The organism is Lacrimispora sp., from assembly GCF_047605665.1.
Classification (GTDB): domain Bacteria; phylum Bacillota; class Clostridia; order Lachnospirales; family Lachnospiraceae; genus Lacrimispora.
Genome location: NZ_JASGFH010000027.1, coordinates 1 through 54,685 on the forward strand (window position 1 = coordinate 1; position 54,685 = coordinate 54,685).

The 54,685-nt window shown below is 47.4% G+C and carries 47 protein-coding genes and 5 tRNA genes; 47 read left to right on the forward strand and 5 right to left on the reverse strand.

The features are described 5' to 3' along the window. The first annotated feature begins 88 nt into the window (after positions 1 to 88). From QM657_RS17885 to QM657_RS17995, 23 genes are all read left to right on the forward strand, one after another. Positions 89 to 161 (forward strand) — tRNA-Thr (locus QM657_RS17885). A 22-nt stretch (positions 162 to 183) separates the two neighbouring features. Beyond that, positions 184 to 264, forward strand: a tRNA-Tyr gene (locus QM657_RS17890). 46 nt (positions 265 to 310) lie between these two features. Continuing rightward, positions 311 to 384, forward strand: a tRNA-Met gene (locus QM657_RS17895). A 44-nt stretch (positions 385 to 428) separates the two neighbouring features. After that, positions 429 to 501 (forward strand) — tRNA-Phe (locus QM657_RS17900). A gap of 3 nt (positions 502 to 504) precedes the next feature. Further along, positions 505 to 577, forward strand: a tRNA-Lys gene (locus QM657_RS17905). A 124-nt stretch (positions 578 to 701) separates the two neighbouring features. Continuing rightward, positions 702 to 2,171 carry an aminotransferase class I/II-fold pyridoxal phosphate-dependent enzyme gene (locus QM657_RS17910; RefSeq protein WP_415068064.1) on the forward strand — a complete coding sequence of 490 codons (1,470 nt, stop codon included), beginning with the start codon at positions 702 to 704 and terminating at the stop codon, positions 2,169 to 2,171. A 78-nt stretch (positions 2,172 to 2,249) separates the two neighbouring features. Further along, entirely contained in the window at positions 2,250 to 2,840 is a 591-nt protein-coding gene (locus QM657_RS17915; protein WP_415068065.1) for a guanylate kinase, read from the forward strand. Between the two features lie 108 nt (positions 2,841 to 2,948). After that, on the forward strand, positions 2,949 to 3,938 hold the full coding sequence (gene holB / locus QM657_RS17920) for a DNA polymerase III subunit delta' (protein WP_415068066.1): 990 nt from the start codon (positions 2,949 to 2,951) through the stop codon (positions 3,936 to 3,938). Positions 3,939 to 3,941: 3 nt separating this feature from the next. Continuing rightward, entirely contained in the window at positions 3,942 to 4,850 is a 909-nt protein-coding gene (locus QM657_RS17925) for a PSP1 domain-containing protein (RefSeq protein ID WP_415068067.1), read from the forward strand. Further along, positions 4,840 to 5,577: a tRNA1(Val) (adenine(37)-N6)-methyltransferase gene (locus QM657_RS17930; protein ID WP_415068068.1), complete on the forward strand. Its 738-nt coding sequence runs from the start codon at positions 4,840 to 4,842 to the stop codon at positions 5,575 to 5,577. Before QM657_RS17925 ends, QM657_RS17930 begins: the two co-directional genes overlap by 11 nt. Before the next feature lie 100 nt (positions 5,578 to 5,677). Then, entirely contained in the window at positions 5,678 to 6,535 is an 858-nt protein-coding gene (rsmI, locus tag QM657_RS17935; protein WP_415068069.1) for a 16S rRNA (cytidine(1402)-2'-O)-methyltransferase, read from the forward strand. Between the two features lie 142 nt (positions 6,536 to 6,677). After that, the gene (locus QM657_RS17940; protein WP_415068070.1) at positions 6,678 to 7,643 is read left to right on the forward strand and encodes a beta-ketoacyl-ACP synthase III; all 966 of its coding nucleotides are present in this window, start codon (positions 6,678 to 6,680) and stop codon (positions 7,641 to 7,643) included. An 80-nt stretch (positions 7,644 to 7,723) separates the two neighbouring features. Then, the gene (gene acpP / locus QM657_RS17945; RefSeq protein WP_415068071.1) at positions 7,724 to 7,957 is read left to right on the forward strand and encodes an acyl carrier protein; all 234 of its coding nucleotides are present in this window, start codon (positions 7,724 to 7,726) and stop codon (positions 7,955 to 7,957) included. After that, entirely contained in the window at positions 7,957 to 8,880 is a 924-nt protein-coding gene (gene fabK, locus QM657_RS17950) for an enoyl-[acyl-carrier-protein] reductase FabK (RefSeq protein WP_415068072.1), read from the forward strand. The genes acpP and fabK overlap by 1 nt, the downstream gene beginning before the upstream one ends. Before the next feature lie 14 nt (positions 8,881 to 8,894). Further along, complete coding sequence (fabD, locus tag QM657_RS17955) at positions 8,895 to 9,812, forward strand: ACP S-malonyltransferase (protein WP_415068073.1); 918 nt, start codon at positions 8,895 to 8,897, stop codon at positions 9,810 to 9,812. A 14-nt stretch (positions 9,813 to 9,826) separates the two neighbouring features. After that, the gene (gene fabG / locus QM657_RS17960) at positions 9,827 to 10,567 is read left to right on the forward strand and encodes a 3-oxoacyl-[acyl-carrier-protein] reductase (RefSeq protein ID WP_415068074.1); all 741 of its coding nucleotides are present in this window, start codon (positions 9,827 to 9,829) and stop codon (positions 10,565 to 10,567) included. 16 nt (positions 10,568 to 10,583) lie between these two features. After that, positions 10,584 to 11,822, forward strand: a complete 1,239-nt coding sequence (gene fabF / locus QM657_RS17965) for a beta-ketoacyl-ACP synthase II (protein WP_415068075.1) — start codon at positions 10,584 to 10,586, stop codon at positions 11,820 to 11,822. Positions 11,823 to 11,832: 10 nt separating this feature from the next. Further along, on the forward strand, positions 11,833 to 12,303 hold the full coding sequence (gene accB, locus QM657_RS17970) for an acetyl-CoA carboxylase biotin carboxyl carrier protein (RefSeq protein ID WP_415068076.1): 471 nt from the start codon (positions 11,833 to 11,835) through the stop codon (positions 12,301 to 12,303). Positions 12,304 to 12,377: 74 nt separating this feature from the next. Beyond that, positions 12,378 to 12,800 carry a 3-hydroxyacyl-ACP dehydratase FabZ gene (fabZ, locus tag QM657_RS17975; protein WP_367568775.1) on the forward strand — a complete coding sequence of 141 codons (423 nt, stop codon included), beginning with the start codon at positions 12,378 to 12,380 and terminating at the stop codon, positions 12,798 to 12,800. 10 nt (positions 12,801 to 12,810) lie between these two features. Then, positions 12,811 to 14,163 (forward strand): acetyl-CoA carboxylase biotin carboxylase subunit, encoded by a 1,353-nt coding sequence (locus QM657_RS17980; RefSeq protein ID WP_415068077.1) that lies wholly within the window; start codon positions 12,811 to 12,813, stop codon positions 14,161 to 14,163. A gap of 21 nt (positions 14,164 to 14,184) precedes the next feature. Further along, the gene (locus tag QM657_RS17985) at positions 14,185 to 15,909 is read left to right on the forward strand and encodes an acetyl-CoA carboxylase carboxyltransferase subunit alpha (RefSeq protein WP_415068078.1); all 1,725 of its coding nucleotides are present in this window, start codon (positions 14,185 to 14,187) and stop codon (positions 15,907 to 15,909) included. Next, positions 15,909 to 17,030 carry an NAD(P)H-dependent flavin oxidoreductase gene (locus tag QM657_RS17990; RefSeq protein ID WP_415068079.1) on the forward strand — a complete coding sequence of 374 codons (1,122 nt, stop codon included), beginning with the start codon at positions 15,909 to 15,911 and terminating at the stop codon, positions 17,028 to 17,030. The genes QM657_RS17985 and QM657_RS17990 overlap by 1 nt, the downstream gene beginning before the upstream one ends. A 111-nt stretch (positions 17,031 to 17,141) precedes the next feature. Next, entirely contained in the window at positions 17,142 to 17,762 is a 621-nt protein-coding gene (locus tag QM657_RS17995; protein ID WP_415068080.1) for a nucleoside recognition domain-containing protein, read from the forward strand. A 330-nt stretch (positions 17,763 to 18,092) separates the two neighbouring features. Here the strand turns inward: QM657_RS17995 and QM657_RS18000 are convergent, their stop codons facing one another. Then, complete coding sequence (locus tag QM657_RS18000; protein WP_415068081.1) at positions 18,093 to 18,341, reverse strand: YrvL family regulatory protein; 249 nt, start codon at positions 18,339 to 18,341, stop codon at positions 18,093 to 18,095. Between the two features lie 421 nt (positions 18,342 to 18,762). On the opposite strand from QM657_RS18000, the gene fliD reads away from it, so the two are divergent. Beyond that, a complete protein-coding gene (gene fliD, locus QM657_RS18005) occupies positions 18,763 to 19,194 on the forward strand; it encodes a flagellar filament capping protein FliD (RefSeq protein ID WP_415068107.1) in 432 nt (143 codons plus the stop codon). Positions 19,195 to 19,248: 54 nt separating this feature from the next. Here fliD and QM657_RS18010 read toward each other — a convergent pair whose 3' ends face one another. Next, a complete protein-coding gene (locus tag QM657_RS18010) occupies positions 19,249 to 19,494 on the reverse strand; it encodes a TIGR03905 family TSCPD domain-containing protein (RefSeq protein ID WP_415068082.1) in 246 nt (81 codons plus the stop codon). A 250-nt stretch (positions 19,495 to 19,744) separates the two neighbouring features. Here QM657_RS18010 and QM657_RS18015 point away from each other — a divergent pair, with 250 nt between their 5' ends. The 5 genes from QM657_RS18015 to QM657_RS18035 all read left to right on the forward strand — a co-directional run bounded on the left by QM657_RS18015 (position 19,745) and on the right by QM657_RS18035 (position 24,118). Next, complete coding sequence (locus tag QM657_RS18015) at positions 19,745 to 19,846, forward strand: putative holin-like toxin (RefSeq protein WP_415068108.1); 102 nt, start codon at positions 19,745 to 19,747, stop codon at positions 19,844 to 19,846. 165 nt (positions 19,847 to 20,011) lie between these two features. Then, positions 20,012 to 20,704 (forward strand): 5'-methylthioadenosine/adenosylhomocysteine nucleosidase, encoded by a 693-nt coding sequence (locus QM657_RS18020; protein ID WP_415068083.1) that lies wholly within the window; start codon positions 20,012 to 20,014, stop codon positions 20,702 to 20,704. Between the two features lie 133 nt (positions 20,705 to 20,837). Continuing rightward, a complete protein-coding gene (locus QM657_RS18025) occupies positions 20,838 to 21,725 on the forward strand; it encodes a hypothetical protein (RefSeq protein WP_415068084.1) in 888 nt (295 codons plus the stop codon). A gap of 110 nt (positions 21,726 to 21,835) precedes the next feature. After that, positions 21,836 to 23,182 (forward strand): glucose-6-phosphate isomerase, encoded by a 1,347-nt coding sequence (locus QM657_RS18030; protein ID WP_415068085.1) that lies wholly within the window; start codon positions 21,836 to 21,838, stop codon positions 23,180 to 23,182. A 168-nt stretch (positions 23,183 to 23,350) separates the two neighbouring features. After that, on the forward strand, positions 23,351 to 24,118 hold the full coding sequence (locus QM657_RS18035; RefSeq protein ID WP_415068086.1) for a DUF6612 family protein: 768 nt from the start codon (positions 23,351 to 23,353) through the stop codon (positions 24,116 to 24,118). 61 nt (positions 24,119 to 24,179) lie between these two features. On the opposite strand, the gene QM657_RS18040 is transcribed toward QM657_RS18035, so the two are convergent. Further along, a complete protein-coding gene (locus QM657_RS18040; protein WP_415068087.1) occupies positions 24,180 to 24,446 on the reverse strand; it encodes a hypothetical protein in 267 nt (88 codons plus the stop codon). Positions 24,447 to 24,617: 171 nt separating this feature from the next. Between QM657_RS18040 and QM657_RS18045 the strand changes: the two genes are divergently transcribed. From QM657_RS18045 to QM657_RS18090, 10 genes are all read left to right on the forward strand, one after another. Then, the gene (locus QM657_RS18045) at positions 24,618 to 25,709 is read left to right on the forward strand and encodes a hypothetical protein (RefSeq protein ID WP_415068088.1); all 1,092 of its coding nucleotides are present in this window, start codon (positions 24,618 to 24,620) and stop codon (positions 25,707 to 25,709) included. Between the two features lie 163 nt (positions 25,710 to 25,872). Continuing rightward, positions 25,873 to 26,472, forward strand: a complete 600-nt coding sequence (yyaC, locus tag QM657_RS18050) for a spore protease YyaC (RefSeq protein ID WP_415068089.1) — start codon at positions 25,873 to 25,875, stop codon at positions 26,470 to 26,472. Positions 26,473 to 26,534: 62 nt separating this feature from the next. Then, positions 26,535 to 27,800: a LysM peptidoglycan-binding domain-containing protein gene (locus QM657_RS18055; RefSeq protein WP_415068090.1), complete on the forward strand. Its 1,266-nt coding sequence runs from the start codon at positions 26,535 to 26,537 to the stop codon at positions 27,798 to 27,800. Positions 27,801 to 27,904: 104 nt separating this feature from the next. Beyond that, entirely contained in the window at positions 27,905 to 29,179 is a 1,275-nt protein-coding gene (locus QM657_RS18060) for a DUF5711 family protein (protein WP_415068091.1), read from the forward strand. After that, the gene (gene tkt / locus QM657_RS18065; protein WP_415068092.1) at positions 29,176 to 31,155 is read left to right on the forward strand and encodes a transketolase; all 1,980 of its coding nucleotides are present in this window, start codon (positions 29,176 to 29,178) and stop codon (positions 31,153 to 31,155) included. The genes QM657_RS18060 and tkt overlap by 4 nt, the downstream gene beginning before the upstream one ends. 44 nt (positions 31,156 to 31,199) lie before the next feature. Further along, entirely contained in the window at positions 31,200 to 32,144 is a 945-nt protein-coding gene (locus QM657_RS18070; protein ID WP_415068093.1) for an ROK family glucokinase, read from the forward strand. A 260-nt stretch (positions 32,145 to 32,404) separates the two neighbouring features. Then, entirely contained in the window at positions 32,405 to 34,108 is a 1,704-nt protein-coding gene (locus QM657_RS18075; RefSeq protein WP_415068094.1) for a methyl-accepting chemotaxis protein, read from the forward strand. Between the two features lie 344 nt (positions 34,109 to 34,452). Beyond that, the gene (locus QM657_RS18080) at positions 34,453 to 36,120 is read left to right on the forward strand and encodes a putative manganese-dependent inorganic diphosphatase (protein ID WP_415068095.1); all 1,668 of its coding nucleotides are present in this window, start codon (positions 34,453 to 34,455) and stop codon (positions 36,118 to 36,120) included. Positions 36,121 to 36,206: 86 nt separating this feature from the next. Beyond that, positions 36,207 to 36,773, forward strand: a complete 567-nt coding sequence (locus tag QM657_RS18085; RefSeq protein ID WP_415068109.1) for a flavin reductase family protein — start codon at positions 36,207 to 36,209, stop codon at positions 36,771 to 36,773. Beyond that, positions 36,770 to 37,285, forward strand: coding sequence for a shikimate kinase (locus QM657_RS18090; protein WP_415068096.1), 516 nt, complete (start codon positions 36,770 to 36,772; stop codon positions 37,283 to 37,285). The genes QM657_RS18085 and QM657_RS18090 overlap by 4 nt, the downstream gene beginning before the upstream one ends. 63 nt (positions 37,286 to 37,348) lie before the next feature. Here QM657_RS18090 and QM657_RS18095 read toward each other — a convergent pair whose 3' ends face one another. Continuing rightward, positions 37,349 to 39,028 (reverse strand): methyl-accepting chemotaxis protein, encoded by a 1,680-nt coding sequence (locus tag QM657_RS18095; RefSeq protein WP_415068097.1) that lies wholly within the window; start codon positions 39,026 to 39,028, stop codon positions 37,349 to 37,351. Positions 39,029 to 39,228: 200 nt separating this feature from the next. Here QM657_RS18095 and QM657_RS18100 point away from each other — a divergent pair, with 200 nt between their 5' ends. The 8 genes from QM657_RS18100 to QM657_RS18135 all read left to right on the forward strand — a co-directional run bounded on the left by QM657_RS18100 (position 39,229) and on the right by QM657_RS18135 (position 54,060). Continuing rightward, positions 39,229 to 40,545, forward strand: coding sequence for a nucleotide sugar dehydrogenase (locus QM657_RS18100; protein WP_415068098.1), 1,317 nt, complete (start codon positions 39,229 to 39,231; stop codon positions 40,543 to 40,545). A gap of 15 nt (positions 40,546 to 40,560) precedes the next feature. Next, complete coding sequence (locus QM657_RS18105) at positions 40,561 to 43,782, forward strand: polysaccharide deacetylase family protein (protein ID WP_415068099.1); 3,222 nt, start codon at positions 40,561 to 40,563, stop codon at positions 43,780 to 43,782. Continuing rightward, the gene (locus QM657_RS18110) at positions 43,779 to 45,686 is read left to right on the forward strand and encodes a glycosyltransferase family 2 protein (RefSeq protein WP_415068100.1); all 1,908 of its coding nucleotides are present in this window, start codon (positions 43,779 to 43,781) and stop codon (positions 45,684 to 45,686) included. The genes QM657_RS18105 and QM657_RS18110 overlap by 4 nt, the downstream gene beginning before the upstream one ends. Positions 45,687 to 45,807: 121 nt before the next feature. Further along, the gene (locus QM657_RS18115; RefSeq protein ID WP_415068101.1) at positions 45,808 to 47,481 is read left to right on the forward strand and encodes a glycoside hydrolase; all 1,674 of its coding nucleotides are present in this window, start codon (positions 45,808 to 45,810) and stop codon (positions 47,479 to 47,481) included. Between the two features lie 61 nt (positions 47,482 to 47,542). Further along, the gene (locus QM657_RS18120; RefSeq protein WP_415068102.1) at positions 47,543 to 48,610 is read left to right on the forward strand and encodes a glycosyl hydrolase; all 1,068 of its coding nucleotides are present in this window, start codon (positions 47,543 to 47,545) and stop codon (positions 48,608 to 48,610) included. 228 nt (positions 48,611 to 48,838) lie between these two features. Continuing rightward, the gene (locus QM657_RS18125; protein ID WP_415068103.1) at positions 48,839 to 49,903 is read left to right on the forward strand and encodes a GtrA family protein; all 1,065 of its coding nucleotides are present in this window, start codon (positions 48,839 to 48,841) and stop codon (positions 49,901 to 49,903) included. Between the two features lie 10 nt (positions 49,904 to 49,913). Then, positions 49,914 to 52,280 (forward strand): glycosyltransferase family 2 protein, encoded by a 2,367-nt coding sequence (locus QM657_RS18130; RefSeq protein WP_415068104.1) that lies wholly within the window; start codon positions 49,914 to 49,916, stop codon positions 52,278 to 52,280. Continuing rightward, positions 52,195 to 54,060 (forward strand): hypothetical protein, encoded by a 1,866-nt coding sequence (locus tag QM657_RS18135; protein WP_415068105.1) that lies wholly within the window; start codon positions 52,195 to 52,197, stop codon positions 54,058 to 54,060. The genes QM657_RS18130 and QM657_RS18135 overlap by 86 nt, the downstream gene beginning before the upstream one ends. 223 nt (positions 54,061 to 54,283) lie before the next feature. On the opposite strand, the gene QM657_RS18140 is transcribed toward QM657_RS18135, so the two are convergent. Beyond that, positions 54,284 to 54,433 carry a putative holin-like toxin gene (locus QM657_RS18140; RefSeq protein WP_415068106.1) on the reverse strand — a complete coding sequence of 50 codons (150 nt, stop codon included), beginning with the start codon at positions 54,431 to 54,433 and terminating at the stop codon, positions 54,284 to 54,286. Positions 54,434 to 54,685: the final 252 nt, after the last annotated feature.

A 54,685-nucleotide genomic window follows, 5' to 3' on the forward strand; every position in this document is an offset into this window, starting at 1 on the left:
AGAGCATCTGCCTTACAAGCAGAGGGTCATAGGTTCGAGCCCTATAGGTCCCATTCCGTATGCAAGATAGGTATATGAGAAGATTTGTGCCGATGTGGCTCAATTGGCAGAGCAGCTGATTTGTAATCAGCAGGTTATCGGTTCGAGTCCGATCATCGGCTTGTGTCACAAAAATTAAATTATGGATGGGTTCCCGAGTGGCCAAAGGGGGCAGACTGTAAATCTGTTGCGATAGCTTCGATGGTTCGAATCCATCTCCATCCATTTAGTGATTAAAATTTTGATCACTGCATATAATATAATTGAATAGCGCGGGGTGGAGCAGTCTGGAAGCTCGTCGGGCTCATAACCCGAAGGTCGTAGGTTCAAATCCTGCCCCCGCAATTTTTTGTGAGTATTTTTAGATGGTTGTACTTACAAGTGCATACGCCCAGATAGCTCAGTTGGTAGAGCAGTGGACTGAAAATCCACGTGTCGCTGGTTCGATTCCGGCTTTGGGCATATGGGATATTAGCTCAGTCGGTAGAGCACTTGACTTTTAATCAAGTTGTCCGGGGTTCGAATCCCCGATGTCTCAGGACAAGCCTTGAAACAGAAATGTTTCAGGGCTTTTTGTATTGTGAAAAGTTGTAAAGATGGGATAAGGATGTTATACTGAAAATCAGGTTTTTAGTTTCATTGTTGGAAAGGCGGTTTATACTATGAGTGAAGCACCGGGCTTGTTAAAGAAGTTGGTGGAGTATGGGAAATCGGACTTTTACCCTTTTCATATGCCGGGTCATAAGAGGCAGTTTAAGGAGTCTTTTGCAGGGAGTTTTCCCAATCCTTTTTCTATAGATATTACAGAGATTGATGGGTTTGATAACCTTCACCATCCAGAGGAGATTTTAAAGGAATCTATGGAATGGGCGGCAGAGGTTTATGGAAGCCATAAGACTTATTATCTGGTAAACGGAAGCAGTTGCGGAATACTGAGTGCCATAAGCGGAACGGTATCAAGGGGAGGTACTGTTTTGATGAGCAGGAATTGTCATAAGTCTGCTTATCATGGGGTTTTCCTCAATGATTTGAAAGTGAAATATATTTATCCACAATTAATGGGAGAATTTGGCCTTCAGGGTGGATTATTGCCGGAACAGGTAGAAGAACTGTTGATAAGCCATCCGGAGATAGAGGCTGTTCTTGTGGTATCTCCTACGTATGATGGGATCGTATCGGACATTGGGGCCATTGCAGAGGTTGTGCACCGCTTTCATCTGCCTTTGATTGTGGATGAAGCTCATGGGGCTCATTTTCCTTTTGGGAAAAAGGCGGGATTTCCGGTGCCGGCTTTGGAAATGGGGGCGGATATCGTGATTCAGAGTGTTCATAAAACCCTTCCTTCTTTTACCCAGACGGCTTTGATGCATGTCAGGGAAGGGTATGTGGATATAGGACGGCTGGACCGCTACGTTCATATATATCAAAGCAGCAGCCCTTCTTATGTGATGATGGCTGGAATTGAACGTTGTATTCAGTATATGTCAAAAGAAGGCGTGAAGGAAATGGAGGCTTTTTATGAGAGAATCGGGGAGGTGCGTAAACGATTGTCTCATATGAAGGGGCTTCGGCTTTTTATGGGATCGGAAAAGGGGATGTATGGAGTTTATGATGTGGATTGTTCCAAGATCATCATTTCCACAAAGGGGACCGGAATTTCGGGGGCAGAGCTTGATGACAGGCTGAGGAAGGAATACCACCTGGAAATGGAGATGTGCGGTCCCGATTATGTGACAGCGATAACGACCCTGATGGATACTCAGGAGGGGCTTGACCGGCTTTGTGAGGCTTTGCTGGAAATTGATTCTGGTCTTTCTTTGAAGGAGAAAGAGAAAAAAGGAGAGGAACTGTTTTCGGGAAGGGATATGGCAATGGATAGCAGGATGACCATTGCAAAGGCCATGGATGGTCCGAGAGAGAGAGTTCTTATTTCGGAGGGGACAGGACGGGTGTCGGCAGAATTTGTGTATGTGTATCCGCCGGGAATCCCCATTGCTGCGCCGGGAGAGGTGCTGGAAAAAGAAATTGTTGATCTGATTATGAGGTATCAAAGGCTGGGGCTTCCTGTTCAGGGGATGGAGGATGAAAGCGGGAAATATCTCTATGTGGTCAGGGAAACAGAAATCAAATGATAGGCAAAAGGCCAAATGATGGCTGGGAAATAAAAGAATCAGCGGTAAATTAGAGAATAATGGAATGGAACAGATAAAATGGGCAAAATTTTTTATGTGATGGGAAAAAGCGCATCCGGTAAGGATACGATTTATAAAAAGCTCTTAGAGCGGCTTCCTCAGTTAGAGCGGGTTATTCCTTATACCACCAGGCCTATCAGGGATGGGGAAAGGGATGGGGAAGAGTATTATTTTACAGCGGGGGAGAAGCTGGAGGAATTCAGGCGGGCTGATAAGATCATTGAAGAGAGAACTTATCAGACTGTTTATGGGCCTTGGTGTTATTTTACCGTGGATGACGGGCAGATTGATCTGGAAGGGGAAAAGGGGTATCTGATGATAGGGACCCTGGAATCTTATGAGAAGACCAGGTCTTATTATGGGGAGGAGCATTTGATTCCCATTTATGTTGAGGTTGACGATGGGGACAGGCTGCTGCGGGCTGTGGAAAGGGAGCGGAGTCAGAAGGTTCCCAAGTATAAAGAGCTTTGCAGAAGGTTTCTGGCGGATGAAGAGGATTTTAAGGAAGAGAATTTAAAGCGGTGCGGGATTGAGAGGCGGTTTTGTAATGATGAGCTGGAGGGGTGCATTGCAGAGATCGCAAGGGCTGTGGAGGAATCGTTACCATAAGGGGTAAATTGTCAATACTTATTTCTTGTGGCTGTAAATGTTATATGCTATAATGATTTTTGTAAAATAAAGATCATCAGATAAAAATGATGCGGGGGAGGTGTTTCTATGCCAGGATTTCACGATATCATTGGCCATGAAAATATTAAAGAACATTTGCAGAGGGCCATTGAATCAAATCACGTTTCTCATGCTTATATTCTTACGGGAGAGGCGGGTATGGGGCGCAAGTCTATAGCCAACGCATTTGCTATGACACTTCTCTGTGAAAAGGGAAAAAAGGAACCCTGTATGGAGTGCCACGCCTGCAAGCAGGTGATGAGCGGAAATCATCCGGATCTGATTTATGTAACTCATGAGAAGACAGGCAGTATTGGTGTCGATGATGTGAGGGAACAGATTCATGATACCATTATGATACGGCCCTACAGCAGTTATTATAAAATTTATATTGTGGATGAAGCGGAGAAGATGACGGTTCAGGCTCAGAATGCTCTTTTAAAGACCATTGAGGAGCCGCCTTCCTATGCGGTGATCATGCTGCTTACGACGAATCAGGAAGTGTTTCTTCCTACCATTCTTTCCCGGTGTATTCAGCTTAAATTAAAGCCATTGCAGGATTCGGTGATCAAATCCTATTTGGTGGGGTCTTTGGGTATTAAGGAGAGCAGGGCTGAGATTTACGGGGCATTTGCCAGGGGAAACTTAGGCAGGGCCATTTATCTGGCTTCCTCTGAGGAGTTCCAGCTCATGTATACGGAGCTTCTTCACATGCTGAAGCATTTGAGAAATATGGATATTACAGAGCTTCTTTTCTATATTAAGAAGATGAAGGATGAAAATCTGGATATTCGGGGCTGTCTTGATTTTATGCAGATCTGGTATCGGGATATTTTGATGTATAAGGTGACAAAGGATATCAATCTTCTGGTTTTCAGGGAAGAATACAATACAATCAGGGAGATGAGCTCTGCCAGCGCTTACGATGGAATTGAGGCGATATTACAGGCCATTGACAAGGCCAGGATTCGTCTGGATGCCAATGTGAATATGGAACTGGCTATGGAGCTGATGCTGCTTGTTATGAAGGAGAATTAATTGATGATAAAAGTAATTGGAGTCCGGTTCCGGAACGCAGGAAAAATCTATTACTTTGACCCCGTCAGCCTGGAAGTCAAGGCCGGGGATCATGTGATTGTGGAAACTGCCAGAGGAGTTGAATATGGTTACGTGGTTTTGGGCTGCCGGGAGGTGGAGGATGACAAGGTGGTACAGCCTTTAAAGCAGGTCATCCGGATGGCTACCAAGGCGGATGATGACGTGGAAAAGAGAAACCACGAAAAGGAAAAGGAAGCGTTTAAAATCTGCAAGGAAAAGATTCGCAAGCATGGGCTTCAGATGAAGCTGATTGATGCGGAATATACCTTTGACAATAATAAGGTTTTGTTTTATTTTACTGCGGACGGAAGAATTGATTTCAGGGAGCTGGTAAAGGACCTGGCTTCTGTTTTCAAGACCAGAATTGAACTTCGCCAGGTGGGTGTAAGGGATGAGACTAAAATTGTGGGAGGAATCGGAGTCTGCGGCAGAACGCTGTGCTGTCACTCTTATTTGTCTGAATTCATACCCGTTTCCATTAAGATGGCAAAGGAGCAGAATCTTTCTTTAAATCCTACCAAGATTTCCGGGGTGTGCGGAAGGCTCATGTGCTGTCTGAAAAATGAAGAGGAAACTTATGAGGATTTAAACAGCAAGCTTCCCAGCGTAGGGGATTTTGTTACCACTGATGACGGGCTTAAGGGTGAGGTTCACTCTGTCAGCGTTCTGCGGCAGCTTGTGAAGGTGGTTGTCACCATTAAGGATGAAAAGGAAATCAGGGAGTACAAGGTGGAGCAGCTTAAGTTCAAGCCCAGAAGACGCCGGGATAAGGGTCAGGTGAATGATGCGGAGCTGCGGGCTTTGGAGGCTCTGGAAAAGAGAGAAGGAAAGTCCAAGTTAGATGACAATTGATTTAAAAGAAAATGAGCGCATTGACGATTTGCAGAGAAATGGGTATCAGATCATTCAGAAAAAGGATGGGTTCTGTTTTGGGATGGACGCGGTTCTTCTTTCCGGTTTTGCTCAGGTAAAGGCAGGAGAGAAGGCGGTGGACCTTGGGACAGGCACTGGAATCATTCCCATTCTTTTAGAGGCTAAATATGAAGGGCTCCATTATACGGGGCTGGAGATTCAGGAAGAAATGGCTGATATGGCCAGGCGGAGTGTGGCTTTAAATCGTCTGGAAGAAAAGATTTCGATTGTGACAGGAGATATAAAGGAAGCCAGCCGTTTATTTGGTGCGGCTTCCTTTGACGTGGTGACGTCAAATCCGCCTTATATGAATGATTCCCATGGGCTTAAGAACCCGGACCTGCCAAAGGCCATTGCCCGGCATGAGGTGCTCTGTACTCTGGAAGATGTGGTCAGGGAGGCGGCCAGGCTCTTGAAGCCGGGAGGCAGGTTTTATATGGTACACCGGCCTCACAGGCTCATAGAGATTATCACTGCTTTAAAGGAGCAGAAGCTGGAGCCTAAGCGGATGAAGCTGGTTCATCCTTTTGTGGACCGGGAAGCCAATATGGTTCTCATTGAAGCGGTGAGAGGGGGGAAATCCATGATTAAGGTGGAGGCCCCGATTGTTGTTTATAAGGAACCTGGGGTGTATACGGAACAGATTTATACGGTTTATGGATATTGATCCGGTTTGCGGTATTAAAACGATTTAAGAGCATCGGCCTGGTTTGCAGATGTTGACCGGCAGATAAGAAGGCCGGAGCAGAAATTGGCAGGAGTGAACATTGGAAGAGAAAAAAGGAAAGTTATTTTTATGTGCAACGCCTATCGGAAATCTGGAGGATATCACTTTAAGGGTTTTAAATACCTTAAAGGAAGTGGATTTGATCGCGGCGGAGGACACCAGACACAGCATCAAGCTTTTGAATCACTTTGATATTAAGACCCCTATGACCAGCTATCATGAATATAATAAGGTAGAAAAGGCAAGATATCTGGTGGAGCAGATGGAACGCGGTGTGAATGTGGCCCTGATTACGGATGCGGGAACTCCGGGGATTTCAGATCCTGGGGAAGAGCTGGTGAAACAGTGTTATGAGGCGGGAATTGAGCTGACTTCTCTTCCCGGCCCTGCGGCCTGTATCACGGCTTTGACTATTTCCGGCCTTGGGACAAGGCGTTTTTGCTTTGAGGCATTTTTGCCTTCCGATAAGAAGGAAAAGCAGTGGATTCTGGAGGAATTGAAAAATGAGACCAGGACTATGATTCTTTATGAAGCACCTCACCGCCTCGTCAGGACCCTGGAAGAGCTTTATGAAGCTTTGGGAGACAGGAGGATTACAGTCTGCAGAGAGCTTACGAAGCGGTTTGAGACTGCGTTTCGGACAACCTTTGAAGAGGCTTTAAGGGTTTATGAGGCGGAACCTCCCAAGGGAGAGTGTGTCATCGTCATCGAAGGCAGGAGCATTCAGGAGATAAAGGATGACCGTTTTAAGGCCTTTGAGGAGATGTCCATAGAAGAGCATATGGCTGTCTATGAGAATCAGGGGACGGAGCGGAAGGAAGCCATGCGGATGGTGGCAAAGGACAGAGGAATCAGCAAAAGGGAAGTGTATCAATATTTGATAAAAAATGAATTATAAAATTTCTCTTGACAATTCATGTTTCTTTATTATAGAATTAGTTTGAAAATCAAAGTAATTATAAAAAAAGGAATGCCAGCGAATCCAACGCAGCATGTAAGCCCATCTTTTTGAGAATAGGGCAGCATGGATGGGGGAATTTATGACAACTAAAATTATAGGAACAGGTTCTGCCGTGCCAGAACAGGTGGTGACCAATGACGATCTGGCAAAGGTCGTGGAAACCAGCGACGAGTGGATACGGACCAGGACAGGAATCAGGGAGAGGCGGATTGCAACGGAAGAATCCGGAACTTCCCATATGGCGGCAGAGGCGGCCAGGAAAGCTCTTGAAAATGCAGGTATATCGGCAGAGGAGCTGGATATCATCGTTTTAGCTACATCTTCTGCGGACTGCTGTTTTCCCAGCGGAGCCTGCGAGGTACAGGCGGCAATCGGAGCCAGCCGTGCGGTTGCTTTTGACTTAAGTGCAGCCTGCTCCGGATTTGTCTATGCTTTAAATACGGTTCACAGTTTTTTTAAGGCAGGAATTTATAAGACCGGGCTGGTCATTGGGGCAGACACTTTAAGTAAGCTCATTGACTGGAATGACAGAAGCACCTGCGTTCTCTTTGGAGACGGGGCAGGAGCGGCGGTTGTAAGGGCTTCAGAAAGCGGCAGCTTTCACATGACAATGGGGGCCGACGGCACCAGAGGAGGCGCTCTGGCGTGTCCGGGACGGACCACAGGCAATTTTTTGACGGAAAAGGGACCAGAGCTTGGTTATATGACAATGGATGGCCAGGAAGTTTTTAAATTCGCCGTTAAAACGGTTCCGGAATCCATTAACAAGGTTTTGGCTGAATCGGAAACCGGCATAGAGGAAATTAAATATTTTATTCTGCACCAGGCAAATTACCGGATTTTTGAATCCATCGCGAAAAGGTTAAAGATACCTATGGAGAAGCTGCCCACCAATTTAGAACGGTTTGGCAACACTTCGGGAGCTACCATACCCATTTTACTTGATGAGATGAACCGGGAAGGAAAATTACAGCAGGGAGATAAACTGATACTTGCTGGCTTTGGCGCAGGGTTAACCTGGGGAGCCACTCTTTTGGAGTGGTAATGATTTCAACTAATACTTTGAAATTCAAAGTAATAGCATAAAAACTTAAATATTTGAAAGTGTAAAAGGAGATTAAAATTATGTTAGAGAAAATGAAAGAAATTATTGCAGAGCAGTTGAATGTTGAGGCAGAAATCGTTACAGCAGAGTCTTCTTTTAAGGAAGATTTAGGCGCTGATTCTTTGGATTTATTCGAGTTGGTTATGGCACTGGAAGATGAGTACTCTGTGGAAATTCCATCTGAGGATTTAGAAAAGCTGACCACAGTCGGTCAGGTTATGGATTATTTAAAAGCAAAGGGCGTGGAAGCGTAATGAAAACCAGAATTACAGAACTTTTGGGAATTGAACATCCCATTATCCAGGGCGGAATGGCCTGGGTGGCTGAGCATCATCTGGCGTCTGCTGTATCGGAAGCGGGCGGTCTGGGACTGATCGGCGGAGCCAATGCTCCGGCAGAGGTTGTCCGGGATGAAATCCGCAAGGCTAAGGCCCTGACCAATAAGCCCATCGGCGTCAACGTGATGCTGTTAAGTCCTCATGCAGAGGCAGTGGCAAAGGTAGTTGTGGAAGAAGGCATTAAGGTGGTGACCACCGGAGCCGGAAACCCTGAAAAATATATGGATATGTGGAAGTCAGCCGGAATTAAGGTAATTCCTGTTGTGGCTTCTGTGGCTCTGGCTAAGAGAATGGAGCGCTATGGCGCTGATGCGGTGGTGGCAGAAGGATGTGAATCCGGCGGCCACATCGGAGAGCAGACCACTATGACCCTGGTTCCCCAGGTGGCTGATGCGGTATCCATTCCTGTGATTGCAGCAGGCGGCATTGGCGACGGAAGAGGCATTGCAGCAGTGTTTATGCTGGGTGCTGAGGCTGTCCAGATTGGAACCCGGTTTGTGGTTTCCAAGGAATCCATTGTACATGAGAATTACAAGCAGAGGATCATTAAGGCAAAGGACATCGATTCCGCAGTGACGGGACGGTCCCACGGACACCCTGTACGGTCCTTGAGAAACCAGATGACGAGAGAGTATGCCAGACTGGAACAGGAAGGCAGGTCTTTTGAGGAGCTGGAGTATATGACCCTTGGAACCTTGAGAAAGGCTGTCCAGGAGGGCGATATCACAAACGGCACTGTTATGGCAGGCCAGATCGCAGGTATGATCGAGAAAGAACAGAGCTGCAAGGAAATGATTGAAGAGATGATAGCGCAGGCAGAAAAGCTGCTGGCACGCTAAAGAGGAGTTTGAATATGAGCAGGATCGCATTTATTTTCCCAGGTCAGGGTGCGCAGTACAGCGGAATGGGCCAGGATTTTTATGAGCAGACAACCATAGGAAGAGAAATATATGATATGGCCTCAGGGCTTTTAGGTTTTTCTGTTCCGGAATTATGCTTTGAAAAGAATGACCGGCTGGACATCACGGAATATACCCAGGCGGCTATGGTGACTACCGGCATTGCCATGATGAGAGTGCTGGAGGAAAAAACGGGCATCAAGCCGGATGTGGCGGCAGGCCTTAGTCTGGGAGAATATTGTGCTCTTGCAGCAGCAGGGGTCATGAGTGACGGAGACGCCATTCTGACCGTAAGGCAGAGGGGTATCCTGATGCAGGAGGCCGTTCCGGTGGGAGTGGGAGCTATGGCTGCCATTCTGGCCTTGGATGCTTCCAAGATTGAAGAGGTACTCGGCGGTATGGAGGGAGTCCAGATCGCCAATTACAACTGTCCCGGACAGATTGTGATATCAGGTAAGAAAGAGGCGGTGGAAGAGGCCAATGAAAAGCTTCTGGCAGCAGGGGCCAAGCGGGCTCTGATGTTAAATGTGAGCGGGCCGTTTCACTCTGTCATGCTCACAGGAGCGGGAGAAAAGCTGGGAGAGGTGTTAAAGGGAGTGGAGATTTCTTCCCCTGAGATTCCTTACGTGGCCAATGTGACCGCGGAGTATGTGACAGATCAGTCCATGATAAAGCCTTTACTGGAAAAACAGGTGTATTCTTCCGTGCGCTGGCAGCAGAGCGTGGAGACTATGGTGGCAGACGGAGTGGACACCTTTATTGAAATCGGGCCGGGAAAGACCCTGGCAGGATTTATGAAGAAGATTGCCAAAGACGTAAAAGTCTTTAATATAGAGAAGCTGGAAGATATAGAGAAGTTATCGGATCTTTGATGGAGGGAGCAAGTATGTTAAACGGCAAAATAGCGGTGGTGACCGGAGCGGGCAGAGGCATTGGAAAGGCGATTGCCTTAAAGCTGGCAGGCCAGGGAGCTACAGTGGTCATTAATTATAACGGTTCTGATTCCCAGGCTCTGGAAGTGGTGAAGGAGATTGAGGAAAAGGGCGGCAGTGCAGAAGCCATTCAGTGCAATGTGGCGGACTATGAGGGCGTAGGCGCATTTTTAGACGGTGTGATAAAGAAATACGGAAAGCTGGATATTCTGGTCAACAACGCGGGCATTACAAGGGATAATCTTCTGATGAAGATGTCTGAAGAGGACTTTGACGCTGTGATCAACACCAATTTAAAGGGTGTGTTCAACTGCATGAAGCATATAGCCCGCCAGATGATCAAGCAAAAGAGCGGAAGGATTATCAACATCTCTTCTGTATCCGGTGTTCTTGGAAATCCGGGTCAGGCCAACTACTGTGCGGCTAAGGCCGGTGTTATTGGAATCACCAAGTCTTTTGCAAGAGAGGTTGCAAGCAGGGGAATTACGGTAAATGCTGTGGCTCCCGGATTTATTAATACAGCCATGACGGAAGTTTTATCAGAAGGGGTGAAGGCGGCAAGCCTGGAGCAGATCCCGATGAAGCGTTTTGGAGAAGCAGATGATATTGCGGCTATGGTTGCATTTCTGGCATCGGAAGAGGCTGGATATATTACCGGTCAGGTGATCAGCGTAGACGGCGGCATGGCGATGTAAGGAAAAGGAGAACGGTATGAAGAGAAGAGTTGTAGTAACCGGCATGGGAGCCATTACTCCTATCGGAAATGATGTAGAGAGCTTTTGGAATGGTTTAAAGGAAAAAAAGGTGGGAATCGGACCGATTACCCAGTTTGATACAACGGATTATAAGGCAAAGCTGGCGGCTGAGGTGAAGGATTTTGATGCCAAGGATTATATGGACCCAAAGGCAGCCAAGAGAATGGAGCGGTTCGTGCAGTTTGCAGTGGCAGCTTCCAAGGAAGCTTTGGAAAATTCCGGCATTGACATGGAAAAGGAAGACCCTTACCGGGTGGGTGTCAGCGTAGGCTCCGGAATCGGAAGTCTGCAGGTTATGGAGCGTGAGCATACCAAGCTGCTGGAAAAGGGACCGGGCCGGGTCAATCCCCTTCTGGTGCCTCTGATGATCTCTAACATGGCTGCCGGAAATGTGAGCATTCAGTTTGGATTAAAGGGAAAATGTATTAACGTGGTAACAGCATGTGCAACCGGAACCCACTCCATTGGAGAAGCATTCCGTTCGATCCAGTACGGTGAAGTGGATGTGATGGTAGCAGGCGGAGCAGAAGCCAGCATCAGCCCTATCGGTGTGGCTGGATTCACTTCTCTGACAGCGCTCACCACTTCCGATGATCCTCTCCGTTCCTCCATTCCGTTTGACAAGGACAGAAGCGGCTTTGTTATGGGAGAAGGAGCAGGCGTGGTGGTTTTAGAGGAGCTGGAGCACGCTCTTGCCAGAAATGCGGTTATTTACGGTGAGGTTGTGGGCTATGGCGCTACCTGTGACGCTTACCACATCACTTCCCCTGCTGAGGATGGAAGCGGTGCGGCAAGGGCCATGACAGATGCCATCGCAGATGCGGGAATTTCCCCTTCTGACATTGATTATATCAATGCTCACGGCACCAGCACCCATCACAATGATCTGTTTGAAACCATGGCTATTAAGAACGCTTTGGGAGATCATGCAAAGGCTGTAAAGATCAATTCCACCAAGTCTATGGTGGGCCATCTCTTAGGGGCTGCAGGAGGTGTGGAGTTCATCACCTGTGTGAAGTCCATTGGAGACGGATTTGTTCACGCCACTGCCGGTCTGACTGAAGAGGGCGAGGGCTGTGATTTGGATTATACCAAGGGAGAGGGCGTTTCTCATGATGTGAAATACGCCATCAGCAATTCCCTGGGATTTGGCGGACACAATGCCAGCATTCTTGTAAAGAAGTTTGAACAGTAGGAGGCATTCTATGGAAATCAATGATATTATTAAGCTCATGGAGGCTGTTTCGGAAAATGGCCTGACCAGATTTACGTTGGAAGAGGGAAATTTAAAGCTTTCCATCAGAAAAGAGAAAGAGGTTGTGACTCTTTCCTCCGGGCCGGTTGTGGAAAGACAAGTGCAGGCCGGTGAGTTTGTACAGACGGTACAGGCGGCGCCTGCGGTCACTGCAGCAGCGGCTGGAGCAGTGGAGGACATTTCCTCTGACAAAATTGTGGCTTCTCCTCTTGTGGGAACATTTTACAATGCGGCTTCCCCTGACAGCGATCCTTTTGTCAAGGTGGGCGATCCGGTGAAAAAGGGCCAGGTCCTTGGAATCATCGAAGCCATGAAGTTAATGAATGAAATTGAATGCGAATACGATGGTGTGGTGGAAGCCATTCTGGCAGGAAATGAAGATGTGGTGGAGTACGGTCAGCCTCTGTTCCGTATCCGGTAAATCGAAAGAGAGGTCCAGAGGCTGGGCCTCTCTTTTCAAATCAAGGCAGCAGGAGAGTATAAGGAGGACGTGTGATGTTAGGGATTAAGGAAATTCAGGAAATCATTCCTCACAGACATCCATTTTTACTGGTGGATTACATTGAGGAGTTTGAGCCGGGAGTTAAGGCAACCGGATATAAATGTGTGACTTATGATGAGTCCTTTTTTAAGGGACATTTTCCCCAGGAGCCGGTGATGCCGGGAGTTCTCATCCTTGAGGCTCTGGCCCAGGTAGGGGCTGTGTCCATGCTGAGTCTGGAAGAGAATAAGGGTAAAGTGGCTTACTTTGGCGGGATCAACAATGCAAAGTTTAAGAACAAGGTCATTCCGGGAGATAAACTGAAGCTGGAATGTGAGATCATCAAGCGCAAGGGGCCTGTGGGCGTAGGAAAAGCGGTGGCAACTGTAGATGGAAAGCTGGCTGCCAGCGCAGAGCTGACATTTATGATTGGATAGGGGTATGTCTATGTTTGATAAGATTTTAATTGCCAACCGCGGGGAGATCGCGGTGCGTATTATCAGAGCCTGCAGGGAAATGGGGATTAAGACGGTTGCTGTTTATTCAGAAGCGGACAGAGACAGTCTTCATACGCTATTGGCCGATGAGGCTATCTGCATCGGGCCTGCGGCTTCCACTCAGAGCTATTTAAATATGGAGCGGATTCTTACGGCTACGGTTGCCATGAAGGCGGATGCCATTCATCCGGGATTTGGCTTTCTTTCGGAAAATGCCAGGTTTGCGGAACTTTGTGAAAAGTGTAACATCACGTTTATCGGCCCCCGTGCGGAGATCATCAATAAGATGGGAAATAAATCGGAAGCCAGAAAGACCATGATAGAGGCAGGCGTTCCTGTCGTTCCGGGCGGTAAGGAAGCGGTTCACCATGTAGAGGAAGCCAGGGAAATGGCGGTGAAGACCGGTTTTCCTGTTATGATCAAGGCTTCTTCCGGCGGCGGCGGTAAGGGCATGAGAATTTCAAGGGGCTTAGAGGATTTTGACGCCAACTTTAACAATGCCCAGATGGAGTCGGTAAAAGGATTTTCCGATGATACCATGTATATTGAGAAATACATTGAAAAGCCCAGACACATTGAGTTTCAGATCATGGCTGACAGCCATGGAAATGTGGTTCATTTGGGAGAGCGTGACTGTTCCATACAGAGGCGCCATCAAAAGGTGCTGGAGGAGTCTCCTTCTGTTGCCATTTCTCAGGAGCTGAGAGAGGAAATGGGAGAGGTTGCAGTCCGGGCGGCAAAGGCTGTTGGATATGAAAATGCGGGAACCATTGAATTCCTTCTCGATAAGCACAAGAACTTTTATTTTATGGAAATGAACACCAGAATCCAGGTGGAGCATCCGGTCACTGAGATGGTGACGGGTCTGGATTTGATCAAGGAGCAGATTCGGATTGCAGCAGGAGAGCCTTTAAGCGTTTCCCAGGAAGCTGTTTCCATCAAGGGCCATGCCATTGAATGCAGAATCAATGCGGAAAACCCGGAGAGAAACTTTATGCCCAGCCCCGGCCTCATCACCAACGTTCATGTGCCGGGAGGCAACGGGGTCCGCATTGACACCCATATTTACAGCGATTATAAGGTTCCGGCCAATTATGATTCCATGCTGATGAAGCTGATCGTCCATGGAAAGGACCGGGAGGAAGCCATTGCAAAGATGAGAAGCGCCCTTGGGGAGCTGATCATAGAGGGAATTGAGACCAACGTGGATTTCCAGTTCGAGATATTAAGCCATGAGGCTTACCGGGACGGAGATGTGGATACGGATTTCATCCCTAAATTTTTCCCGGATTACGTGCGGTAAGCAGGCAAAGGAGCGTATCTTATGTTAAAAACCATGTTTAAGAAGACTTACACACTGATAGACAGCAAATATAAGGCTTCGGAGAAGGCAGAGGAACCTAATATTCCGGCCGGACTGTGGAGAAAATGCAATAAATGCTGCCAGCCCATTTATGCGGAAGATGTGAAGAACAACCATTTTATCTGCCCCAAGTGCAAGGGATATTTCCGGGTTCACGCTTACCGAAGAATCGAGATGACGGCTGATGAGGGAACCTTTGAAGAGTGGGATAAGGAGATGGAGTTCGCCAATCCTCTGGATTTTCCGGGCTATGATAAGAAGGTGGCGGCAGCCAGGGAAAAGACCGGGCTTTCTGAGGCCATTGTAACGGGTTCATGTGAGATAAACGGCCAGAAAACCGTCATTGGAGTCTGTGATGCCCGGTTCATCATGAGCAGCATGGGCCGCGTGGTGGGAGAAAAAATCGCAAGAGCGGTGGAACGGGCTACAGAGGAAAAGCTTCCTGTCATTATCTTCGCCTGTTCCGGCGGCGCCAGAATGCAGGAGGGAATCGTGTCCCTGATGCAGATGGCTAAGACGTCTGCGGCCTTAAAGCGCCATCACGATGCAGGCCAGCTTTTTGTCAGCGTTCTCACAGACCCGACTACCGGCGGGGTGACGGCCAGCTTTGCCATGCTTGGAGATATTATTTTAGCGGAGCCGGGGGCTTTGATCGGATTTGCAGGTCCCAGGGTCATTGAACAGACCATCGGGCAGAAGCTTCCGGAAGGGTTTCAGAGGGCGGAATTTTTGCTGGAGCATGGTTTCATCGATAAGATCGTGCCGAGGGAAGAGATGAAGGAAACCTTATCTTCTATTTTACGGCTCCACAATCCACAGGCTGTAATGGGGTCTCATGTGGATAGTGAGGTGAAAACAGAGCCGGAAGGTGGAAAAAAGAAGATTCTCCGCTTAAAAAAGGGCAAGAGAAACGCCTGGGATACGGTTTTGTTGTCCAGAAGCGGAAACCGTCCCGTTGCATCGGATTATATCCGGGCTGTTTTCGATGATTTTATGGAGTTTGCGGGAGACCGTTACTTTAAGGATGACGGGGCCATTGTGGGGGGAATCGCTTCTTTCCACGGAATGCCTGTCACTGTTATCGGGCAGGAAAAGGGAAAGAATACGAAGGACAATATTAAGCGTAATTTCGGAATGCCTTCTCCTGACGGATACCGGAAGGCCCTGCGTCTGATGAAGCAGGCGGAATGCTTTGGACGCCCCATCGTCTGCTTTGTGGATACTCCCGGTGCCTTCTGCGGCCTGGAGGCAGAGGAACGGGGCCAGGGCGAGGCTATCGCCCGGAACTTATTTGAAATGGCGGATTTGACCGTTCCTGTCCTTTCCATCGTAATCGGAGAGGGAGGAAGCGGAGGAGCTCTTGCCATGGCAGTGGGAAATGAAGTATGGATGATGGAAAATTCCATTTACTCCATCCTCTCTCCGGAAGGCTTTGCCTCCATCCTCTACAAGGACAGCAAAAAGGCAAATGATGCCGCCAGAGTCATGAAGATCACGGCCAGGGATTTGATGGAGCTGGGGCTCATTGAACGGATTATTTCTGAGGAGGAGCCTGCCTGTGAAGAGACGATTCCTGCTATTGCAGAGGAAATGGATCAGGCCATGACAGAATTTTTTAACACATACCTTGATATGACCAAGGAAGAACTTGCAAATCAAAGATATGAAAGATTTAGGAGAATGTAATGGGAACATTAAAACCATTGGTAATAGGAGACCTGGTGGCAAAGAATCCGGTCATTCAGGGAGGTATGGGAGTTGGAATCAGCCTTTCCTCCTTGGCCGGAGCAGTGGCAAAGGCCGGGGGAGTTGGAATCATTTCCACCGCCCAGATCGGCTTTCGTGAGCCTGACTTTTTAACTAACCCTTTGGAGGCTAATTTACGGGCTATCGGAACAGAGCTGAAAAAGGCCAGGGAAATTGCGCCGGAGGGAATTATCGGCTTTAATATTATGGTTGCCACCAAGAATTACGCCAGCTATGTGAAAAAGGCGGTAAAGGCTGGGGCAGATTTGATTATTTCGGGAGCCGGGCTTCCTGTAGGCCTGCCGGAATACGTGGCTGAGGCAGCGGAAGAGGCTGGAATCAAGCTGAAAACCAAGATCGCTCCCATTGTTTCCACCGTAAAGTCCGCCATGGTCATCTGCAAGATGTGGGACCGGAAATACCATCAGGCCCCGGATCTGGTGGTGATCGAAGGACCTTTGGCCGGAGGCCATCTGGGATTTTCCAAGGAAGACTTAGCTGAGCTTGGCGTGGATACGGATGACGTGGAACATACTTATAAACAGGCGGATTACGATGAAGAGGTCAGAGGCATCATCCGTCTCGTAAAGGAATACGGAGATAAATACAACAAGGTGATTCCGGTGGTGACTGCCGGAGGAATCTATTCCCATGAGGATGTGCTTCACCAGATTTCTTTGGGAGCCGACGGGGTGCAGGTAGCGACCCGGTTTGTGACCACGGTGGAATGCGATGCGCCGGAATCTTATAAGCAGGCGTATATTAACGCAAAGAAAGAGGACATTGTCATCACAAAAAGTCCGGTTGGGATGCCGGGAAGGGCTGTTAAGAACCGGTTTCTGGAAGGAGTGGGGAACATTCCCTTCCGTCTGGAGCACTGCTATCAGTGTCTGGAAAAATGCGACAGGCAGACCATTCCTTACTGCATCACAAAAGCCCTGGTGGACTCAGCAGAGGGACGGATCGAGGACGGTCTTATCTTCTGCGGAAGCAACGCCTATAAGGCGGAGCGCATCGAAACCGTGGAAGAGGTTATGAAGGATTTGGTTGGAGAAAAATGATATGAGAAGGCGCCTTAAGCGGAAGGCGTCTTCTTTTTTCATCCCGTGAGAACTCATAACAGACTTAAAATGGGAATAAGATGAATCAAAGAAACTGGAAGCAGGAAGACCATGTTAAATATTATCTGGGCCTTTATGATGCTGGCGGGGGTTCTCTGGGGAGCTTTCCATGGAAATTTAAACGCCGTGACAGAGGGGGCCATAAACTCTGCAAAGGAAGCGGTTATGCTGTGCATCACCATGCTGGGAATCATGTCCTTTTGGTCGGGAATCATGGAGATCGGGCAGAAATCCGGGCTCATTGAGAGGCTGTCTCAGAAGATGGGGCCGGTTCTTAAGTTCCTTTTTCCCCGAATTCCCGGAAACCATCCGTCATTGGAGTATATTTCCACCAATATTATTGCAAATATTCTGGGCCTTGGCTGGGCGGCCACTCCGGCAGGGCTTAAGGCCATGGAGGCTTTAAAGGAGCTGGAGGAGAAGAGGCGGGAGGATTCTTCAAAAGGCTCTTATAAGGGAGTTGCGGTTCCCGAAGGGACGGCAAGCAATGAGATGTGCACCTTTCTCATCATCAATATTTCCTCCCTACAGTTGATTCCGGTCACCATGATTGCCTACAGAAGCCAGTACGGCAGCCCCAATCCTACGGCAGTGGTAGGGCCAGCTTTGGTGGCTACCTTAATTTCCACCATTGTGGGAGTTATATTCTGTAAATTGATGGACAGAAGGTGAAATATGGGAAAATTTTCCTTAAGGTATTGTGGCGGAGAGGCGATTATATTATAATGAAGGTGACTATAATCGAAGACAGAAGATAACCATATGTGAAAATACGCGCATAAGGCGGAGGGGAAGCGCCTGATTTGCGGGAAAGGAGATGAGAAAAATGGCAGTTGGAAGAATAGGTTCCAGTGATTATAATTATTATCAGAACGTCAGCCAGACGCGCCTTGAAAGGGCTTTGGAAAAGAATCCAAGATACCAGCAGAGCCTTCAGGCGGTAAAGCCCGTTTCCAGAGTGAATTCTTATTATAACAACGGCGGACTGGAGTTTATAAAGTCTTACAGTTCGACGATGACGGACGTGATGAGCTCAGCTAATTCACTTCGGAGCGCAAATTCGGGAAGCGTTGCCAACAAGATGGCTGCTGTCAGTTCAGACAAAGTGGTGGCAGAGACATCCTTAAGGTATTCGTCCAGAACGTCTAAGGAAATGACTCTCGACGTGCAGTCCATGGCAAAAGCCCAGACCAATGTGAGTGATGGAGCCGAGGCTTTGGAGCAGGCTGTTTCAGATATGGATTTTACCATTGCCCAGAGAGGAAGCTCTTTATCGGTTCAAGTGAGCGCCTCAAAGGCTGACGGGACGGCAAGGACCAACAAGGAAATGCTTCAAGAGGCTGCCAGGCAGATTAACGCCGGGAACAGCGGCGTAACGGCAGCATTGACCGAGGAAAAAGGGGTCATGACTTTAAAGCTTCAAAGCAAGTCTACAGGAACGGATCATGGATTTACGGTATCGGGAGAAATGGGAGCTGCGGCAGGTGCACAAAAGACCGGCACAGCCGCCCAGAATGCCCAGTACTCTGTTACAGATCAAAATGTGACCCGCAATTACACCTCCCAGACCAATGACGTGTCCCTGGATATGGGACGGATATCTGCAAAGCTGAAGAATACGGGAAAAACAACCGTCAGCCTTCAGGCTGATACGGAAAAGATCGCAAAGGGTATGTCGGAGCTGGTTAACAGCTATAACGATGCAGTGAAGTTTCTTGGCAAGAATATTGACCGGGGGTCCGGAGTATCGCAGCAATTGGACCGGCTCGGTGCAAATCTGGGTTCAGACAGCACGTTAAAACGGCTGGGGATTTCCAAACAAAAGGATGGAACCCTGGCTCTCGATACGGAGAAGCTTACCAAGTCCTTAAAGGAAGAGCCTAAGCTCACCAAGGACTTAATATCCGGTTCCAATGGAATTGCACAGAACCTCTTTAATAAGGCGGCAGGCGCCATGCGGACAAGTCCGGAGAGCCTGACCAACTATGAGACAGAGGAAAGCAGCCAGTTTTCCATATATGACCCTTATCAGTCTATGGGGCGCTATGGAACGGCACAGCTCAATTATGCCATGGCTGGTATGCTCATGAATTATTTGGTATAAAAGAAAGAACGTGCCGGGGATGGGTTTCCGGCACGTTTTTTATGAGAGCTTGTTTTATTCCACTTCCTGAAACTGCTTTAAGGCCTTTGCAAGCTGGTCAGGACATGAAGTGGGGCGGTGGCCGCACTGGATTCCGTCCAGACGCTTGATGGCGTCGTCTACGTCCATTCCTTCAATCAGACGGGCAACTCCCTGGGTATTGCCGGCGCAGCCGCCTTTAAACTGAACGTGGACCAGTTTGTTGTCCTCTATTTCAAAATCGATTTCCTGGGTGCAGACACCGTGTGTTTTATATTTCATCTTAAAAATCCTCTCATTTGCAGCATTCTGAAATTGATATGTAGCTTTAGAATTATAACGAAGTTTATGAGGCGTTGTCAATAGCCTGTATGCATCCTTTGGCTAGCCCCCAAATACGGTTATGTTTTTATTGCGTTTACCGCTGTTTATTGGTAGAATAGCAGCAGGAGTAACCGTGTACAGGGTGGTTGGCCTTCCGGAATTTTTTGTCTTACCTGTTAAGACAAAAAAAAGAAGGGGGGTGAAGCGGATGGATACATATCAGATATTAACATTATTGTTTTTAGGTGGTACGTTCCTGATTGCTTTGCTTGCCTATTTGGATAATAGGGATAACAAGCCAAAAAAATAATGCCTACCCTGTCAGCACACAGGATAGGCGGCTCTCACTGAGAGCTAAATAAGTCATACCCGGAAGCTTCCACCTTGTGGGCGGTTGCTCTCTCTAAGTAAAATATACCATACCGGATAATGAAAGTAAAGAAAAAAAAATCAGTCAAATACAGGGAGAACGAACATGTTAGGAATTATCGGAGCCATGGATGTGGAAGTGGAAAAGGTGAAACAGGCCATGAAGGATGTGACGGTAGAAACCGTTGCAGCCATGGATTTTTATAAGGGAACATTGGAGGGAAAGGAAGCGGTGGTAGTCCGTTCCGGCATCGGAAAGGTGAATGCAGCCGTCTGCACCCAGATTCTGGCAGACCATTACCGTGTGGATGCGGTGATCAACACCGGAATTGCCGGTTCTTTGAAGAATGAAATCAACATCGGGGATGTGGTGCTGTCCACAGATGTGGTTCATCACGATATGGATGCCACAGGCTTTGGATATCCGGCTGGACAGATTCCCCAGATGAAGGAATTCTCCTTTTTGGCAGATGAAGGGCTTCGAAATCTGGCCTTCACGTGCTGCCAGGAGGTAAATCCTGAAGTTGGAATTCACGTGGGAAGAGTGGTTTCCGGGGACCAGTTTATTTCTGACAGGGTTAAAAAGAACTGGATCGGAGAAACTTTCGGCGGCTTTTGTACGGAAATGGAGGGTGCGGCCATTGGGCAGGCGGCCTCTTTAAACGGCATCCCATTTTTAATTATCAGGGCCATCTCAGATAAGGCGGATGACAGCGCAAATATGGACTATAGCGAGTTTGAAGCCAAGGCGGTAAAACACTCCGTAAACCTCATTTTAGCTATGGTCAAACAGTATTAAAATTAAGTTGAGAATCGAATCCTGACAGGATTTGACGAACGATTCTAGGCTCTCTCATCTTCCCAAAGGCAGAACAGGTGATTATAATAAACCTATCACCGGTCAAAGCCGGGAAGAAAGGGGAGCTATTATTATGCTGGAATTTTTACAGACAGGCAAGGCGCTGTACGTGCTGGCGGCATTATGCGGAGTGGGCATTCTTACGAGATGGCTGACACGTAACCTCTACAAAAGACTGATTAAGGAATCCGATAACATGGCACTGACCAGAAACAAGAATCTTCGGAACTTTAAACAGAAAACAGAAAATACATATCAGATGAATCAGGGGATTCCCAAGGTCAAGCCCTATTTGGAGCGGCAGATGTACGATTTCAAACATATGGGGGTCACCATCCATGGCTGGAACATGTTTTCCAACCAAATGACGCTATGGTGCTTTTTAGCGGGAGGGGCGGCATCCTTTGGCTCCTACTGGTACAGCATTGATCCGTATTATATCGTGCTGTATGGGTCTGTAGGAATTATGGCCGGGCTCTTTACCATATTGGTGGACCATGCCGTAGGAATTGGAGAGAAACGGCAGCAGCTCTTTGCCTGCCTGGACAATTATCTGGAAAATATATTGATTTACCGCCTGGACCAGGAGAGAGACGAGGTCAAGGTGGAAGTGAGAAGGGCGGAGACAGGCGAAAATATCAGGTCTATTTACCCTTCTTCCGAGGAGCAGGAGCCGGGGAAACGGCTGGCCAGAAGGGCCGGAAGGCAGAGAGTCCGGACGGCAGAGATATCCCCCAAGAGGCAGGAGGGAGAAGAAGAGGCTGAGTTAAAAGAGGCTTCTGCCGTAGATGTGGTTCCGGCTTCCAGAAGTGATGTGGACTATTTAAAACACAGTCTGGAACAGATTGCTGCCGGACGGGAAAAGGAGCGGGGGGCCAGACAGGGAGAGGATTGGCTTAAGGATTTAAACCCGGATGAGCTGAGGCTGATTGGGGAAATTCTCCAGGAATATCTGACGTGAACGTTTGGAAGGCAGAAGAAAATCATATCGCAATTGGAGGGATTTTATGATATAATTTTCCTAAACAGGCAGTCAGGGACCTGAAACAAAAGGAAAAGGAGAATAATGGCATGGGAAATGTAGTTTTTGATTATTCCAAGGCAGCAGGCTTTGTGTCGGCAGAAGAAATGGAAAATATGAAGGCAACCGCTATGTGTGCAAAGGATGTGTTGATGAGCAGGTCCGGCGCAGGCAGTGATTTCCTGGGCTGGATTGATCTTCCCGCAGCGTATGACAAGGAAGAGTTCCAGAGAATCAAGGAGGCGGCAGAGAAGATTCAGCGCGATTCCGACGTACTTCTCGTAGTAGGCATCGGAGGCTCTTATCTCGGCGCCAGAGCAGCCATAGAATTTTTATCCCACAGCTTTTATAATGTATTGCCAAAAGGAAAACGCAAAACTCCGGAGATCTATTTTGTTGGAAACAGCATCAGCAGCAAGTACCTCCATGATTTAGCGGATGTGCTGGAAGGAAAAAATTTCTCCGTTAATATTATATCCAAATCCGGTACGACCACAGAACCGGCTATCGCCTTCCGCGTGCTGAAGGATATGCTGGTTGAACGATATGGCCGTGAAGAGGCAAATAAAAGGATTTATGCCACTACGGATAAGGCGAGAGGGGCATTAAAGGGCCTGGCGGACAAGGAAGGATACCAGACCTTTGTGGTTCCCGATGATGTAGGAGGACGTTTCTCAGTGCTGACCGCAGTCGGTCTTCTTCCCATTGCAGTGTCCGGCGCTGATATCGATAGATTGATGGAAGGGGCAGAGGCTGCCAGAAAGGAAGCGTTAGAGGCTCCTTATGAGTCCAACGGCGCCCTTCAGTATGCGGCTGTGCGCAACATCCTTTTGAGAAAAGGGAAATCCATTGAAGTTGTGGCAAATTATGAGCCAAGCCTTCATTACATTTCCGAGTGGTGGAAGCAGTTATTCGGAGAGAGCGAAGGAAAGGACCAGAGGGGTATTTTCCCGGCCTCTGTGGATTTGACCACAGATCTTCACTCTATGGGACAGTTTATTCAGGATGGTGCCAGAATTATGTTTGAAACTGTTCTCGATGTGGAGGAATCTCCTGCAGAGATTCTTCTTAAGGAGGAAGAGGTGGATACGGACGGAATGAATTATCTGGCCGGAAGAAACGTTGATTTTGTCAACAAGAGCGCCATGAACGGAACCATTCTGGCTCATACCGACGGAAATGTGCCAAATCTCATGGTACATATTCCAAGTCAGGATGAGTACAGCCTGGGACAGTTATTCTATTTCTTTGAATATGCCTGCGGTATCAGCGGATATATTCTGGGTGTGAATCCCTTTAATCAGCCCGGCGTGGAAAGCTATAAGAAGAACATGTTCGCTCTTCTTGGAAAACCGGGATATGAAAAGGAAAGAGAAGAGTTATTAAAGAGATTATAAGGCCTTTGCGAGGGAGCCGGTGTTTACCAAAACACCGGCTCTTATCAGCAGAAAACTTAAAAACAGGGGAAAGTAAGAAAACTTTAAGACTTTTCCCAGCAATAAACAGTGGGTTTATAGAGTATAATCAGGAGTGTAACCGGAAACACCGTTTTCAAGGAGGAAGATATGAAAAAAGTTTTAGCGCTGTTACTCACGGGAGCCATGGCCTTGTCTCTGGCCGGCTGCGGAGGCCAGAACGCAAAGAAAATTTACGATGATGCTGCAAAAAAGACAGCAGAGCTGGATTCCATGGATGTGAGCTCCGTCATCGCCATGAAGATGATTCAGGGCGAAGAGACTGTGGACATTTCCATGGATATGGATATGAAAATTTCCGGTATCAATACGGACAGCATGAAATATCAGGCTGATGCCAATACAACCGTAATGGGCCAGAATCAGGAAATCTCCATGTATTATGAAGGCGGCTATTATTATATGGATGCCATGGGGCAGAAGATCAAATATGCCATGGACCTCGATGCCATGATGGAACAGATCAGACAGAGTACAGAAGGCTCAAGCATGGATTCTTCTTACTTAAAGGATATTCAGGCAAAGAAGGCTGGAGAGAATCAGAACTTAACCTATACCGTGGATGCCACCAAGATGGATTCTTATCTCCAGGATATTATGGGCCAGATGGGAACTGACGCGGAAGGCGTGACCTATAACATCAAGGAGGCCAGCGGAGAAGCCGTTGTCAACAAAGACGGCTATATTTCAAAGCAAAAGGTGAAGATGGTCTTTGAGATGGAGCTGCAGGGCCAGACCATCTCCATGGATATGGATGTGGATTCCACCTATAATAACCCAGGCCAGACCGTAGAGGTTACAACTCCCAATTTAGAGGGGTATGAGGAAGTGGATGCGAGCGCATTGCAGAATCAATAAGACGGATATATATGAAACAGCCGCACCGGTGATTTTTTTAATCATTGGTGCGGCTGTTTTTTTATTCTTCGATGACCTGAACTTCCAGAAAGTCAAATTCAATGCGTTCGATGAAATTGTCCTGGGTGAACCGGGTTTTGGAGTGTTTTTGAAAGTCCTTGACGGTGGAATCCAGCCACATCGGCTTTTCCAAATCAAACTGGTAGCAAATGTCCTCCAGAGCCTGAAAGACCATGGAAGTCCTGGAAAGGCTGTAGTCGGAAATGGAGATGACCGTATCTCTTTCAATTCTGGTATCTTTGATTATTTTTGCCCACATGCGAAACATAAATGGATTTTTCCCTTCTAAAATAAACGGCTATTTATGGTTCCTGTAATGAATGAAACGATTATAGCATCATTGAATGGAAAAAGGCAAGAGGTGATGTGGGGAACGTTGTAAAACGGTGAAAAATATGATAGAATCTTGGTAGGAAAAACCGAAGGAGGAAGACGGAAGATGGCTCAACCCATAACAGATCAGGTTGGTTTTCTTGGAGAAGCATGCAGGGCGGTCCAGGAGTTGTCTGCAAGCAAACGTTTATTGGAAGAATGCAGCCTGGAAGAGAAGCGTCTGGAAAAGGAATTGGATTCGGAGAGAAAGGCTGTGACAGATGCCATCAGCCTTACGGTGAAAAAAAGGATTGAAGAAATTAACAGCACCTATGACAGCGAGATATCCAGGGAACAGGACCGCTTAAAAAAGGTGAGAAGCAAGAGGGAAAAGGCTAAGAATCAGGGGGTTAAGGAACGGATTGAAGAGGAGACCACAGAGCTTAACAACAGCATAAAGGAGCTGAAGCTGGAAATGAAGGAAGTTTTCCGGCAGGACAAGGTTCCTGGCTTTTGCAAAAGCAGCCTGTATTTTTCCCTGTATATGCCCAGGGGGCTGGGGGAATTTTTCCTGTTGCTGCTGACCATATTCGTGTGCTTTCTGGCGATTCCCTATGGGGTTTATCTGCTGCTTCCAAAACAACTGCCTCTTTATCTGGTTGTAATTTATTTTGTGACAATTCTGTTTTTCGGAGGGCTTTATATTCTGGTCAATAACCGGACTAAGGTGAGACATCAGGCGGCCTTAAAAAGAGGAAGAAGCTTAAGGGACCAGATGAAGTCCAATAAGAGAAGGATTCGTTCCATCACCCGCAGCATTAAAAAAGACCGTGATGAAGCCGTATATAATCTGGAAAAGTTCGACGATGAGATCGCCCGTATCGAGCAGGACTTAGCTGACATCGCTGAGAAAAAGAAGGAGTCCTTAAACACCTTTGACAAGGTGACCAGAACCATTATTTCCGATGAGATTGCGGGAAACAGCAGAGAGCGGATTGAAGGGCTGGAGGCGGCTTATGAAAAGGCCAGCACCAGCGTGAAGGAAGCGGAGGTCCGGGTAAAGGAACAGACCTTATTTATCCATGATAATTATACTTCTTATATCGGGAAGGAGTTTATGGTTCCGGAAAAGCTTGATGAGCTGGCTGATATGATACGGCTTGGGAAGGCATCCACCATCAGCGAAGCGGAAGCCCTTTATAACAACCCTAAGGAATAATACGAAGGTGCAGGAGGAGACTGAAACGGTCTTGGCCTGCACTTTTTAAATTCATATTTACAGAAAAATGCCCCATAATATTTCCTGGCCCTGCAGGTGAATAATTCCAGAATCACCGGCTTATAATAGAACAGAGAAAATAAGGACAGCAAGGCAGGATATTATGAAATTATGGGAAAGAATCGGTATCCGTGGGAACCGGGACGTTTTTTATTATGACACAAAGCAGACCTTTGAAGCAGAAGAATTTGCCTCCAGGCTTTATCACATGATCAGTATGGAGCAGGAAATCAAACAGGCAGCAGGAGTGCTGTTCTTATGTATTGGAACTGACCGGTCAACAGGAGACAGTCTTGGTCCCCTGATCGGATATAAACTGCAGGAGAGTGCGGCCGGGCGGCTGGAGGTGCTTGGAACTTTAGAGAGGCCGGTACATGCCATGAATCTGGAAACGTATCAGACTATTTTAAAACTGCGATATCCCAATCACGTGGTGGTGGCAGTGGATGCTTCCGTGGGAAGCATGGAACACATCGGCTATGTGACCCTGGGAAGAGGGGCTCTAAAACCTGGCCTTGGGGTCAGCAAGGAGCTTCGGGCCGTGGGGGATATCTTTATAACGGGAATTGTGGGAAGCTGCGGAAACTACGATCCCTTAATGCTGCAGAGCATCCGCCTTTCCATCGTCATGCGCATGGCGGACTGTATCAGCCGCAGCATTTGTCTTGTCGAAAAGTTATGGGAAAACCCGGCCCTGCTTTGACATGTTTCTCACCCCCGGTATGCTATGATTCATTGGATTAAAAAGAATAGCGGGGTGAGCCAATGGGTGAATTATACAATCCGTCGCCGAATCTGCCCAGAAATATCAGGCAGATCGGGGAACGGGACCAGGTTGTAAAGTTGTATGTGGAAGATTATGTAAATACGTATTTGAAGCGTCTGTATCCTGCAGGCGGACAAGAGCTGCGGGTGGGAGTCCTCCTGGGAAGTCTGGAGATCTATGACGGAACGCCCTACATTTTCATTGACGGAGCCTTGGAAATGGAGGATGTGACGGAGTATGGAAAGAAGGTGGTGTTTTCTGAACTGGCGTGGAAAAAGACCTGCCAGAGCATGGAACAGCTCTTTCCAAGAAGATCGGTTCTGGGCTGGTTTTTATGCGGAAGGCCGGGAGATGATTTAAGCCCCCTCAATTACTGGAAGCAGCATGTTCAGTATTTTGGCGGTCCAAATAAGCTGATGTATTTGAGCAGCGGGGCGGACGGGGATGAGACTATTTACATAACGTCGGAGGACGGATTTTACAGGCTGAAGGGCTACAGCATTTATTATGAGCGCAATCAGATGATGCAGGATTATATGGTGCTGCGAAAGGATATAAAACGTATCGAAACCGATACTAATGATAAGGTGATCGAAGAATTCCGCAAGCGGATGGACGAGCATAAGGGAGATTTGACCGGCAGGTATCAGAGGGTCAGCATTCTCCGTGGCATGTGTATGGCCATGTCAGTCGTCATATTAGCTGGCGGAATTGTTATGTTTAACAACTATGAGCGCATGCGGGATATGGAAAGTGTGATCGCTTCAGCCATACCGGCCAGGGCGGAACAGATTCTGATCGGGAAGCAGGGCACCAAAAAGGACAGCAAAAAAGAATCCCAGGTGGTCGTGGAGGAAGCCGAAGGAGGAGTCTATCCCACTGAGGCGGTGAAGCAGGAAACCATGGCGCCGACACTGCCGGGACAGGGAGGGGAATCCCAAACCCAGGCAGCCGCAGAAACAAAAGCCGCGGCGGAGACTCAGGCGGCAGCGGAAACAAAGGCAGCATCAGAAACTCAGGCGGCAGAAACAAAAGCTGCGTCTGAAACCCAGGCAGCGGCCCAGGAAACGAAGGCTGCTCCCAAGGAGACAGAAGCGGCAGCAACCGGCAATTACCGGGTCCGTGTGGTACAGGAGGGGGAGACCCTGTACGGAATCTGTCTGGAGGAATATCAGTCTGTGAACCGGGTGAAAGAAATTTGTGAGATCAATGGGCTGGACGATGAAAATAAGATCGTTGCAGGCCAGAAATTGCTCCTTCCGTAGAAAAAGATAATGCGCTTCTCCTTAAAATGATGTATACTAACATAAACTGTGTTTTACAGGCAAATTCAGGCTGTTTGTTACAGGCATTCTCAGGAGAAAACTGCATGAGTGATATGAACTCTATGAACAGAGAGATTAAAAAGAATCAACTGCGCAGGCAGATTGTTCCTTCCTCTCCCGGAAGGGAAGAAGACAGCGGGGAAGTCATAAAAAAGGCCCGGACAAGGGGAAAAAAGAGAAGGATTAAAATATTTCTGGCACTGCTTTTCATTTTAGGAGCAGGTGCCATGGGCTTATACGGTTTTCTGACCTTTTATCAGTACAAGGGCTACAGCGTGGTCTGGGAAAAGGAGATGAACGAGGGAAGCTATGTAGGCTATTTAAAATTCGGCTCCAATGTGTTGAAATACAGCAAGGATGGAGCTTCCTACCTGGATTCCCAGGGCAAAGAGGTGTGGATACAAAGCTATGAGATGAAGTCCCCCTCAGCCAGCGTAAACGGAAATCATGCGGTCATTGCGGACCAGCAGGGAAATTCCATCTATGTCTTTGATAAGTCAGGAAACACGGGAATCGCCTCCACGGTGCTTCCCATTGTAAAGGCCACGGTATCCTCCCAGGGAGTTGTGGCTGCAGTTTTGGAGGATACCACGTCCAATTATATTTATTTTTTCAAACGGGATGGAAGTCCTCTGGATGTGAAGATCAAGGCCCTTTTGGGCGGGGATTCCGGCTATCCTGTGGACATCAGCTTATCTCCTGACGGCACCCAGCTCATGGGGGCCTATGCGTATTTAAAAAGCGGAACCTTAAACGGCAGAGTGGCCTTTCACAATTTCGCAGAAATCGGAAAGAGCATTCCGGACAGGCTGGTCGGCGGATTTGATGAGCCTTACGAAGCCTCTTTTGTGGCGGAGGTGGACTTTTTAAGCGATACGTATTCCTGCGCCTTTGCGGATAACAGCGTGTCCTTTTACTCCACGAAAAACGCCCTTTCCCCGGAGCTTCTGCGGCAGGTGGAAGTGACGGATGAGATCAAAAGCGTGTTTCATTCCGACAAGTACGTGGGGCTGATCGTGAACCATTCAGAAGGAGAGAACCCTTACCGCCTGGAGGTCTATAAGCCGGACGGCAGCCTTGTATTTTCCAGGGAATTCCAATATCCGTATACTTATGCCGATATTGACGGAGCCCATGTTATTTTGTATAATGAAGATTCGTGCAGAGTTTACAATATGTCCGGACGCCTTAAATTTGCCGGAACATTTGATTTTCCGGTATCGAAAATCCGAAACGGAAGATATCCCAATACTCTGATTGTTACAGGACCCCAGCATATGAAAGAAATAAGATTACAAATAGGAGGACAATACCAATGAGCAATGTCGATACCATGTCAATTAACGCAATCCGAATCCTTTCCGCGGATGCCGTCCAGAAGGCCAATTCCGGCCATCCAGGGCTGCCCTTAGGCTGTGCGTCAGCCGCTTATGAGTTATGGGCAAACCATATGAATCATAATCCGGCAGATCCCCAGTGGGCCAACAGGGACCGTTTTGTTTTATCAGGGGGTCATGGTTCCATGCTTTTGTATTCCCTGCTTCACTTATTCGGATACGGGGATTTGTCAAAAGAGGATTTGATGAATTTCCGCCAGTTGGGTTCCAAGACACCGGGCCATCCGGAATATGGCCATACAATCGGCGTGGAGGCCACAACAGGTCCTTTGGGCGCAGGTATGGGCATGGCTGTCGGTATGGCTATGGCTGAAAGCCACCTGGCTTCTGTATTTAACAAAGAGGAGTATCCTGTTGTAGATCATTACACCTATGTGCTGGGCGGAGACGGATGCATGATGGAGGGCATTACCTCTGAGGTATTGTCCCTGGCAGGCACCCTTGGCCTTGGAAAGCTGATTGTTCTGTATGATTCCAATAAGATTTCCATAGAAGGAAGCACTGACATTGCATTTACGGAAGACGTCCAGAAGCGGATGGAAGCTTTTGGTTTCCAGATCATTACCGTAGAGGATGGAAATGATTTAGAAGCCATCGGAAAGGCCATTGAAGATGCAAAGGCAGAGACGGACCGTCCTTCCTTTATCACCATCAAGACCGAGATCGGCTACGGCTGTCCGGGCAAGCAGGGAAAAGCCAGCGCTCACGGAGAGCCTTTGGGAGCTGACAATGTTTCCGCGCTGAAAGAGTATTTAAACTGGCCTTCCAACGAGCCTTTCTTTGTGCCGGAGGAAGTGTATGACAACTATAGAAAGATCGCAGCGGAAAAGGCAGAAACAGAAGCTGCCTGGAACGTGATGTTTGCCGCATACTGTCAGGAGTATCCTCAGATGGAAGAGCTGTGGAACGCATACCATGATCCGGATGCAGGAGAAAAGGCAGTGGAAGCTTGTGCTGATTTCTGGAAGGAACAGGAAAAGCCCGATGCAACCAGGAGCTTATCCGGTCAGGTGTTAAACCGCATCAAGACGTATCTGCCCGGACTGGTGGGTGGTTCTGCTGACCTGGCTCCTTCTACCAAGACCATTATGTCTGACATGGGAGATTTCTCCAGGGAAGACAGGGCTGGCCGCAACCTGCACTTTGGCGTGCGGGAACTGGGCATGACTGCCATTGGAAACGGACTGATGCTTCACGGCGGCCTTCGGGCGTATGTGTCCACCTTCTTTGTGTTCAGCGATTACACAAAGCCTATGGCCCGTTTATCCGCTTTGATGGGACTTCCTCTCACCTATGTGTTCACTCATGACAGCATCGGTGTAGGAGAAGACGGACCCACCCATGAGCCCATCGAACAGCTTGCCATGTTAAGGGCAATGCCTAATTTCCATGTATTCCGTCCCTGTGACGGAACAGAGACAGAAGCTGCATGGTATTCTGCATTGACTTCTAAAAAGACACCTACAGCCCTTGTGCTCACAAGGCAGAACCTGACTCCCATGCCGGGAAGCAGCAAGGAAGCCTTAAAGGGCGGTTACGTCATCGATGACTGTGAAGGAACTCCGGATTTGATCCTCATCGCCAGCGGTTCTGAGGTGGAGCTGGCTGTCAAGGCCAAAGGCCTTCTCTCTGACAAAAAGGTGCGTGTGGTATCCATGCCATGTATGGACTTATTTGAGGAGCAGACAGAGGAATATAAGGAATCCGTTCTTCCAAAGGCAGTGCGCAAGCGTGTGGCTGTGGAAGCGTTAAGCGATTTCGGCTGGGGCAAATATGTGGGACTTGACGGGGCTTATGTGACCATGAAAGGATTTGGCGCCAGCGGTCCGGCAAACCAGTTGTTTGAGCACTTTGGATTCACTGCAGAGCGTGTGGCAGAGGCTGCAAGAGCCCTGTAAGGGAACCAGAGGCATAATACAAAAGGAGAAGGAGCGAGCGGAACATGGGAATGAAGTGCATTGGTGTTGACGTGGGCGGAACCTCCGTCAAAATCGGTTTATTTGAAGTGACAGGAACCCTGATTCATAAATGGGAAGTTCCTACCAGAAAGGAAGAAGGCGGAAAGTACATCATAGAAGATGCTTCCAATTCCATCTTAAAGGTTCTGGAGGAGCGGAGCATTTCTCTCGATGAGGTAGAGGGCGTGGGCATGGGAGTGCCCGGCCCTGTTATGCCAAACGGATATGTGGAGGTCTGCGTCAACCTTGGCTGGCGGGACATGTACCCGGAGCGGGAAATGAGCGAAAGGCTTCACGGCCTCCCGGTAAGGAGCGGAAATGACGCCAATGTGGCGGCTCTCGGCGAAATGTGGCAGGGCGGAGGAAAGGGCTATGACGATATCGTTATGGTCACCCTGGGCACTGGAGTAGGCGGAGGCGTGATCATAGACCAGAAGATCGTTGCCGGAAAGCACGGCCTTGCAGGTGAAATCGGGCATATGCATATCCGGGATGATGAGACGGAACACTGCAACTGCGGCGGCGTAGGCTGCGTGGAGCAGGTTGCCAGCGCCACAGGAATTGCAAGGGAAGCCAGAAGAAAGATGGCTGCCTTGGATATTCCTTCCGTGCTCAGAGAGCAGGGTGACAATGTGACTGCAAAGGATGTGCTCGATGCCGCAAAAGCAGGAGATGAGCTGGCCTGTATCGTTATGGAAGTGGTAGGCCGCTACTTAGGGCTGACCCTCGCCCATATTTCCATGACAACTGACCCGGAGGTCTTCGTTATCGGCGGCGGCGTGTCAAAGGCAGGACCGTTTTTAATTGACAATATTTATAAGCATTACGATAAATTTACGCCCATTTCCCAGAACAAGAGCAAGATTCTCCTGGCGACTCTGGGCAATGATGCAGGCATTTACGGAGCAGCCAGACTGATTCTTGATTAAGCCTCTGTTTTGCCCCGGAAAGACTGATAGAATCATAAAAAACCCGCTTTTACATTTTTTTGTAATTGCGGGTTTTTGTGAAGGTATTTTTATTGACAAGCTGACCCGGATGTGCTAAATTTTAGCCAAGCTCATATGCTGCCTGAATCCATTCGAAGACGAACAAAAGATATCAGAACATAAAGTGCCGGTGGCTGCTTTTTTTTTGTTTTTTAGAGGCATTCAGAACTGTAATATCAGCATTATACTCCAAGGAGGAAATGATTATTATCATGAAAAAAGCCATCAAGCAATCCACCCTTATTTATGCTTTGAATGCCGGCTCTGTACTGCTGTTAATGGGCGTTGTAGCTGCATTCCTTTTTATGTTCCGAATGAATTCCGACATTGCTTTGGCTAACAGCCAGAAGTTTGACTTGACCCGGAATGCCACCATTTTTATGGATGGATCGTCCTATTTAACCAGCGAGGTGAGAGCTTATGCGGTAACAGGGGATGAAAGACATTATGACAATTACTGGAATGAGGTCAATAACTTAAAAAACCGCGATACAGGCGTAGCCAATATGAAAGAAATCGGCATTACGAGTGAAGAGCAGCAGAAGATTGATGAGATGTCCGCCCTCTCCAACCAGCTTATTCCTCTGGAAGATAAGGCCATGGAAGATGCCAGGGCAGATCGCAGGGAACAGGCAGCGGAATACGTTTTCGGCAGCGAATACGAAAGCGCCATAGGGAGAATCAATGGAATGAAGGGGGAATTTCTGGATATGCTGGAAAGCCGCACCCAGAAAAAGATTGATCAGCTTGAGACTTCCAGCAGAGTTTTACAGGCCTTTACGTTCCTGATGATTTTAATGATCGCCGCCATGCAGGCAGTCACCTTCCTGGTGATGCGCAAAAAGGTGTTAACCCCCATTGCTGCCGTTGAAAGGGAGATGGAAGAGATCGCCAGCGGAAATCTTTCCTCTGACTTTTCTCTTGAACCGGATACTTCTGAAATCGGTATGCTTGTCAATTCCATTCACAATACCCGGAGGACTCTTCACCAGTACATCGGTGATATTTCCGAAAAACTGAACCAGATATCGGGAGGAAACATAGACTTAACGGTTGATATTCAGTACATAGGTGATTTTGCTCCTATCCATCAGGCCCTTGAAACCATTATTTTCTCATTGAACAATACCCTGAGCCAGATCAACCAGGCGGCCCAGCAGGTGAGTCTGGGATCGGATCAGGTTGCCAGCGGCGCTCAGGCCCTGGCCTCAGGTTCTGCGGAGCAGGCATCTTCGGTAGAGGAGCTGAGCGCTTCCGCCAGGATGATTGCAGATCAGGCCGCAAAGAATTCCTCCAGCGTAAAATCAGCCGCTCAGCATATGGAAGAGGCTGTCGCAGGAGTGGAAACCGGAAATGAATATATGAAGCAGCTTACAGAGGCCATGAAGGAGATCGGGGACTCCTCCCATCAGATCACCAATATTACAAAGGTGATTGAGGATATCGCATTTCAGACGAACATTCTTGCACTGAATGCTGCCATTGAAGCGGCCCGTGCAGGAGAGGCAGGAAAGGGATTTTCCGTAGTGGCTGACGAGGTGCGCAGCCTGGCTGCCAAGTCCGGAGAGGCGGCCCGCCAGACGACAGCGCTGATTCAGGCTTCTGTTGCCTCTGTCAGTAAGGGCATACAAACGACCTCAGATACCGCTGTAGTTTTACAGGAGGTGGGAGTGAGGGCCAAATCAGTGGATGAGAGCATTGCAAAGATCAGACAGGCCTCTGCAGAGCAGGCCGATGCAATTGAACAGATCGAGCAGGGACTTAACCAGGTTTCCGCAGTGGTGCAGAACAATGCGGCCACAGCAGAAGAAAACTCTGCCACAAGTGAAGAGATGTCAGCCCAGGCAATCACCCTGCGGGATGAGATCAGACGGTTCAGGCTCCGTTCTCAGGCAGCGGGATGATTACGTGCCGGGAATGAGATAAATTACGGTTATTACAGAAAAAGTCAGGAAGGAAACCTGTTTGAGGATTTCCTTCCTGACTTTTTCTCCTGCCGGGTTTCCCGGCGGATTCGCTTATTTACAATTCAATAAATTATGATATAATAAAAACATTCAGCAAGAAAAAGACCTTATAAAATGAGGAGACCCCGGTTGGTGACAACCGGGGTAATTATGAAAAATCTATGTGCAATTTGATTGTTAAATCAAGTTGTCATATGTGATTTCTATGCATTTAGTATAAAAAACACATGTGAACGGAATGTGAACTTGTTGTAAACAGTTTATGAAAACAGGAGGAAGCAATGGGAGAAAACAGCAAAAGAAAGACCATTGTCATAGGCCATCGGAATCCGGACACAGATTCCATTTGTTCGGCCATTTGCTATGCAAATTTGAAGAGAGAAATAACAGGGGAGGACTACCAGCCGGGAAGGGCGGGACACGTCAATGAGGAGACTCAGTTCGTGCTCAACTATTTTAACGTGGAAGCTCCCCAGTATATTGAGAATGTAAAGACCCAGGCCCGTGATATTGAAATCAGGAAGTCAAGGGGAGTGCGAAAGAACCTGTCCTTAAAGAATGCCTGGAAGCTGATGCAGGAAGTTAATGCGGAAACCATAGCCGCAATCACAGATGACGGGATGCTGGAAGGTCTGATTACGGTAGGCGATATCGCAAAGTCCTATATGAATGTATACGACAGCAGCATTTTATCAAAGGCCAAGACCCAGTATGCCAATATTTTAGAAACTCTGGAAGGCGCCCTGGTGGTTGGTGATGAAAATGAATATTTCAATCAGGGAAAGGTCCTCATTGCTGCGGCCAACCCGGATATGATGGAGTTTTATATTTCCAAAGGGGACCTGGTGATTCTGGGAAACCGCTATGAGTCCCAGCTCTGTGCCATTGAGATGGACGCTGCCTGCATCATCGTATGCGAAGGTGCGTCAGTATCCATGACCATAAAGAAGCTGGCTCAGGAGCGGGGCTGCACGGTCATGACCACTCCTTATGATACGTTTATGGCTGCCCGTCTGGTCAATCAGAGCATGCCCATCAGCTATTTCATGAAGACAGAGGGTCTGCTCACCTTTGAGGAAGAGGACTATATTGATGATATCAAGGAAGTTATGGCCAGCAAGCGCCACCGGTATTTCCCTATCCTTGATAAAGACGGCAGATACAAGGGGATGATCTCCCGCCGTAATTTGCTGGGTGCCAAGGGAAAACGGCTGATTCTGGTGGATCATAACGAAAAGTCCCAGGCAGTAGAGGGCATGGAAAGTGCCGATATTCTGGAAATCATCGATCATCACAGGCTTGGAACCGTGTCCACCATTTCCCCGGTATTTTTCCGCAATCAGCCGGTGGGCTGTACGGCTACCATTGTGTATCAGATGTATCAGGAAAACCGTGTTGTCATAGAGCCTCAGATTGCAGGACTCCTTTGCAGCGCCATTATTTCCGACACTCTTTTATTCCGCTCCCCCACCTGTACGGCGGTGGATAAGCAGGCGGCCGTGGCCCTTGCGGATGTTGCGGGAATTGATCTGGAGAAGTATGCAGGCGCCATGTTTGCGGCAGGAAGCAATTTAAAGGGAAAGACTGACGGGGAGATCTTTTATCAGGATTTTAAGAAGTTTACAGCCGGAAAGATATCCTTTGGAGTGGGACAGATCAGTTCCCTAAACTCCGTGGAGTTAGAGGAGCTGGAAGAGCGTATGCTTCCTTACATGAAAAAGGCCAGGGAAGAGCATGGCATGGATATGATGTTTTTCATGCTCACCAACATCCTGACGGAATCCACGGAATTGCTGTGTGAAGGCCCCGGAGCCAGGCAGATGGTGGCCGGAGCGTTCCGGGTAGATGAGTTTCCGGCGGAGGGCAGGGAACACACCGTCAGCCTGCCTGGAGTTGTGTCCAGGAAGAAGCAGTTGATTCCCGGCATCATGATGGCGGTTCAGGAATAGGAGGCCCCGGTCACGTGAAAAAACAGAGCTTTAACGAAAAGAAAACGCCTCCGGTTTCCCGGAAAATTCCGTGGAAGCCGGGAAATATGCTGTATCCGGTGCCTGCGGTCATGGTGACGTGCAAAAGGGAGGGGGAGACTCCCAACATCATAACTGTGGCCTGGGCGGGAACCATATGTTCCACTCCTGCCATGCTGTCCATATCGGTCCGCAGGGAACGGTATTCTTATGACATCATAAAGGAAACGGGAGAATTTGTGGTGAATCTGGTCACCAGGGACTTAGTCCGGGCAGCGGATTACTGCGGGGTGAAATCCGGGCGGGATGTGGATAAATTTGCCCAGATGAAGCTGACCCCCTGCACTTTGGAAAACTGCCGTGTGCCGGGAATCGGGGAAAGCCCGGTGAATCTGGCCTGCAAGGTGACGGAAGTCAAACATTTGGGAAGCCACGATTTATTTTTAGCCCAGATCACAGGGGTGACGGTAGACGGCCGGTATATGGATGAAAAGAACAAGTTTCACCTCAATCAGGCCGGGCTGGTGGCTTACTCCCATGGAGAATATTTTGAATTGGGGAAAAAGCTTGGAAGCTTTGGTTACTCTGTGAAAAAGACGGAGAAGAAACCATCACCCAGGAGGAAGAACAAATGAGAAATAAAATCGATAACATCACCCTGATCGGAATGCCGGCTTCCGGAAAAAGCACAGTTGGCGTTCTGTTAGCCAAACGCCTTGGTTATTCCTTTGTGGATGTGGACATCCTGATTCAGGAGCAGGAAGGCCGCCTTTTAAAGGAGATCATTGCCCAGGAGGGCACTGATGGTTTTTTAGAGGTGGAAAACCGGGTCAATGCGGGACTGAAGGTTCACCGCAGCGTCATTGCTCCCGGCGGGAGCGTGATTTACGGCAGGGAAGCCATGGAGCATTTGAAGGAAATCGGCATTGTGGTTTATTTAAAGCTCAGCTACGAGGCAGTGGAGGAACGCCTTGGAAACCTGGTGGACCGCGGGGTGGCGTTAAAGGACGGAATGACCTTAAAGGATCTGTATGATGAGCGGATCGTCTATTATGAAAAATATGCGGATATCACCATTGATGAGACAGGGCTTGACGCCGGAAAGACGGTGGACATGCTGAGGGCCATGATGGAGGAAATGATTTAATAGCAAAAAGCAGAGGCAGAGAGAACGGTTTTACCGCCGTTTTCTCTGCCTCTGCTTTTTATGTCAGTTCTTTAATTTAAAATGTCCGATCAACTGCTTTAACATCTGGGCCTGTCCTGCCATTTCCTGGCTTGCGGCGGCGCTCTCTTCTGAGGTGGCAGAGGTGGTCTGAACTACGCTTGATATCTGGTCAACTCCCTGGGTTACCTGGGCTACGGCCAGGGCCTGATCTTTGGAAGCGGAGGATATCTGATACAGCAGGCCTGCCACTGTGCCTGAGGAATTGACAATCAAGTCCATGGACTGAGCCGTTTCTTTTGCAATTCTGTTTCCGGTTGAGATGGAGGATAAGGTGCGCTCAATGAGGGCTGCTGTTTCCTTGGAGGCCTCCTGGCTCTTGTTGGCTAGGTTTCTGACTTCGTCAGCCACCACGGCAAAGCCCTTGCCGGCCTCTCCTGCTCTTGCCGCTTCCACGGCCGCATTGAGAGCCAGAATATTGGTCTGGAAGGCGATGTCTTCGATGGTTTTTATGACCTTTCCAATTTCCGTGGAAGCGTGGTTGATGTCTTCCATGGCGGATGTCAGTTCTTCCATCCGGACCTTGCCCAGGTTCAGCTCAGCAGAGGTGGTTTCCATCTGGCTGCTGGTTTCTCTGGCGTTTTCTGCGTTGTGGTTTATGTTGTTGGAAATATCGTTGATGGTGGCGGCCAGCTCTTCAATGGAGGAGGCCTGTTCTGTGGCGCCCTGGCTTAAAGCCTGGGAACCGCCGGCCACATGCTCTGCTCCCACAGCCACCTGATCGGAAGCCATGGTGATCTTTGTCATGATTTCATTTAAGGAGATGATCAAATCCTGTATGGAAATCTGTACGGAGCGGAATTCTCCTTTGAATTCTTCCTGATCCTGGGGAATGTCCAAGTCTCCGTGAGCCAGCTTGCCGGTGGTGGAGGAGATACAGTCCATGTAGTAGGAAATCCGTTCCATCATGGTTCTCATGGTGTCCGCCAGATATCCCAGCTCATCCTTTGAACGGTATTCTAAACGGCATTTTAAGTCGCCTTGTGCCATCCGGTCCGCCACTTCTTTGATCTGATCGATGGGACGTGTGATTCCCTTTGTGATGGAGGTGGCAATGATGACGGAGGAGATGATGGAAATGAGGATCACGGCGCTCATAATTGCTGTGAATATGGCGGTTTGGCGGGAAAGGGCTTCGGAATGCATGTTGCCGCCGCTGGATTTATCCGCCATCATGGCGTTGATGGTGCTGGCAATTTCTGCTGCCAGCGGCGCGGCGTTGGTGCGGAAAAAGGTCATGGCTTCCGTGGAAGACTTGGCCGCAAGCTGAATCGTCTGGCTCCGGATTCCGTCGTATGTAACCAGCTTTTCCTGTAACTGGCTGTAAAGCTCCTTTTCAGAATCTGTTTTTATACGGGTTCCAACCTGTTCCATGTTCCGGTTGATGGTGTTGATCTGGGTGCTTAAAATTTCTTTCTGCTTATCGGTTTCTTCCTGGCTGTCGGAATAAATGATGTATAAAACTGTGGCCCGGTGAGCCTGAAACGCCTGTCCCAAAGCGCCGATATCGCCCTGGGCAAATCCGTAGTCCTCTAAAGTGGTCTTATATTCATGATTAACGGTACGAATCAGCGCAATGCCGATTCCGCCGGCCAAACCTGAAAACAGTACGACGATGAGGAATGCTGTAAGCAGTCTTCTTCCAACTTTTAAGTTTTTTAGCATGTGTTTTTCCTCTCTGGTGAAATGTGTTATGTTGCGATTTTATAATACTTTTTTGTGAGAGTCAATACAGGAAATTAATTTGTAAAAACAGTAGTAATTTCTTCATTATTTTGATAAGATTAGGAAATATTACTAATATTGTTTTGGTGAACAAAGAAAATAGAATTTAAAAGTTACCACGGCAGGAGAAGAGGAACCGTATGATGCTGTACGATAAAATTGTTGAGAAACAGGAAAGTGTGGCAGTGATCGGGCTGGGCTATGTGGGCCTTCCCATTGCAGCAGCATTTTCCAGAAAAGTTAAAACCATTGGATTTGATATTGATTCGGAGAAGATAGAGAATTTTTTAAAGGGAATTGATGTTACAAATGAAGTGGGGGAAGATATTAAGAACCTGGATATGGAATTTACCTGGGATGAGACCAGGCTTCGGGATTCTAAGTTTCTGGTGGTGGCGGTGCCTACACCGGTTCATATGGACAAGACTCCTGATTTAGAGCCTGTATCAGGTGCCTGCCGGATTGTCGGACGGAATCTGTCAAAGGGAAGCATTGTGGTGTTTGAATCCACGGTTTATCCGGGGGTTACGGAGGACATCTGCGTCCCCATTTTGGAGGAGGCTTCAGGGCTTGTCTGCGGCAGGGATTTTCGGGTGGGATATTCTCCTGAGAGGATCAATCCCGGAGACAGGGTACATACGTTAAGCACGATTGTTAAAATCGTTTCAGGAATGGATGAGGAGACGCTGGAAGAAATCGCCCGCGTTTATGAGATGATTATTGATGCCGGTGTTTACCGGGCAGGAAGCATCAAGGTTGCGGAAGCCGCCAAGCTGGTGGAAAATGCCCAAAGGGACATCAATATTGCCTTTATGAATGAGCTGGCTATTGTGTTTGATAAAATGAGAATCAATACAAAAGAAGTGATTGACGCCATGAATACCAAGTGGAATGCCCTGGGATTTACGCCCGGTCTGGTGGGAGGGCACTGCATCGGTGTAGACCCCTATTATTTCATTTATGAGGCGGAGCGGCTGGGATACCATTCCCAAATCATTTTATCGGGAAGAAAGATCAATGACAGCATGGGTGAATACATCGCGGCCATGACTGTAAAGCAGCTCATTAAGGCCAATAAGCTGGTGCTGAATTCTTCTGTTTATGTCTTTGGTTTTACGTTTAAGGAAAACTGCCCGGATATCAGAAACTCAAAGGTGCTGGATATTGTGGAAGGGTTAAAGGAGTACGGGGTTCGCATTAAAGTGGTCGATCCTTTTTTGAATAAGGAAGAGGTAAAGGCGGATTACGGAATTGACGTTGTGGAGCTGGAAGAAGTGAAGCAGGCTGACGGAATTGTTTTTGCCGTCTCCCATAAAGAGTTTTTAGAGCTGAGTTTTGAGCAGTTGGACAGCTTTTTTGCTCACTGTCCTGATTCCGGAAGGGTCGTCATTGATGTGAAGAGCATTTTCAGCAGAAAAAAGATGGGTGAACTGGGGTATTCCTACTGGAGCCTTTGATAGGGGGAGCGAAAGATGCCTGGAAAATATGTGAATAAATGGACGGTAATTTTGATTTTATGCCTGTGCCTTGGCCTCGCTGTCTTCGCAGGGGTGAGGTTAAGATCAAAGCAGGCCGCTGCCTTTTCAGTGGGACAAACGCAGTATGATGCCTCAAAGGATATCAAAGAGGCGATGGACCGGCTGCAGGCTGAAAAGCAGGAAGCTAAGGTGGCTGGCGGAGTCAATACCATAGAAAAGGTGGCTGCTGTCAATATCCTGGGAATCAGTGACGAAAAGACCAATGAAAGGGTTTTGGAGCTGATTTCCCAATATGGCCAGCGGGCTACGTTTATGCTGTCCGGAATGGCGGCAGCCGAGTATCCTGACTTCATAAAGGGGATTAAGGAGAAAGGGCACAGAGTCGGAAGCAACGGATTAAAAGGAGAAAAGCATCTGGAGGAGCTTTCTGAGAAGGAGCTGGTTCAGAATTTTGCAAAGACAAATGTGATTATGAAAACGGTGGGAGGAGAGGCCCCTAAGGTCTTGCAGGCTTCTTCCACCCGCCTGACAAAGGAACTTTTAGAGGCAGCTTTTGCCTGCGGTTATGAATACGTTGCAGACAGTCGGAGCTTTCTCAATTATCAAAGCTTTTCCAGCTATGATCAGGCCCTGGATTATGTGAAGGGGTTAAAGCGGGGAAGTGTGATAACCGTTAAGATGTCCGGCATTTTGGATGAAACGGAATACGAGAAAGAAGTGGAGGAGATCAGCACCCAGGCCGATGAGGACCGCCCCATGGAAACCAGCCAGGCGGAGACAAGGACAGAGGAAGAGCGCCTGATTCAGGTGGTGGACTGGCTGTCAAAGGCTCTCGATGAGGCCGGTTATCAGACTGTATTTGTAGAGGATTTACAAACGTATGAGGATGAGGATTTTACAGCAGACTTTGCAGAGCTGAGAGAGAAAAACGCAGGAAAGCTGGCCAGAGTGTATTCTTCGGCCCTCGCCTTGGGTGAGGAAGTGGGAATCACCTTCCGGGGGATCGGGAATCAGGAAAACTTAAGCAGGATTTTATCATTTTTAAAGGAAAACCAGGTAAAAGCCACCTTTTTCGTCACAGGAGAGGAACTTCTGGAGTATGAAGACAGCATAAAAGAGATCATAGCCCAGGGACATGAAATCGGAAATGGAGGCCTGACGGGAAATGACTTAACTGCCTTAAGCTTTCCGGAAGTTTGTCTGGAAATAGATAAGACGGATAAGCTCTTAAAGGACAGATACGGCGTTAACACCAGCCTTTTTATGCCGGTTTATGCCAAGTATAATGACCTGGTGCTGGAGGCCGCCTCTTCTCTTTCCTATGAAGTGGTTACATATTCCAAGAACCCCATTGTAGATGATAAGCCGGCAGAGGAAATTATAAAATACTTTTCAAAGGGAATTGGAAAAGGAGAGTTTATTCATCTCAGGCTGGACCTCAATGATGAGGTGGTCGAAGTGGCCCAGGCTGTGCTGGACATGGTTCACAAAAAGAATTACAGGGTTTCTTTCTTGAAAAAGCTGGTGGAAGAAACGGCATATGCCCTTTCCCTGCCTGTGCAGGCCGTAGGAGGTTCCATTGACTTTCATCAGGTCCGCGCTCAAAATAAGGGAAAACTGGCAGAAGTCATTAACACGGTATACACCACCAGTCAGGAACTTTCTTTCACATTCTATGGCATCCATCAAAAGGAAGCCCTGTACGATGTGCTGGAAAAGCTGGACCAGATTCAGGGAAAAGCCACCTTTTTTGTGACTGATGGGGAAATTGATAAAAATGGGGAAGAAATCCGGCAGATATTGGCCAGAGGCCACGAAATCGGCATCAGCCTCAATGCCCAGGGCAAAAAGGATTTTAATTCCGTTTATTCCAGCGTAACCGGAATGCAGAATAAGCTGAAAAGGCAGTTCGGGGCGCAGGCTGTTCTGGTCCGGTATCCTTACATGATAGAGATTACCGGTGAAATGCTGGAGGCATTTTCCAGCGCAGGCTGCACGCTCATATGGCAGGACCTTTCCCTGGCAAACTCCAAGGTCAGTCCTGAGGGAACGCTGGAGGAAATCATAGCCGCTTCTTTTAATGCGGGAAATATATCTGCCAGAAGAGGGTATATTCTCTATTTCAGGCTGGATTATTATAAGGCTGCGGATACAATCGGAAAGGTGATTCTGGATATTTATGAGAAACGGATTCTGACCAATTCCTATGCGGATGAGAGGGAGAATAACGGGACTCAGTACCGCATTGTCAGCGTCAGCGCTTTGAGAAACAGTCCCGGCGTTTATTCTTATCCGGTAAAAGAGAGTGATTATATATATAAGAAGGACATCATTGCGGCGGGACACTTAGAGGGATTTACGCAGCAGCAGAAAGCTGCCCTGATGCAGGCGCGCTATATCGGAAGTCCTGATATCAGCACGTATCGGGAGCTGCCGGGATTTACCCCTAAGGAGCTGGAGAAGCTGGATAAGACAGGCCGGGTTACAAACGACAAGGTCCTGTTTTTAACCTTTGATGACTGGGGCTCAGACCAGCCCATCAACCAGATTTTATACGTTTTGAGAAAGTACGGCGTTCAGGCCAGCTTTTTTGTCAGAACCAATTATGTGGAGACCAATCCCAATCTCTTAAGGTCCATCGCACTGGAAGGCCATGACATAGGAAGCCATACGGACAAGCATAATCCTTACTCCAATCTCGTGCCGTCAAAAGGCTCTCCGGCAATTTATGAATCTCTGACAGAGGAAGAGATTTTGGATAGAAAAGAAGACCTGGCACTGTCCTTTGGAAAGCTTCAGACCATCATCGGTGACGTTGAAACGGGCGGCAAGCCGGCCCTGACTAAAATATTCAGACCGCCTACTCTGGCGATGAGCAGGAACGGAATGGAAGCAGTTTACGATATGGGATTTGACTATATTGTGAGCGGAGATATCAGCACTCATGACTACGAAAAAAGCAGTCCTGAGGAGCTGGCTGATGAATTATTAAATGGTATTGTAAAGAAGAGCGGAGAGAAATATCTTCTGAGAAACGGAAGCGTTCTGGTCCTGCACATGTCCAATGACACGGAGGGGCCGTCAAGCCAGCCTGACCTTACGGCCAGGGCTCTCGATATGGCGATTCCCGTATTGCTGGAAAGGGGATACCGCTTTGATAAACTGAGCAATTATCTGGCACTGCCAGAGGAAGCCGCAAGTGAGGCAGCACAATGATATTTCAAAAGAAAAACAGGAAAAATGATAAAGAAGTAAAAGACCGGCTTCTGGAATTAAAATCGGACAGAAGGCTTCTGGCCAATGTTCCGGACAAAACCAATGTGAGAACCAACGTTGACCGGAGAGGGCGGGAAAGCAGAGAAGAAAATATCAATGACTACATCATACAAAAACAGGCAGGACTCAGGTATAAAATCGATTATGATGTGGAAGTGACCTGCATATCCGGCAAGGCAAAGCAAAAGATCGTATGCGAGGGCGTGGATATTTCCATGACCGGAATTCTGCTGAATGTGGCGTCAAAGGAACAGATGGACATTCTGGAACACGCGGATAAGATTAAGTTAAAGTTTGAAATCATCCCTGGAACCCTTCCGGAGGGTATGGAAATGAAGGTCAATCTGTTTGCTTCCATAGCCAGAAGCCAGCGGTTAGAGGACTCTTCTTACCACTGCGGCCTCATGTTTGAGGAGGCGTTATCCCTTTACTCTTCCAAGAGAAGGGGAAGATATATGCTGATGATATCCAGCCTTCTGATGTTTTTTATCAGTTCATTTGTCATTTTGATGCGGGCGGAGAGCATTATTTATTTCCGGTTTAATAAGTGGATGTATTTATACAGCATCATTGCTGCGGTATTTTTGCTGAGCCGGTACTTATTTGGATCGCTGTACCGGGAAGCGCCCCTGGATATTGATTTTACGCCGGGCGTGACCATATTGATTCCCTGCTTTAATGAGGAGGAATGGATTCAAAGAACCATTTTAAGCTGCATCAACCAGGATTATCCTGTGGACCAGTTGGAGGTCATTATCATTGATGACTGTTCCTCGGATAAGTCGGTGGAAAAAATCGATGAAATTGTCCAGAGGCTTTACAAGGAGGGGGAGCAGTTTGACACGAAATCCAGATTAAAATACATTGTTCTGGAGCAAAATGCCGGGAAGCGGGATGCCCTTTCCGCCGGTGCCCTTGTGGCAAAGCATGAGCTGGTGGTATTTGTGGATTCAGACAGCTTTTTAGACCCCTTTGCCATAAGAAATCTGGTACAGCCCTTTAAGGACCCGAAAATGGGCGGGGTGGCCGGGCGGACTGATGTTGCCAATACCTATACCAACGGTCTGACAAAGATGCAGTCAGTGCGGTATTACATTGCCTTTCGTATTATGAAGGCGGCTGAAGCCTACTTTGATGTGGTGACCTGCTTATCCGGGCCGCTGGCCTGTTACAGGAAGGAAATCATTCTGGACAATATGGATAACTGGCTGAATCAGAGCTTTTTAGGCCAGAAGGCCACCTTTGGCGATGACAGGGCCATGACCAATTTTGTTCTAAAGCACTACAGGACCTCTTATCAGGACAGCGCCTTCTGCCAGACCATTGTGCCGAACACTTATGACGTGTTTTTAAAGCAGCAGATGAGGTGGAAGCGTTCATGGCTGAGAGAATCCCTGATTGCGGGAACTTTTATGTTTAAGAAGGAGCCTTTTGCTTCCGTTCTTTTCTATATGGGATTGTTCGTGCCTGTGGCAGCTCCGGTGATCGTATTGTATAACCTGATTTATGTGCCGGTCACCCAGAGAGTGTTTCCAGTGACCTTTCTGGTGGGGCTTTTGCTGATGGCCTCTCTGATGAGCATGGCCCAGCTTTTCCTCAGAAGAAGCTCTACCTGGATATTCGGCATGGTATTCTGCCTGTATTATGAGGCTGTCTTACTGTGGCAGATGCCTGTGGCATGGGTCACCTTCTGGAAATCCACCTGGGGAACCAGGATGACTCCCAGCGACATTGAGGAGGAGGAGAAAAAGAAGAAAAAGAGAGAGGAAAAGTTAAAGAAAAAGCAAGGGAATGGCAGGAAACAGACCTCGGAGGAGCCTCATGAAGGGAAACAGAATATCTAAGGATCATAAAAAAATAATACGGAGTATCATAGAGGCCATTATTTTAGCCATCATTCTTATTCTCATACTTCGTGCTTTTTTCACAACCAATACATATGTCCCTGCTTTTAAGGATGATATCATGAAAAAAGAGGATCCGGGCTTCATTGCCTTATCTTACTTTGGCGTGGACCGGGATGGAACCTCCTCCTTAATCAGCACGAAAAGGCTGGAGGAGCATATGAAAGCCCTGGAAAGCAACGGCTATGTGACCATATCCCAGGAGGATATTAAAGAATATTACAGCAAGGGAACCTCTTTGCCGGACAATGCCCTGTTTTTGATGTTTGAAGACGGGCGGCGGGATACCGCCATATTTTCCTCCAATATAATGGAACGGTACAATTACCTGGGAACTGTGCTCAGCTATGGGCAGAAGTTTGATGAGAAGGATTCCGCCTTCTTATCTCCCAAGGACTTAAAGAGCCTTGAGAAAACCGGTTTCTGGGAATTTGGAACCAATGGCTATCGTCTGTCCTATATCAATGTGTTTGACCGGTATGACAATTATCTGGGCGAGCTGAGTTTAGGGGAATTTAATTACATGCGGAAATATCTGGGCAGAAATTACAACCAGTATTTAATGGATTATATCCGCGATGAAGACGGAATTCCCAAGGAAAGCCACAGTCAGATGGAGGAAAGAATCAGCAGTGACTACGAGCTGATGGAACACGGATATACGGAAAAACTGGGAAAGCTTCCGGGCCTTTATGTTTTAATGCATGCCAATACAGGAAGGTTCGGAAACCATGAAATGGTCAGCAAGGTAAATGAGGAATGGATCAAAAAACTGTTTGATATGAACTTTAACAGGGAAGGAAACTCCAAAAATGACTTGCAGACCGATATCTATGATTTGACCAGAATGCAGCCCCAGGCATACTGGTATCCCAACCACCTGCTGATGAGAATGAAAGCGGACACGGGAAAAGATATGGTCTTTGAGAACGGGGACAAAATGAGGATGGCTCATTGGGAAAGCTTTTCCGGTGCAGCCGAGTTTCGGGACAATGCCATTGCCTTAACCTCTGAATCAAAGGGAAACGGTCTCTTAAAGCTGAAGGAAAGTGAACAGTATAAGGATATTGACGTATCCCTTCATGTTACAGGGAATGTGCTGGGCATACAAAGGCTGTATTTGAGAACGGGAAGTGACCTTTCTGACTCTGTTATGGTCGAACTGAAAAACAATATACTTTCTGTATACGACCAGGGTTCTTCGGTATATGAACTGGATTTGGCTGATCTTGACGGATTGGTTTATAAAACGGCCAATGAGGATAATCTGGAGTCCTTAAAGGCAGCCGAATATCTGTATGACAAAAATGAAGGGCTCAGCTATAATATTGAACAGGTGCGGGATGAAATCACACAAAAGGAAGGCTCTTCTCCGGAAGGCGAGGAGTACGTCCCTGATTTCCAGATTGGGGAAAGGGGAGACAGGCAGCTTCATATTTCCCTGACAGGGGATAAGCTGTCCATTGCGGTTGACGGAAAAAGTGCTGTCTCGGATTTAGCTGTTACGAAATCCGGGGAAGGAGCTGTGTATCTGGAATCCGCTTTTGAAGCTTTTGGCTACAGTCAGAGAAATATTGCCGATGATGTCTATGACGGTGTTTTTGAAGACATTGTAATCCGGGATGGAAACGGGAATCCTCTTTATGACAACAGTCTGAAGGGATATCAGAAGCTGCTTCGGGAAACGGGAGAGGTGTGGAACCGTGTTATTAACTGGTTTATCAGGACATTATAATAATCTGGCTGTTTATGGAAGCTTTCAATGGTCTATGGCAAAGAGAGGATATGAGGAACGTATGAAATCATGTTATCTGGTGCTTGCAGGAATCTTAAGCGGGGCGGTTATTCTGGCTGGCTGTGTGGGTAAGGGGAAAACAGAGGGGCAGAATGTGGAAAAACCGCAAAATAATCAGGAAATTGTGGAAGTTCAGGCAGAAAAAGAAGCCGGTGAGCAAAAAGGGCTTCATGTCTGGTCTGTTTACTGGGACAGCGAGAGAGTTGCCGAATATGCCCGCGGAGTGAACCGGGAGATTTCCAGTGTGAGTTATTTCGCGGCTTACTTTGACAAAGACAAAAATCTGTTTATTCCTGAAGGGGTCAGCCAGGCCCGCAAAGAGATGGACCAGGCTTATGGAGAGGGAAAGCTGACCAGCTATTTAAGCTTTGTCAACGACTTATTAAAAGCGGAGGGGGGCTCCTCCCTTAAGGATACGGAGCTGCTTTATCACCTTTTGTCGACGAAAGAAGCCAGGGAAAGCCATATTAAGGACATTCTGGAGATGACAGAGCGGGAAAAGATGGATGGAATTGAAATTGATTATGAGGCCATCCGGAAAGATATGGATTTATGGAAGTTATTCGTTTTGTTTATTGATGAGCTATATCAGAAGGCGGAAAGCAAAAACCTTTTGCTGAGAGTTATTTTAGAACCGGGAGCCCCTGTAGAGGAAATCAGTTTGACAAAGGGGCCGGAATACGTCCTGATGTGCTACAACTTATATGGCTACGGCACGCCGCCCGGACCAAAGGCTGATCGGGAATTTCTCCTTTCCATGGTCAAAAAGGCGGAGTATATTCCGGGAGAGGTGGGCTTTGCAGTATCAAACGGAGGCTTTGACTTTTTAACATCTTCTGATGGAACAGCCCAGATTGCAACAGAGGCGGCAAAAAAGAATCAGGAGCTTTCAGGCGGAAATACGGTCAGACGTGATGAAGCAAGCAAGGCTGTGGTTTACAGCTACCGGGATGACAGCGGAAAGGATCATGAGGTTTGGTATGCCGATGATGAAACTCTGAATTTCTGGTATGGCATTTTAGAAAATGCAGGCGTGAAGCGGCTGTCTTTGTGGAGACTTGGGGGTTAAGGCTTAAAGGATATGAGATGAGTGAAATATGGAGAGAACCGGAGCGATCCGGTTCTTTTTTTGTACGAAAATATACGCTGAGCACATTTTTTCCATGTCTGGCGTGTTGCTCCCATCCAGTCTTTCCTTGGCCCTCACGTATTGACTTTACACCTATGAAACCGATATGATTAGGCCGGTACTTTGAGTTCTCCAAACAGATGGAGGTTAAACGAAATGAGCCAAAACATGAAAAGAAACATCATTCTTATTCCGTCCTTGGAACCGGATGAAAGACTCCCGGTTTATGTAAGAGAGCTGAACCGATATGGGATATTCCACATGGTTGTGGTGGATGACGGGTCGGGAAAGGAATACGGCCGCATCTTTGAAGAACTGGAGAGAGAGGGGTGTACCGTACTCCATCACGGTGAGAACCAGGGTAAGGGCTGCGCTCTTAAAACGGGATACCGATATATAAAGGAGAATTTGTCCGGCTACAGCAGTGTGATAACAGCAGACTCTGACGGCCAGCACATGGCAGAGGATGTATACCGGCTGGCAATGGCAGCGGGAGACCGTCCGGATGGCCTTTGGCTGGGCGTGAGGGACTTTAAAAAGGCAGGGGTCCCCCCGAAGTCATTGATCGGAAACCGCATCACTTCTCTGGTTTTTGCAGGGCTTTATGGAAAGTACATTCCGGATACTCAGACGGGCTTAAGGGCATTCGGCCCAAAGCTTATGGATCAGATGCTGGATATAAAGGGAGACCGGTTTGAATATGAGACTCAGGTTTTGATTTCCTGTATCCGGTCTAAAGTTCCTGTCAGGACTATTCCTATTGAGACTGTTTATGAAAAGGGAAATGAAGGCACACATTTTCATGCCATCTGGGATAGTTTAGCGGTTATGAAAGTGGTTGTCTCAGGGTTTATGAAGTTTTTTTCCATATCCATTGTCAGTACGGCAGTTGATATGGCTGTGGCCTGGGTGCTGTTTGATTTATTAAGAACGGTTATGGAGGGACAGGATTTTCTGCGCATCATGCTGGCCACGGCAGCAGCGCGGTGTATGTCCATGTCTTTTAATTATGTGATGAATAAAAATTTTGTGTTCCAGCAGGGACGGGTCAAGGGTCACGGTCTGGCCCGGTATGCGCTGTTAAGCGGTGTCAATATGCTGCTTTCAGCAGGAGGCATCTACCTGCTTCACCGAATGCTGGGACTGGATGAAAAATTGATAAAAATGGTATGTGATGCCTGTCTGTTTGTTTTCAGCTATCACATGCAACAGCGGTGGGTGTTTTGCTCATAGGAGGCTGATTATGAAAAACGAAGAAAAGAAGCGGAACAGAATATTTCTGACGGCCATGGTTTTAATGACCATTTATCTGGGGTGGCGGGCAATATTTACTCTGCCTGTTCATGACGGACTGCTCAATCTGGTGTTTGGAATCCTTTTGCTGGGAGCGGAAATCGTCACGGTATTCACAACCTTTGAGCTTTTTTATCAAAAGATGAAGATGAATAAATTCCGTCTGGAGTGCCCGGTCATACCGGAGGAATATTATCCTGATGTGGATGTTTTTATAGCAACTCACAATGAGCCGGAGGAAATTCTGTATAAGACGGTCAATGCCTGTACGTTTATGGATTATCCGGATAAGAAAAAGGTGCACATTTACCTGTGCGACGATGGAAACAGGATAGAGATCGCAGAGCTGGCGGCCCGGTTTGGAGTGGGTTATCTGGGGCTTGCCGATAATAAGGATGCAAAATCAGGAAATTTAAACAATGCCTTAAAAAAGACCTCTTCTCCTCTCATTGCCACTTTTGATGCGGACATGATTCCTCAGCATACTTTTTTGATGAAAACAGTTCCTTATTTTCTCCTTTCAGAATTTATAGAAGAAGATGGGCAGTGGAGACTTCGCAGGGAAGAGGAACGGACTGAAGATTTTAAAATGGGATTGATTCAGACACCTCAGAGCTTTTATAACCCGGACTTATTTCAGTTCAATTTATATGCGGAAAGAAATATTCCCAATGAACAGGATTTCTTTTCCAGAGAAGTCAATATTATGAGAAATTCTTCCAATTCCGTGGCCTATACAGGAAGTAATACAGTGATTTCAAGGGCGGCTATGGAAGAAATTGGAGGGTTTCCTTTAAATACCATTACAGAAGACTTTGAAACCAGCATACGCATACAGAAAGCCGGATACATTACTTATGCGACGGATGAAATCCAGGCTGCCGGGCTTACGACCACGACGGTTAAAAGCATGTTAAAACAAAGGGTCCGCTGGGCCGGAGGTGTGATTCAAAGCCTTCAAAATACCAATGCGGTTTTTACTTCAAAGCTTCCTCTGCTTTCAAGGATTACTTATTTAAACAGCTTTTTATACTGGTGGTCCTTTTTCAGCAGGCTTATATTTATTATGGCTCCTATTTTATTTGCTTTGTTTGACTTCCGGATCGTTAACAGCAACTTCTGGGATGTGGTGGTGTTCTGGCTTCCGGCATACTTTTTTTACAGCTTGTCCATGCGTTATTTATCGGGAAATGTGAGAAATCAGAGATGGAGTCAGGTCATTGATACCATATTTATGCCTTATCTGATCATTCCGGTGCTCCTTGAAACATTCCAGATTCATCAGAAGAAGTTTAAGGTGACGAATAAGAAGAAGGAATCAGGGGGCACTGGCTGGGATTTCCTGATTTATGCCATTCCTCATGGAATTCTTTTAGCTCTATCGGTGGCGGCCATGGTCCGTTATGTAAATGGGAAATACGGCTGGGCGCTGTTTTACAGCAGTATTATTATATTCTGGATCAGCTATAACATGGTCGCACTTCTTTACGCCATATTTTTTATGCTGGGCAGGAGGGCGTACCGGAGCAGCGAGAGAATCAGGGCTGAGGAGAAAATTTTTATTGGATATGAGAATTTAAAGTATGAAGCGGTGACCATGGATGTTTCAGAAAACGGGTTGTCTTTCTGGTCAAAGGAGCCGGTTTATATTCCTGAAGATGAAACGATAGATTTCCGGATTGAAACGCCCGGTTATGAGGCGTGTTTAAAAGGGAAGATTGTTTATGTGAAAGAGCAGAACAGGGGCTGGCGTTATTCCGCAGCGGTTGAGGCGGCAGAAGAGAAGGACAAGCGCCAGTATATGCAGATCATATATGACAGAACCCATTCCCTGCCTATGAAAATGGATTTGTGGGTTACGGCTTATGACGATATTTTGAGAAATATCAAAAGCCGTTTGATCCGGCCTTTTGCCGATAAGAGAAAGCTGCCGCGGATCAGACTGGACAAAGAAATTGTCTTTTCCAATGGAGCCTCCTGCAGACTGGTGGATTTTAATTATCATTACTTTTCTGTTTCTGATTTTCATGGAGGCGAAAGCTCGGACAGTAAATTTGTCTATCATACGGTGAATGAGGTTCCGCTGATTTTAAAGCGAACCGGGATTTATATAAAAGGTTCGTCCGAAGAGCTTTTGGAACTTGATAACTTAAAGGACTTGATCAGGAAAAATCAGCTCGATCAGATTTTGGCTGATACAGCAGGCAGTGATAACAATGAGGGGTTAAAAGATGAATGTTATAATCAGTATTCTGATGACGGCTGCGGTTCTTTGCTCCATGTGGGGCCTTGTGCTTCTGACAAGAACAGCGCTTAAGCTTCAGGCGGAATTCATACCTGTTTTTGTTTGTTCGGCAATTGGCTGCTGGGTTTATTTTTGCGGTCTTGCCGGGTATCTGTTTGAAGGGTCTGCGGCCTTACTGATTGCCGGGCTGGTCCTGTTTTTGCTATATGTGATTCCTGTGATCAGACAGAGGGGGTACGGTCGGTTTCGGCCCTCTCTGTTTCAAACTGTTTTTGCAGTGGGGAGTTTGTTGTTTTTTCACCTGCTTGCGGCGGATAAATTGATTCATTATGATAATTTTTCTCATTGGGCAATTGTTGTGAAACAGATGCTTATTACGGATGCATTTCCGGATGCCGGTTCCAGTTTGATTGATTTTAAAAACTATCCTTTGGGCACGTCTTCTTTTATCTACTTTATCTGCCGATTCGTGGGAAATGCCCAGGAGATTATGGTGACGGCTCAGGGAATTTTGATTTTTTCCTGTTTTTATGCTGTTTTTGGGATTGTAAGGGAAAAGAGGCGGTTTTTGCTCTATGCGTTTTTGGCGGCGGGCTGTTCTGTTTTGTCGGTGTTTAATATTACTATCAGGATCAGCAATCTGCTGGTTGACTTTTTGCTTCCGATTTATACCCTTGTTTTATTTACGATGGCATATTGGTACAGGGGGGAGATAAGGAAGGCGTGTATTGCTGTTGTGCCGGTTGCAGGGTTTTTGATGATAATAAAAAATACGGGGATTATATTTGCGGGGATTGGACTGATTTATCTGGTTTATGTGTGGCTCAGCCACAGGGGGAAGGATTTTTGGAAAAATGGGGCTGCGGTATTACTTTCTATTGCAGGTGCCTCTATGACCTATGTTTTGTGGACGCTTCATATGGCCTGGGGATTTCAGGGGGTGGAAAATAAGTTTGAAATTTCAGGAGAGTCGGCAGGAAGCCTTTCGGTGGGGAAGAGCGGGGAAGAGATCAATCAGATCATTTCCCTGTTTATCAGGTCTGTATTTGACTTGTCGAGCCGGCCTGCCATGGGAGTTGTGGGATTCCATGCTGCGGCTGTTTTGGCCAGTGTTCTTGCAGCGGTATTGATGAAGAAGCGTTGGAAGCTGTGGAAGGCGCTGATTGCTCTTGATGTTGTTTTGGCGGGTTATTATCTGGGGATATTGGGACTTTATATTTTTTCTATGCCCCTTGATGAAGCCTTGCGGCTGGCGGGTTTTGAGCGGTATGCCTCCAGTATTGTGATTTTGTTTGCAGGGGGACTGGTTTTGTGCGCGGCAGTTGATATTGAAAACTCTTTTTATTATAGGGGAGATGTGATGCCTGCGTATAGGGCATTTAAGTCTGTACAGAGTAAGGACCGGTATCAAAAGGGGATTATTGTTTTTGCTGCGTTGGCAGTAAGCCTTTTGATGTCGGAATACAATGGGATGAAGTCTATACAGAGGAATTATGAGAATACTTTGCCTTATAAGGTATATGAGGTGACAGGGGACCGGTGGCCTTATGGGGGGAAGGTGGATGAAAGCCGGTATCTGCTTTATGCTTCTGATACTGACGGGCAGGTGACGGATTATTATTTGCAGTACATTGCAAAGTATCTGCTTTATGCAGACCATGTGGATGGGATTTGTGCATTTTATCAGGATAATATGGAGAATCTGCTGAGCGGTTATGATCGTCTGGTTGTGGTGGAGAGTGACAGGCAGGCGAAGTATCTTTTGAAAAAGCATTTTGATGTGTCGGGGGAGGAAGGGATTTATCAGGTTGTTCATTCTGAGGGCGGGGTGAGCCTTGTGATGGGTCAGTGATTAATATGGATAAACCGTGACTATTATGTATGGAGCCTGCTTTATATGTAATCCTCTATTGAATCCTGATGTCAGATGTGTTATATTAAATCTATAAAAGGAACAACCGCCCCAATACAAGGGGTTGGCCAAATACTTAGAATAGAATACTACCCTTTCAACTGGCCAAAGTTTACAAGGGTAGTTTTTCTATGCCCATTTCTGGGACTTTAATAGAAAAACGTTACTTACAATTATAAAAAATAAAGGTAAGCAATGCGATGATAAACATTCCAAAGGCCATAAGGTCCTCAAAATCAAATTTCATCAGCACCACCTCCCATCTATGTAATGATGGAAGGCCAACGCCCTTGCAGTGACACGATTGTTCCATGTCATCATGATAGCATATCCTTTTTCGGAGTACAATTGTTTTTTCAATCATTTCCTCTGGCAGCAGATTGCAATAGCTATACAGCTTTTTTGCTACTATAGGGTCGCATGATAACTAAAGAGAGTGAAAATACTTTCTGAAATTGATATAGTAGGCTGATTAAATAAATGAGAGCAGACATGATTAGATATATATCATAGATATTTTACTATCTATACATACTTGAATATTAATATCAGATATGCTATATTA

Bases quoted from the DNA above. Each gene is read 5' to 3' on its own strand.
- QM657_RS18015 (WP_415068108.1), top strand. From the start codon at position 19,745: ATGGATACATATCAGATATTAACATTATTGTTTTTAGGTGGTACGTTC.
- holB (WP_415068066.1), top strand. From the start codon at position 2,949: ATGCCAGGATTTCACGATATCATTGGCCATGAAAATATTAAAGAACAT.
- QM657_RS18110 (WP_415068100.1), top strand. From the start codon at position 43,779: ATGATATTTCAAAAGAAAAACAGGAAAAATGATAAAGAAGTAAAAGAC.
- QM657_RS18025 (WP_415068084.1), top strand. From the start codon at position 20,838: ATGCTGGAATTTTTACAGACAGGCAAGGCGCTGTACGTGCTGGCGGCA.
- QM657_RS18130 (WP_415068104.1), top strand. From the start codon at position 49,914: ATGAAAAACGAAGAAAAGAAGCGGAACAGAATATTTCTGACGGCCATG.
- QM657_RS18100 (WP_415068098.1), top strand. From the start codon at position 39,229: ATGATGCTGTACGATAAAATTGTTGAGAAACAGGAAAGTGTGGCAGTG.
- fliD (WP_415068107.1), top strand. From the start codon at position 18,763: ATGTCGGAGCTGGTTAACAGCTATAACGATGCAGTGAAGTTTCTTGGC.
- QM657_RS17915 (WP_415068065.1), top strand. From the start codon at position 2,250: ATGGGCAAAATTTTTTATGTGATGGGAAAAAGCGCATCCGGTAAGGAT.
- QM657_RS18030 (WP_415068085.1), top strand. From the start codon at position 21,836: ATGGGAAATGTAGTTTTTGATTATTCCAAGGCAGCAGGCTTTGTGTCG.
- QM657_RS17940 (WP_415068070.1), top strand. From the start codon at position 6,678: ATGACAACTAAAATTATAGGAACAGGTTCTGCCGTGCCAGAACAGGTG.
- QM657_RS17925 (WP_415068067.1), top strand. From the start codon at position 3,942: ATGATAAAAGTAATTGGAGTCCGGTTCCGGAACGCAGGAAAAATCTAT.
- QM657_RS18135 (WP_415068105.1), top strand. From the start codon at position 52,195: ATGAATGTTATAATCAGTATTCTGATGACGGCTGCGGTTCTTTGCTCC.
- QM657_RS18105 (WP_415068099.1), top strand. From the start codon at position 40,561: ATGCCTGGAAAATATGTGAATAAATGGACGGTAATTTTGATTTTATGC.
- fabF (WP_415068075.1), top strand. From the start codon at position 10,584: ATGAAGAGAAGAGTTGTAGTAACCGGCATGGGAGCCATTACTCCTATC.
- QM657_RS18115 (WP_415068101.1), top strand. From the start codon at position 45,808: ATGAAAAAAGAGGATCCGGGCTTCATTGCCTTATCTTACTTTGGCGTG.
- tkt (WP_415068092.1), top strand. From the start codon at position 29,176: ATGAGCAATGTCGATACCATGTCAATTAACGCAATCCGAATCCTTTCC.
- QM657_RS18000 (WP_415068081.1), bottom strand. From the start codon at position 18,341: ATGGTAAAATCCATATCTGAAACAGCCTGCTCCAAAGCCTCGGCTCCA.
- QM657_RS18010 (WP_415068082.1), bottom strand. From the start codon at position 19,494: ATGAAATATAAAACACACGGTGTCTGCACCCAGGAAATCGATTTTGAA.
- QM657_RS18040 (WP_415068087.1), bottom strand. From the start codon at position 24,446: ATGTTTCGCATGTGGGCAAAAATAATCAAAGATACCAGAATTGAAAGA.
- accB (WP_415068076.1), top strand. From the start codon at position 11,833: ATGGAAATCAATGATATTATTAAGCTCATGGAGGCTGTTTCGGAAAAT.
- fabG (WP_415068074.1), top strand. From the start codon at position 9,827: ATGTTAAACGGCAAAATAGCGGTGGTGACCGGAGCGGGCAGAGGCATT.
- QM657_RS18085 (WP_415068109.1), top strand. From the start codon at position 36,207: ATGCTGTATCCGGTGCCTGCGGTCATGGTGACGTGCAAAAGGGAGGGG.
- fabZ (WP_367568775.1), top strand. From the start codon at position 12,378: ATGTTAGGGATTAAGGAAATTCAGGAAATCATTCCTCACAGACATCCA.
- fabK (WP_415068072.1), top strand. From the start codon at position 7,957: ATGAAAACCAGAATTACAGAACTTTTGGGAATTGAACATCCCATTATC.
- QM657_RS18125 (WP_415068103.1), top strand. From the start codon at position 48,839: ATGAAAAGAAACATCATTCTTATTCCGTCCTTGGAACCGGATGAAAGA.
- QM657_RS17985 (WP_415068078.1), top strand. From the start codon at position 14,185: ATGTTAAAAACCATGTTTAAGAAGACTTACACACTGATAGACAGCAAA.
- QM657_RS17930 (WP_415068068.1), top strand. From the start codon at position 4,840: ATGACAATTGATTTAAAAGAAAATGAGCGCATTGACGATTTGCAGAGA.
- QM657_RS18060 (WP_415068091.1), top strand. From the start codon at position 27,905: ATGAGTGATATGAACTCTATGAACAGAGAGATTAAAAAGAATCAACTG.
- QM657_RS18080 (WP_415068095.1), top strand. From the start codon at position 34,453: ATGGGAGAAAACAGCAAAAGAAAGACCATTGTCATAGGCCATCGGAAT.
- yyaC (WP_415068089.1), top strand. From the start codon at position 25,873: ATGAAATTATGGGAAAGAATCGGTATCCGTGGGAACCGGGACGTTTTT.
- QM657_RS18045 (WP_415068088.1), top strand. From the start codon at position 24,618: ATGGCTCAACCCATAACAGATCAGGTTGGTTTTCTTGGAGAAGCATGC.
- QM657_RS18070 (WP_415068093.1), top strand. From the start codon at position 31,200: ATGGGAATGAAGTGCATTGGTGTTGACGTGGGCGGAACCTCCGTCAAA.
- QM657_RS18075 (WP_415068094.1), top strand. From the start codon at position 32,405: ATGATTATTATCATGAAAAAAGCCATCAAGCAATCCACCCTTATTTAT.
- fabD (WP_415068073.1), top strand. From the start codon at position 8,895: ATGAGCAGGATCGCATTTATTTTCCCAGGTCAGGGTGCGCAGTACAGC.
- QM657_RS17980 (WP_415068077.1), top strand. From the start codon at position 12,811: ATGTTTGATAAGATTTTAATTGCCAACCGCGGGGAGATCGCGGTGCGT.
- QM657_RS18095 (WP_415068097.1), bottom strand. From the start codon at position 39,028: ATGCTAAAAAACTTAAAAGTTGGAAGAAGACTGCTTACAGCATTCCTC.
- QM657_RS18120 (WP_415068102.1), top strand. From the start codon at position 47,543: ATGAAATCATGTTATCTGGTGCTTGCAGGAATCTTAAGCGGGGCGGTT.
- acpP (WP_415068071.1), top strand. From the start codon at position 7,724: ATGTTAGAGAAAATGAAAGAAATTATTGCAGAGCAGTTGAATGTTGAG.
- QM657_RS17990 (WP_415068079.1), top strand. From the start codon at position 15,909: ATGGGAACATTAAAACCATTGGTAATAGGAGACCTGGTGGCAAAGAAT.
- QM657_RS17995 (WP_415068080.1), top strand. From the start codon at position 17,142: ATGTTAAATATTATCTGGGCCTTTATGATGCTGGCGGGGGTTCTCTGG.
- QM657_RS18140 (WP_415068106.1), bottom strand. From the start codon at position 54,433: ATGGAACAATCGTGTCACTGCAAGGGCGTTGGCCTTCCATCATTACAT.
- QM657_RS17910 (WP_415068064.1), top strand. From the start codon at position 702: ATGAGTGAAGCACCGGGCTTGTTAAAGAAGTTGGTGGAGTATGGGAAA.
- QM657_RS18055 (WP_415068090.1), top strand. From the start codon at position 26,535: ATGGGTGAATTATACAATCCGTCGCCGAATCTGCCCAGAAATATCAGG.
- QM657_RS18035 (WP_415068086.1), top strand. From the start codon at position 23,351: ATGAAAAAAGTTTTAGCGCTGTTACTCACGGGAGCCATGGCCTTGTCT.
- QM657_RS18090 (WP_415068096.1), top strand. From the start codon at position 36,770: ATGAGAAATAAAATCGATAACATCACCCTGATCGGAATGCCGGCTTCC.
- QM657_RS18020 (WP_415068083.1), top strand. From the start codon at position 20,012: ATGTTAGGAATTATCGGAGCCATGGATGTGGAAGTGGAAAAGGTGAAA.